The organism is Cytobacillus sp. GQ23 (genome assembly GCF_059758675.1).
This window is the reverse complement of record NZ_JCAXER010000002.1, coordinates 1-57498: the sequence shown is the minus strand read 5'-3', so window position 1 is coordinate 57498 and position 57498 is coordinate 1. Positions and strand designations below refer to the sequence as shown.

Here is a 57498-nt window from a genome sequence, read left to right as displayed (position 1 = left end):
TCGGTATTACTAAAAACGCATGCCTTCATGGAAGTCATTTTATTAATTGGCATTCTTTCCTTTATTGGAACAATCGCCTTTGCTCGATTTATGGAAAGAGGTGTTGTCATTGAACGCAGACGTCACAAGTGAATTGGTAGCAGCCATTTTAATTTTGACAGGCACCATTTTCAGTTTTTTGAGTGCAATCGGAATTATACGGCTTCCCGATGTTTATACCCGGTCTCATGCCGCTTCAAAAAGCTCCACTTTGGGTGTAATGTTTACATTGTTTGGAGCATTCCTGTTTTTTCTGTTTGCAGATAATTTTTTCAGTATTCGATTACTGCTTGGGATATTTTTCGTATTTCTGACTGCCCCTGTTTCGGCACATGTAATTTGCCGGGCTGCTTATCGCTCAAGTGTAGAGATGAGCAGTATTAGTGTTAAAGATGATTTAAAGGGAGCTTTTAGAAAAGATCAAGAGGATGCATAGAACAAGTCTTAAGAAGAGTGTCTGCAGCATTTTTTTCTTCGTGCCAAAAAGTTTATGGTACAATGAGGTACAGTTGAATTAGGGGAGAGAAAGGCATTGTTTGAATTTGTAAAAGGCAGGCTCGATTTTATCGGACCTGAATATGTAGTTATTGAAAATAATGGTATCGGATATCAGATATTAACGCCAAATCCATTTAGCTATACACCGGAGTTCGGGCAGGAAGTCAGGATATTCACTTATCATTATGTACGGGAAGATATCATGGCATTGTATGGTTTTCAGACTCGTGAGGAGAAGACTCTGTTTACCAGGCTGCTTAATGTTACCGGCATTGGGCCGAAGGGAGCACTTGCGATTCTTGCATCAGGTGAACCGGAACAGGTAGTGCAGGCGATTGAAAATGAAGATGAAGCTTTCCTTGTTAAGTTTCCTGGAGTCGGAAAGAAAACTGCCAGGCAAATGATTCTTGATCTTAAAGGCAAGCTTCCGGATATTGTACCTGACTTCTTTCCCAATCTGTTTTCAGCGGATAAAATTCAGTCTGATAGCGCGCATGCGGGAGATTTGGAAGAAGCATTGCTTGCATTAAAAGCACTGGGCTATTCTGATAAGGAACTAAAAAGGATTACGCCGGAACTGAAAAAAGAAAAGCTTACAACGGACCAATACATAAAGAAAGCTCTGCAAAAGCTTTTAAAACTATAATTGTTGAAGAAGGCCGATTCGTTTTATGCTGAAATTAAGAAGGTGATTAAGTATGGAAGAGCGGATTATATCCGGTGAAGCTGATCTTCAGGATCTTTCATTTGAACAGAGCCTGCGCCCGCAGACACTAAAGCAGTATATTGGTCAGGATAAAGTAAAGGAGAACCTCGAGATCTTTATTAAAGCCGCCAGAATACGCGAGGAGACCTTGGATCATGTCCTTCTATATGGGCCGCCCGGTTTGGGGAAAACCACACTGGCTGCTATTATTGCCAATGAAATGGGCGTAAATATCAGAACAACTGCAGGCCCTGCGATTGAAAGGCCAGGTGACTTGGCGGCAATCCTGACTGCGCTGGAACCAGGTGACGTCCTGTTTATTGATGAAATTCATCGCTTGCCGCGGTCTATCGAAGAAGTTCTTTACCCTGCAATGGAAGACTTCTGCCTTGATATTGTTATTGGAAAAGGGCCAAGTGCCAGATCAGTAAGGCTGGATCTGCCGCCTTTTACACTGGTTGGCGCGACAACTAGAGCCGGGTCGTTATCGGCTCCTTTAAGAGACCGCTTTGGTGTGCTCAGCAGGCTTGAATATTACTCAGAAGAGCAGCTGACAGATATTGTTATCCGCACAGCTGAGGTGCTGGATACAGGCATAGACCAAAAAGCAGCGATTGAAGTGGCAAGAAGGTCAAGAGGCACGCCCCGAATTGCAAACAGGCTCCTCCGGAGAGTCAGGGATTTTGCCCAGGTCAAAGCGGACGGCCAAATTGATGAACCACTCGCCAAAGAAGCCCTTGAGCTTTTGCAGGTTGACCGTTTAGGCCTTGATCATATTGACCATAAATTATTAAGAGGGATAATAGAAAAATTCCGGGGCGGACCTGTTGGCCTTGAAACCATTGCTGCGACCATTGGAGAAGAAGCGCATACGATTGAAGATGTTTATGAACCCTATTTATTGCAGATTGGGTTTCTTCAGCGGACGCCAAGAGGAAGAATTGTAACGGACCTGGTGTACCTCCATTTTCAAATGGAGGTGCCTTCTGATTGAACGGCATATCGAAGTGGCTGATGGTTGTTGGTGCCATCATTTTCGCCATAGGCTTTATAAGCCAGTTTATTAATATTGGCAAGCTGCATGGAGATTTAGTGATTAAAAAAGGCAATACGACATTTTATTTTCCAGTCGTTACATCGATATTGCTGAGTATTATCCTATCTGCCATCTTTTATTTTATTGGCAGGTTCCGGTAGTCTATTTGAATAACAGAAGGGTGACATCATGAAAGTAGATTGGTTTGATTTTCATTTGCCTGAAGAATTAATTGCACAAACGCCTTTGGCTGATAGGACAAGCAGCAGGCTAATGGTCCTTGATAAAAACACCGGGGATATTCAGCATAGTGTTTTTAAAGATATTAAAAATTACCTTAAGGCTGGGGATTGCCTTGTATTAAATGACACGAAGGTGCTTCCTGCCAGACTGTTTGGAGAAAAAACGGGAACCGGTGCGAAAATAGAGGTGCTTCTTCTTAAACAGGTTGAAGGGGATTCCTGGGAAACACTGATTAAGCCAGCCAAAAGAGTAAAAGAAGGAACAGAGATAACGTTTGGAGACGGCAAGCTGACTGCTGTCTGTACTGGAAGCTCTGAGCATGGCGGCAGGGTGCTTGAGTTCAGGTACGATGGTATATTTTATGAAGTGCTGGAACAATTGGGAGAAATGCCTTTGCCTCCTTACATTAAAGAGCAGCTTGATGACCGCGACCGTTATCAGACTGTGTTTGCCCGTGAGCGGGGTTCTGCTGCAGCTCCGACAGCAGGTCTGCATTTTACTGAGCAGCTTCTTAAAGAAATAAAAGATATGGGTGTGCATATTGCTTTTATTACTCTGCATGTTGGTCTTGGAACTTTCAGGCCAGTTAGTGTGGAGGATTTAAATGAGCATGAAATGCATGCTGAATTTTACCAGGTAACTGAAGGAACTGCACGGCTGTTAAATGAAGTGCGTGAGCAGGGAGGAAGAATCATCAGTGTGGGGACTACCTCCACAAGGACTTTAGAAACCATAGCTTCTGCACACAATGGCCGATTTGAGGAAGCAAGCGGCTGGACCGATATTTTTATTTATCCAGGCTATGAATTTAAAGCGATAGATGGAATGATTACGAATTTTCACCTGCCTAAATCAACTTTAATTATGCTGGTGAGTGCACTTGCAGGCCGCGATAACGTTTTAAATGCCTATAATCAGGCTGTTGAAGAACGTTACCGGTTCTTCAGTTTTGGAGATGCTATGCTCATTTTGTAATATTATTCTGCCTGTCCGGGGCAGGCCTAATGTGCTTCAAATGGAAGGAGAACTGCAAATTGACTGCAATTCGTTATGAATTAATTAAAACATGTAAGCAAACAGGTGCCCGTCTGGGCCGTGTCCATACGCCGCACGGTTCTTTTGAAACCCCCGTTTTCATGCCTGTGGGGACACTCGCTACTGTAAAAACCATGTCACCGGAAGAATTGGTGGAAATGGGTGCGGGCATCATTCTGAGCAATACTTATCATCTGTGGCTTCGGCCGGGTCAGGAAATCGTGGAAGAAGCAGGCGGTCTGCATAAATTCATGAATTGGGACCGTGCCATTCTGACAGATTCCGGCGGATTTCAGGTGTTCAGCCTGAGTGAATTCCGCAAAATTGAAGAAGAAGGCGTTCATTTCAGGAACCACTTGAATGGTGACAAGCTGTTTTTATCTCCTGAAAAAGCCATGGATATTCAAAATTCGCTTGGATCTGATATTATGATGGCATTTGATGAGTGCCCGCCATATCCAGCTTCCTTTGAATATATGAAGAAGTCAGTAGAAAGGACTTCCCGATGGGCTGAGCGCTGCTTAAAAGCTCACAAGCGCCCGAATGACCAGGGGCTCTTTGGTATTATCCAGGGCGGAGAATATGAGGAGCTGCGCAAACAGAGCGCCAGAGACTTAACATCTCTTGATTTCCCGGGTTATGCTGTGGGCGGATTATCGGTAGGTGAGCCGAAAGATGTAATGAATCGTGTGCTTGAATTCACAACACCGCTTATGCCGTCTAATAAGCCAAGGTACCTTATGGGAGTAGGATCCCCGGATTCTTTAATCGATGGTTCGATCAGAGGAATCGATATGTTCGACTGTGTTCTTCCTACAAGGATTGCAAGGAACGGAACATTGATGACAAGTAATGGCCGGCTGGTTGTTAAAAATGCCAAGTTTGCAAGAGATTTTGGCCCTATAGATGAGAACTGCGATTGCTACACATGCAGAAATTACAGCCGTGCTTATATCAGGCATTTAATCCGCTGTGATGAAACATTTGGAATCAGGCTTACAACTTACCATAATCTTTATTTTCTGTTAAAATTAATGGAGCAGGTTAGACAGGCAATTAGAGAAGATCGCTTGGGTGACTTTAGAGAAGAGTTTTTCGAAAGGTATGGTTTTAATAAGCCTAACGCGAAGAACTTTTAATAATAGAGAGTTCATTTAAGGAACAGTACTCCTTAAATTGGGCCGATCTTTGAAAGGGGGGAAAACAATGGAGCTTTTAGGAACATTAGGACCATTATTATTGATGTTTGTCTTATTCTATTTCCTGTTAATTCGTCCGCAGCAGAAACGCCAAAAGGCAGTTCAGCAAATGCAGAGTGACTTGAAAAAGGGAGATAAGGTTGTAACAATCGGCGGTCTTCATGGATTCGTTGATGCTATCGACGAAGACAAAGTGGTTATTAAATGTGGTGACGGAAGCCGTCTTACATACGATCGTGCAGCTATCCGCGAAGTAACGCAGGCAACTGGCGATGCATTAGCAAAATCTTAATATCAAAAAAGAAGGTCCTGAAACTCAGGACCTTCTTTTTTATGCGGTTCTCTTAGTGTTGAGATTCACTCCCAGTATACCGCCCATCATGGCTGTAAGTGTGAAACAGGTGTGGTATATCATTTGTTCCATATTAAATAAACTGTCATGACCTAAATATTGAAAAAGGAAAATGACGATTGAATAAATTAGGCCGGTTAAGCCTCCAAGCAGCCAGCCTTTTTGCTTCCCTTTACCTCCCGAAATGAACCCGCCTGCAAAAAGAGAAATGAATGAAACGGCAGTAATAATATACTGCAAGGATGACTCCTGCAGTGATGTAAACCGCAGAAGCAGTGAAAAAATGAGACTGGCGGCAACGGCTATGGCAAAAATCGCTATAATACCGTAAAGGACAGCGCTGCCAAAGTTCTTTGATTCTTCTATATGAACCCTCTCCCTTCTTAATGAGTAAATAGGAACAGCTTTCACCCCTTGGGGAAGACAGCCTTTTTCCTTAGTACAAGCATATTCAGCCATTGAAAAAATAGAATAGAAATTGTTCAAAGAAAAACCCCATATACACATAAATGTTCAAATATGCGGAAGAATAGAAAGGATTGCATCAAAAGGAGTGCTGTAAAAGTGGAAGAATATCTAATCATTGTTATACGAACCTTATTTCTGTATGCAGTCATCCTTCTCATATTTAGACTAATGGGCAAAAGAGAAATTGGAGAACTAAGCGTCCTGGACCTTGTCGTCTATATCATGATAGCTGAACTTGCAGTTGTCGCGATTGAAACTCCGGATTCAAATATTATTAAAAATGTGCTCCCCATGCTCCTTTTGATGGTTGTGCAAATTGTATTGGCCATATTCTCTCTGAAGAGCAAAAGATTCAGGGACTTAGTTGATGGTAAGCCAACAATTATTATTAATAAAGGAAAAATAGATGAAAATGCCATGAGGAAACAGCGGTATAACTTTGATGACCTGCTTCTTCAGCTAAGAGAAAAAGATATTGCCAAAATCTCCGATGTGGAATTTGCTATCCTGGAATCCTCCGGTACACTGTCAGTCTTTGAAAGAAATGACAGTAAAGATGGGGGAATAACAATCCCTTTAATCATAGATGGAAGGATTCAGAAAACTAACCTGGAAACGATCGATAAAAGTGAATTTTGGCTGCGTCAGGAACTTCGCAAAGAAGGGTATAAAGAGATATCCGAGATTTCATTCTGCAGTTATGAAAATGGCCAATTTTATGTTGATTTGTTTGATGAAAGAAAATAAGTACGGTTGATCTTGTTTATCACAGTCAAACTGACCGTAATGGACTGAAAAGAAGAACAAAGACTAAGAACGCCGCATCCTGTGGCAGCGTCTTTATGCCTCACTTCCTGTTGGCATCAACTTACAATCAGCGGGGATAAGGAACCACCCCGCTGATTGAAATCTCACTTTATTTGAATGCCAGCCTGGATATCATTTTGCCTATCCCGGGAATACGGACCAAGTCATTCTTTTTAATCAGTTTTAAGAGTAATAAAAGGACGATATAGACAATTGTGATAACAGTGGATACCAAAATAACCCCTGCGGCTGTATTCATGTCAGTGGCAAGGATGTCTTTTAGCATCCAGAACCCGGCTCCTCCTGACATAACCATTGCAATAAACGTTTTTATATAGTCTCTTATGAAAAAAGTAAAGGAAATAGCTTTCAGAACGGTTGCAAAATGAAGCATTGTCACCAGGACTGTTCCTGTCAAGATCCCCATCGCAACTCCGTTTATCCCGAAAGCAGGCTGGCTCGCCAGGAGAAAGATAACTGCTGTCTTTACAACCGCGCCAATCAGACTGTTGATCATAGCCGCACGGGCTAGATTCAATGCCTGTAATGTTGCCTGAAGAGGTCCCTGATAATAATAAAAAAGGAAGAAGGGAGCCATTAGTTTAATAAAATGTGAGCCGCTTGAGGAGCCATACATCACTTCCATTAGCTGATCGGAAAGGACGTAAAGAACCACAACCGCCAGGCCGCCGGTAATAAATGCAAAGCGAAGCGCCTGCTGAAGCCTGTATTCGATCAGCCCCATCTTATTTTGGGAATTTGCCTCGCTTATAGCTGGAACAAGAGAAGTTGACAGAGAATAAGTAATGAACGATGGCAGCATCAGAAGAGGCATGGCAAAGCCCGTAAGAGCACCATACTGCTTCGTAGCAGCAGCTGCTGCAACACCTGCAAGTGCAAGACTTTGTGCTACTACAATCGGTTCAAAAAACCAAGAGACCGAACCGATCATTCTGCTGCCAGTTGTTGGAAGGGCAACAGTCATCAATTCGTTAAATGTGCTTTTTCCGGAAGACACATATTTAAAAAATTGTTTCCTGACTCTGAATTTCTTTTTAAGCTTAAATGTGGTCATTAAATAAAGCAATGATGCAAGCTCCCCGATAACTGCTGCCAGCATGGCACCCGCCGCCGCATACTCAATTCCATATGGCAGGAATGCCTTAGTCATTAAAGCGATCAGGCTGATTCGGACTATCTGCTCAATCATCTGGGAATAGGCAGCAGGCTTCATGTTCTGCCTGCCCTGGAAGTAACCCCGAATGACTGAGGAAACGGCAATAATCGGCACAATTGGTGCGATTGCCATCAAAGGCAAGTGTGTCCTGTTATCAGTAAAGAGTGTCTCTGATAATAATGGTGCGAGCAAAATTAAAGCGGGAGTGAAAACTATGGAAAGTGAGATGGTCGTTGCTAAGGAAACAATTAATATTTTCTTGATTTTTGCTGTATCGCCTCTTGCCTCTGCCTCTGCCACACTTTTCGAAATAGCAACCGGCAGCCCGAGCTGTGTGATGGTGACGACAAGAATCATGGTGGGAAAGGCCATCATATAGAGGCCAACACCTTCTTCTCCAATAAATCGGGCAATGACAATTCTGTTAATAAAGCCAAGGACCCTGGTCACCAGACCTGCAGCGAGCAGGATCATGGTGCCTTTCAGAAATTTGGACATTCAACTCCCTGCCTTCTCAAAATGGGTAATATCATATACAATTATCTATATGCAAGATAGAGGACAAAGCATGACAGGCTATCATAATTTCCATGTTATTAATGGCGGGGAGGCGGCTGAAAATGAAAATCGGCCATGAATATGATTATTTTCGCACTACGGTAAAACCTGCATTGGAAAGCAAATTGGATGAATTTCAGCTTCTGGGATATAAAAAAGTGACTGAACAGGAACTCTGGGGATATCTGACAAAGAAAAAGTGGAAAAAACCAAAAGAAAATGTCAGGCTATTTGAAATTGTGGAAGAAATAATGGAGGTAAAGGTGAGTGAATACATCCACTATGCTACCATCGAGGCTTTTAAAGAGGCAGAATTTTCTTTCGAGAATGAAGAAGAACGGAGAAAACTATTAAAGTAATTAGAATTTTCCGGTTTTCCCCTGGTTTAACATGATTTAAGACAAATTGACAGGTTTTACAATCTGTTTCATAATGAAAAGCGGAGTAATTGGTCTTTTTTCATGTCATAGGTCATACATAGAATGAAATTTAAAAAAACGAGTGAATCAAACAACAGTCTTTTAACGGGCATGCATACCTAAAGATTATGCAGCCTCCCATGAAGTTTTGGTAAATAATGCATCACGCCGCTGATGGAGTGCCTGTTATATCAAATAGCGGGCGATAGCTAAGGAGGATTTATTCAGAATGGTAAAGCGCAGCCGTATCGTTGCTTTTTTCCTGATTGTTTTATTACTGGGAAGCCTGGCTGGAGCAACGACGAACAACATCTTAAAAGATATTAAGCTTGGACTTGATTTGCAGGGCGGATTTGAGGTTCTTTATGAAGTCACGCCAAAAGATGGTCAGAAGGTAAATAAAGATGTCCTTGCAAGTACTGCTGAAGCACTGGACAGGCGGATCAATGTTCTTGGAGTCAGTGAGCCGAATATCCAGATTGAAGGAGATAAGCGGATTCGTGTTCAGCTTGCTGGTGTAACAGATCAGAATAAAGCGAGAGAAATTTTGTCTACAGAAGCTAACTTATCATTTAGAGATGTAAATGATCAGTTGATGATGGACGGTTCAGACCTTGCTGAAAATGGTGCAAAGCAGACATTTGATGAAAATGGAAAGCCGAGTGTTTCATTGAAGCTGAAAAGTGCCGGCAAATTTAAAGATGTAACTCAAAAAATAGTCAATATGGGAGCTCCAAATAACTTGCTTGTCATTTGGCTTGATTTTGAAGAAGGCCAGGATTCCTTCCAGGCCGAGGCAGCAAAAAAAGATCCAAAATACTTATCTGCTCCACAGGTAAGCCAAATCTTTAATCAGGATACCGTTTCCATTGTTGGGAACTTTACAATTGAAGAAGCACAGACGCTGGCGGATTTATTAAATGCAGGATCTCTTCCTGTACAGCTGGATGAAGTGTATTCAACATCAGTAGGTGCGAAATTCGGTGAGCAGGCAATGGAAACGACCATTCTTGCCGGAATTGTTGGGGTATTGATTATCTTTATCTACATGATTGCTGTATATCGTTTTCCTGGGTTCATTGCTACACTCACATTATCATTTTATATTTATCTGATAATACTCATATTTGACTGGATGAATGGCGTATTGACGCTTCCTGGCATCGCTGCGCTTATTCTTGGGGTTGGTATGGCTGTTGATGCGAATATCATTACCTATGAGAGAATCAGGGAAGAAATGAAAGTGGGCAGGACAATCAAATCTGCTTTCCAGGCAGGGGAGAAAAACTCCCTTTCTACAATCTTTGATGCGAATATCACAACTATTTTAGCAGCAGCCGTATTATTCTTGTATGGGACAAGTTCTGTAAAAGGATTTGCTACCATGCTTATTATAAGCATCCTGGCAAGCTTTATCACTGCTGTGTACGGCACAAGGCTCCTAATGGGACTTTGGGTCCATAGTAAAGCACTTGATAAAAAGCCAGGCTGGTTTGGAGTTAAGAAAAGCGAGATTAAAAATATTGCTGAAAATTACGATACCCTGGATTTGCCGACGAAATTTGATAAGTTTGATTTTGTAGGGCACAGCAGGAAGTTTTTCATTCTGTCTGCTGTATTAATTGCAGTGGGGATCATCATAGTATCCGTATTCAGGCTGAACCTCGGTATTGATTTTGCAAGCGGTACGCGTATCGAGCAGCTTGCTGATAAACCTTTAACCAAGGAAGAGCTGCAAACTGAATTATCTGCCGTAGGATTAGAAACCGATGATATTGTCATTTCAGGTGATAATAAGGAAATAGGTGTTGCAAGATTAAAAGGTGTACTGACTAAAAATGAAATAGCCGAATTAAAGACTCATTTTCATGAAAAATTTGGTGCCGATCCAAATGTCAGCACGGTTTCACCGACAGTCGGTAAAGAACTTGCCAAAAACGCACTGATTGCATTGGCTATTGCCTCTGTCGGCATTATTATCTATGTAACCATCCGTTTTGAAATTAAAATGGCAGTGCCTGCAGTTCTTGCACTTCTGCATGATGCTTTCTTTATTATTGCTATATTTAGCTTTACACGCCTTGAAGTGGACATTACCTTCATTGCGGCAGTCCTGACGGTAGTCGGTTATTCAATCAATGATACCATCGTAACCTTCGACCGGATGCGTGAAAATATGCAGAAAAAGAAAAAACTTAAATCATTTGAAGACATTGCAGACGTTGTAAATAAAAGTCTCCGCCAAACATTGGGACGATCTGTTAATACTGTTCTGACTGTTGTTTTTACAGTAGTAGCACTTTTGGTGTTTGGAAGTGAATCAATCAGAAACTTCTCGTTTGCACTTCTGATCGGTTTAATCGCAGGTACCTATTCATCCATTTTCCTTGCTGCACAGATTTGGGCAGTATGGAAAGGCAAAGAACTGAAAGAAAAAGGCGTTATTTATACTGTTAAAGAAAAACGCAAGGTCAGTGACGAACCTCAAGTGTAATTATTACAAAAGCTCAGGCATGTGCCTGAGCTTTTTTTCATTGAAAGAGGATGATGTCTATTTTGCAAATTTGGTTAATGATTCCGGGAAATAGGATAAACTAATAGCAAGATCAGGGAGGAAGGAAGTATCGCTTTGGCAAATAACGATCGTTTTAAGAAGGCTGAATTTGCAGCTATAATCGGCATCGTGGGCAATATTATTCTTGCTGCCCTTAAGTGGGGAATTGGTGTTTATTCAGGGAGTAAAGCGCTGGTGGCGGATGCGGTCCATTCAGCTTCGGATGTTGCAGGGTCCTTTGCTGTATATTTGGGACTGAGAGCCGCAAAACAGCCGCCGGATGAGGATCATCCATATGGGCATGGGAAAGCAGAATTGATAGCAGCCATAATTGTTGCCGTCCTGCTGTTCCTCGTGGGAATTGAAATCGGAAAATCATCATTTGAATCATTCTTTTCTCCAATTGAACCTCCAAAAGCAATTGCAATAGCTGCAGTGCTAATTTCCATCATTGTGAAAGAAGCAATGTTTCGGTATAAGTATAATTTGGGAAAGAAACTAAACAGTGATGCTTTAATTGTTAATGCTTATGAACACCGTTCAGATGTTTATTCATCTATTGCCGCTTTAATAGGCATTGGCTGTGCGGTTATTGGCGGAAGAATGGGGATCGAGTGGCTTGAATATGCAGATCCTGTGGCTGGACTTATTGTTTCCATAATGATTCTCCAAATGGCGTGGAGGCTTGGGAAAGAATCTATTCATAGCACACTTGATCATGTGCTTCATGAGGAAGATACAATTGAAATGCGCAAAACGGCTGAATCCGTCGATCAGGTTAAAAGAATCGATGAATTGCATGCAAGGGAACATGGACATTATGTTATTGTTGATATTAAAGTTTCAGTGGATCCTAATATGACTGTTGAGGATGGCCACCGGGTCGGCAAGGAAGTAAAACGCAAGCTGCTTGAATTGGAAAATGTTCAAAATGTCTTTGTTCACATTAATCCTTATAGCAGGAACGAATAAATTAGAGAACGATCTGGGAGAGGATAGTATGAAATTTCAATGGACTTTATTATTTGGTTTTTTATTTGCATTAATAGTGGCTGTTTTTGCAGTGATCAATGTGGATAATGTAACGGTTAACTACTTGTTTGGGGAAAGCCAGTGGCCGCTGATACTAGTGATTTTGGGATCTGTCCTTATGGGTGGACTAATTGTCGGTTCCGTGGGCATTGTCCGCATCTATTCACTTCAAAGGCAAGTGAAAATATTAAAAAAGGAAAATGAAAAGCTGAAAACAGGAAGTGCCCGAAAAGGTAATACTGAAAAAGAAGAATTTGAAAAAGAGCTGGATAGGGATATACATTAGATGAACAGGCTTGAGCTTTTGCTCAAGTTTTTATTTTGGACGCAATAATTGATCAGCTGCTAATATTTTCTTTCCAGAATTGTTTGGGTTATCCCGATTTTACCTTATTGAAACGCATCATCCCCTCTTGTATAATTAATAAGCTGAGGGGTGAACGTATGTTACATTCAAGAACGCGATGGATTGTTCGGCAATCACAGGAGGACAAAGTGCAGCTCCTTTCAAAGGATCTGAATATATCTCCTCTTACAGCATCGCTGTTAATTAATCGCGGAATGGATACCGCTGAATCTGCACGGTATTTTCTGATGGATAATAAGCAGGAATTTCATGATCCTTTTTTAATGAAAGATATGGCAATTGCCGTTACCAGAATAAAAGAAGCCATCGAAAAACAGGAGCCTATATTAATATTTGGTGATTATGATGCGGATGGTGTCACTAGCACTTCTGTCATGATGATGGCTCTAAGAGATCTTGGTGCAGACGTCCGATTCTACATACCGAATCGTTTTACAGAAGGCTATGGACCAAATATCCCGGCTTTTGAATATGCAGCAGAAACGGGCATTCGCTTAATTATTACAGTAGATACCGGGATCGCTGCTGTAAATGAAGCAAAATCTGCAAAAGAGCTTGGTATGGATTTGATCATTACAGATCACCATGAGCCCGGCCCTGAACTTCCTGAAGCATTGGCCATTGTGCATCCAAAGCATCCCGAAAGCACATACCCATTTCGGGAGCTTGCCGGTGTTGGAGTAGCCTTTAAGCTTGCTCATGCCCTGTATGGTGAATTGCCTGAGCATCTTTTGGAAATAGCGGCGATCGGCACAATTGCTGACCTTGTTTCTTTAACAGGAGAAAACAGACTTATTGCCAAGCGAGGAATTCAAAAACTGAAATCAACTAAAAATACAGGCTTGAATGCTTTGTTTAAAGCGGCAAGAATCGAGCTTCCTTCCATTAGTGAGGAAACGATCGGCTTTACTATCGGCCCTCGGCTCAATGCAGCCGGAAGGCTGGAAAGTGCTGATCCTGCTGTGGATTTGCTTCTGACAAGTGATCCTTATGAAGCACAAGCCATTGCTGAAGAAATTGAAATGCTGAATAAAGAGAGGCAAGCTATTGTCAATGACATTGCAGCACAAGCGGTTCATGAGGTTGAAACAAATTTCCCAATCAGCGAGAATTCAGTTATTGTTGTTGGAAAAGAAGGCTGGAACGCAGGAGTAATCGGAATAGTAGCTTCAAAGCTTGTTGAAAAGTTTTACCGCCCGGCCATTGTCCTTAGTTATGACAGTGAAAATGGGCTTGCAAAGGGTTCTGCAAGAAGTATAGAAGGGTTTGATCTGTTCAAGAATCTTTCTGAATGCAGGGATATCCTCCCCCACTTTGGAGGACACCCGATGGCAGCGGGTATGACTTTATCCATTGATGCGGTTGATGATCTGCGAAGCAGACTGAATACTCTTGCAAATGAACAGCTGACTGAGGAAGATTTTATCCCTGTAACCTCCATTGACGGGGTTTTCCATTTAAAAGATATCAATCTTTCTTCTATTGCAGAGATGCAGCTGCTTGCTCCATTTGGGATGGGGAATGCAAAACCGAAAGTAATGATACAAAATTCCAACATTGCCGCTATGAGAAAGATCGGATCTGAACAGACACATATTAAAGTTACAATCGAGAATGAAGGATATTCACTTGATGGCATCGGTTTTGGACTTGGACATTTGCATGAGCATATTTCACCATACTCCAAGGTCTCTGTTATTGGTGAATTATCCATTAATGAATGGAACAATATTAAAAAACCGCAAATTTTCCTTCAGGATATGGCAGTAAACTCCTGGCAGCTGTTTGATATCCGGAGTTTAAAACGGCTTGAAAGGCTTCAAAGTGTCATTCCCGAGGCAAACACAACCTGGATATTTTTTAATGAGGAATCTATTTCCAAATACAAGGGGGCTGCGGGGGAGAATATGGTGAAAATAACATCTGCAAAAGATGCAGAAGCCATAAAACTGGAAGGCTCAAACGTTGTACTGGTTGATTTGCCGCCTTCAAAGGATCTCCTTGCACAAGTCTTCTCCGGCAAAAAACCTGCCAGAATTTATGCTCATTTCTATAAAGAAGACAGTGACTATTTCAGCACGATACCAACAAGAGACCATTTTAAATGGTATTTTGCCCTGCTTGCCAAAAAAGGCTCTATTGATATCAGTCGCCATGGGAATGATATTGCCAAGCATAAGGGATGGAGCAGAGAGACAGTAGATTTTATGTCGCAAGTGTTTTTTGAATTGGATTTTGTTAAAATAAATAATGGTGTTATTTCGTTAAACAATACATCCACTAAACGTGATTTAGCTGATTCACGAACTTATCAGCTTAAACAGGCACAATACACTCTTGAGAGCGATTTGCTCTATTCATCCTTTCAGCAGCTCAAAGACTGGTTTGATGAAGTTATGCAAGGGGCTGTAAAACTTGAGGAGGCAAAGGAAGAAAAATGGACTTAAAACAGTATATAACAATTGTAGAAGATTGGCCGAAGCCGGGCATTAAATTTAAAGATATTACCACACTTATGGACAATGGTGAAGCGTATAAATATGCCACTGATCAAATTGTTGAATATGCACGTGAAAAGAAGATTGACCTGGTTGTTGGGCCAGAAGCCCGCGGATTTATCATCGGATGCCCAGTGGCTTATTCTTTAGGTGTAGGCTTTGCCCCTGTCCGCAAAGAAGGTAAACTTCCGCGTGAAACAGTCAAGGTTAATTATGGCCTTGAATATGGAAAAGATGTATTAACGATTCATAAAGATGCCATAAAACCAGGGCAAAGAGTCCTGATCACTGATGACCTCCTTGCTACAGGCGGAACTATCGATGCAACCATCCAGCTTGTTGAAGAACTTGGCGGAGTAGTGGCAGGGATTGCCTTCCTTATCGAGTTAACATACCTTGACGGGCGTAAAAAGCTTGACAACTATGACATTCTGACATTGATGCAGTATTAATTTTTTTATAAAGAGAGCGCCAGATGTAATGGCGCTCTTTTTAATTGGCTGTTATCGTAAAGTTTGTTGTTTTTCATAACCTAGTATAATTTGCTGAGTTGATCTTCGGAGTGGGCACTTGATCCTTATAAGTGGTCACGCATTCCTTTGTGCGGTGTTTCTTTCAAGGAAGTTCGTTCAGCATCCTGCGGGCAGCGTTGTTAGGTGAAAACAAAATTAAGACGAAAAGAGCGTTTTAAATTTATTAGAAAATAATATTTAAAGTGCTTTCAAATCCATTTATGGAAAAACAATAAAGGAATTCGGACAAAAAACGACAAAAATTTTGTTATTCCCATAAAAATAACAGTCTATCCCTTTACATCTTCACTTTTTTTTTCGATAATAGTAGCAATATTAATTTTTTTATAACTTGTGATTAATGATCAATTACAAAATTATTACATTATGCAACTGCATAAAATTCAGGGAGATAAAGGTGATTCCATGGCGAACGATCAAGTTCTGACCGCCGAGCAAGTCATCAACAGGGCAAAAGAATATTTAAACGATGAGCATACAGAGCTTGTTAAAAAGGCATACGAGTTTGCCAAGCATGCCCATCGTGAACAATATAGAAAATCCGGTGAACCATACATCATCCATCCCATACAGGTAGCAGGTATCCTTGCTGATCTGGAGATGGATCCATCTACGGTTGCAGCCGGCTTTCTTCACGATGTGGTTGAAGATACCGAAGTCTCATTGGAGAATATCGAAGAAGCCTTCAATTCAGAAGTGGCCATGCTTGTCGATGGTGTAACGAAGCTGGGGAAAATCAAATATAAATCACAGGAAGAGCAGCAGGCAGAAAACCACCGGAAGATGTTTGTGGCTATGGCCCAGGACATCCGTGTGATCTTAATTAAGCTTGCTGATCGCCTTCATAATATGCGGACACTTAAGCACCTGCCTGCTGAAAAGCAGCGCCGCATTTCAAATGAAACACTTGAAATTTTTGCACCTCTTGCCCATAGGCTTGGAATTTCCAAGATTAAGTGGGAACTTGAAGATACAGCCTTGAGGTACCTAAATCCGCAGCAGTATTATCGCATTGTAAACCTGATGAAGAAAAAAAGGGCAGAGCGGGAAGAGTATTTAGATGATGTTATTAATGTTATGCGGAACAGAATGTCAGAGGTCTCAATTAAATCAGAAATCTCCGGACGCCCTAAGCATATATACAGTATCTATCGAAAAATGGCGCTTCAAAATAAGCAATTCAATGAGATATATGATCTGCTGGCTGTACGTATTGTTGTAAACAGCATTAAGGATTGCTATGCGGTTCTCGGGATTATTCATACATGCTGGAAGCCGATGCCCGGCCGTTTCAAAGATTATATTGCCATGCCTAAGCAAAATATGTATCAGTCACTTCATACAACGGTTATTGGACCAAAGGGCGATCCACTGGAAGTCCAGATCCGCACCATGGATATGCATAGAATTGCAGAGTTTGGTATTGCTGCCCACTGGGCTTATAAAGAAGGAAAGAGAGTGAATGAAGGTTCATCTTTTGAGGAGAAACTGACCTGGTTCCGTGAAATTTTGGAATTCCAGGATGATGCAGCGAATGCCGAAGAATTCATGGAATCATTGAAAATTGATTTATTTTCCGATATGGTGTTTGTTTTTACTCCTAAAGGGGACGTCATCGAGCTTCCTTCCGGATCAGTTCCAATTGACTTTGCTTACCGGATCCATTCGGAAATAGGAAACAAGACAATCGGCGCCAAAGTGAATGGAAAAATGGTAACCCTGGATTATAAGCTGAAAACCGGAGATATCATTGAAATTCTTACATCCAAGCATTCCTATGGACCAAGTAAAGACTGGCTGAAGCTGGCTCAGACATCTCAGGCAAAGAATAGAATCCGGACGTTCTTCAAAAAGCAGAGAAAAGAAGAAAATGTGGAAAAAGGGAAAGAGCTTGTTGAGCGGGAAATCCGCAATATGGATTTCGAGCTGAAGGAAATTCTGACACCTGATAATGTCAAAAGGGTTGCAGAGAAATTCAATTTCGCAACAGAGGAAGATATGTATGCTGCCGTTGGGTATAACGGGGTAACAGCTCTTCAGGTTGCCAACAGGCTTACAGAAAAATGGCGCAAGAAACGTGACCTTGAACAAACCTCCGATATTACAAATGCAGTTTCTGAACTAAAAACATTTGCTTCATCCAAAAAGCGCGAGTCCGGTGTCCGGGTTTCAGGCATTGATAATCTGCTCATTCGCCTTTCCCGCTGCTGTAATCCTGTCCCCGGGGATGAAATCGTCGGGTTTATTACAAAGGGGAGAGGTGTCTCTGTACACCGTGATGATTGCCCTAATATTGAAACCGATGATGCGAAACAAAGACTCATCCCGGTAGAGTGGGAAACAGCATTAAATGACCGGAAAGAATATAATGTTGAAATTGAAATTACCGGTTATGACCGCAGAGGTTTGTTGAACGAGGTACTTCAGGCTGTTAATGAAACCAAAACCAACATCTCAGCTGTATCAGGCCGCTCGGACCGAAACAAATCAGCAACAATTAATATGTCCATTGCTATACACAATGTAAGCCACCTGCAAAGGGTTGTGGAGCGGATAAAGCAAATCCCTGATATTTATGCTGTAAGAAGGATTATGAACTAAAGGGAGCAGATAGAATGCGTGTTGTAGTGCAGCGAAGCAAAGAAGCCAGTGTAACGGTGGACGGAGAAACCGTTGGAAGCATCAAAAAGGGGTTTGTTTTGCTCGTTGGAGTTACCCACGAAGATAAAGAAGAGGACGCTGCTTTTCTGGCTGATAAGATTGCCAATCTTCGTGTGTTTGAAGATGATGCAGGCAAAATGAATCTATCACTGCTCGACCAGGAAGGTGAAATTCTTTCGGTTTCCCAATTTACATTGTATGGAGACTGCCGGAAGGGAAGACGGCCTAATTTCATGGAAGCGGCCAAGCCTGAGCATGCCGTAAAAATCTATGATGCCTTCAACAGGTTTCTAGAAGCTAAAGGCCTGAAAGTAGAAACTGGTAAATTTGGAGCTATGATGGATGTTCAATTAACCAATGACGGGCCTGTAACCTTAATTTTAGAAAGCAATTAAAATTCCTTCGTATTGAAAAGCCCTGGCACCAAGTGAGTGCCAGGGCTTTTGCTAATTCTTAAAATATCGTGCAAGTCCCTGATAGATTCCTGCTGCTGCTGATTGCTGATACTGTGCAGAAGCTATCAGGGCTTCTTCTGCCGGGTTGCTGAGATATCCGAGTTCAATCAGCACGGCATTGCGTTTGTTCTCTCTGATCACATGATAATCCCCGACTCTATAGCCTCGATCTCTCAGGCTTGTCATCGCTGTTACATTGGTATGGATATTGGCTGCCATTTCCTTTTGAAAAGGATGATAGTAATAGGTTGTCGCTCCTCGTGCAGTCCTGTCCGGCGTGCTGTCATAATGAATGCTGATAAAAGCATCTGCGTTATGATGATGTGAAATACCTACTCTCGAAGGCAGCGGCAAATAGGTATCCCCGCTCCTGGTCAGAATAACATTGGCACCTGCAGCCCTTAATTTTTCGGCAAGCAACTGAGCCGTCCTGATTGTAATGTCCTTTTCGCGTGTCCCTCTTGCTCCCGTTGTCCCATTATCACGGCCTCCATGACCCGGGTCAAGAACAATTGTTTTATTATTCAGGTGCTTTTCTGCTCCTGGCTTGGTTACTGCAGGGGCGGAGCCTTCAACTGTTACAATCCAGCCTGCTAAAAAACCCTTTTCGCCGTTTGGCAGGCGAATTCCGTACCAGTCATTATTTAAACTGATAATCTCAAAGCTGTCCCCTTTATTTGCCCTGTATATAACAGATGACTGGGTACTCGCTTTTTTTCTAATATTTGATCCGTTATGTAAGATAATTGCAGAACTGCCGTCTATATTTTGCTGAGTAGAACCAGAATTCTTTTCGGCTGTTATGTCTATAAACCAGCTTGCGGCCCAGCCATAATTACCAGGCTGAAATTCAATCTTTACCCAATTATCAGCTTCTTCAAGAATGGGAAAAGTCTGTCCCTTTGCAACTGAACCAATTGGTTTTCCATTTAGTGATCCTTTATTTCTTACTGTTAAAGTGGTTGCAGTTATAGTACCGATTTTTCCAAAAAGTGACTGTTTTGGCCTGCCTTCTGATTGTAAGGATTGAACCGCAATATATTGGCTGCTGATCCACCCTGTATTGCCAGAGAAAGAGATTTCTGTCCAGCTGCCATTTTGAGAAAGAACATCAACTGTCTCCCCCGAATTAAGCTTACCGATGATGTCACTTTGAAGAGAAGGTTCGTTTCTCACATTTAGAGAGTTTGCCGTAATCTCTCCGGTTTGGCTGCTGCTCGGCGAACTTTTCTTTTGTGTGCCGCTGAATTTGACAAATTCATCTGCTACCCATCCGTCTCCATATGGGGTTTGAATTTTAACCCAGCTTCCTTCAGTGCTCTTGACCTTATAGGCTGCTCCTTTTTGGATAGTCCCCAGAACCCCGTAGCTAGTACCAGGTCCCTTTCTCACTCTCAGGCCATCTGTTGTGATGACCACCTGGGAATTCTCATCCGCCGCTTTTTCTTCTTTCTGACTTGAAGCTGTATTGGCAACTAGCCAGCTTGCGACATAGCCATCTTCTCCCTGGAAATTAATTTTTATCCATTCTCCTTCACGGGAAATGAAGTTAAATCGATCTCCTTTCTGGGCTTGTCCCAGAATTGGATAGCTTAAGCCCGGTCCTTGACGGACATTAAGATCATTGGTGGTGATTGTTACCGAACTGTTTTCAGCTTTAACCTGTGTCTCCGTCAGTGATATGCCAGCTAACAGCATAAGACATATCACGGCAATAAGTGGCTTTCTTTTCTTCAACAGACCGCCTCCTTTCATAAATAAATCCTTATTAAAAGAAAAACAAACAAGGTGCCGGGCGTCAAGACAACTTTGGTCCTAATATACTTCTGCACCTTGTGCAAATTCCCTTCTAATATCGGTTTATCAGCCATCATTTTTAGTTCCAAATTATTTATCCTATTATGAAACATTTCATCTGAAGATGGAAAGAATAGAACAGACTACATAAAAAAGGGTGAGCACAATGAGATTTGGAGAAAAAGGGATGTCTGCACAATCTGGTGAAAATCAGCTGTTCGGGGTGGATTTTCATGATTTTATACAAAAAGAACAGAACTCAAACATGATAGAACTTGCTTCTGAGTTTGGACTATCTCTAAGGGATGTAAGAAAACTGAAAAAAAGGCTGGAACGTTCATAACACTTTTTTAAGTCTTGACATTGAAGGAAATGCTCCGTATTATAATATAAATAAAATGACAAAATAATTAAATGTCTAGCTGAAGCGCCAGACCAGGCGTTATTGCTTTTCGATAATAAACCAGTGATGAAGAAGAGTAGTTAAACCCCACATGAAAAGAGAGAGAATGCCTCCAGGCTGAAAGCATTCTTACATGATGATTTAACGAAAGAACACTTCGTAGGTTTCTCTCTGAAAAAGATTTGATCTTTAGTAGGAGCTGAACGTTAACAGGCGTTAACTGTAAAAGAGGAAGTCTATTTATTGGCTTCAACTAGGGTGGCACCACGGGAAATACCAGACTCTCGTCCCTTGTATTTAATATACAAGGAGGCGGGGGTTTTTTATTTTGCCTAAGACTGACCCATACATACTGATCATTTTGCATTAGGAGGTAATTTTCATGTCAATTAAGATACCGAGGGGAACACAGGATATTCTGCCGGGAGAAGTTGAGAAATGGCAATTGATTGAAGAAAAGGCCAGGGAGCTTTGTGAGAAGTTTCAATATCGTGAAATCAGAACACCTATATTTGAACATACTGAATTATTCCTTCGCAGTGTTGGAGACACGACGGATATTGTTCAAAAAGAAATGTACACGTTTGAAGACCGCGGCGGCCGCAGTCTGACCCTTCGTCCAGAAGGAACAGCCTCAACTGTTAGATCGTTTGTTGAGCACAAGATGCATGGAGATGCAAGCCAGCCTGTAAAGCTATATTATATGGGACCAATGTTCCGTTATGAGCGCCCTCAGGCAGGACGATTCCGCCAGTTTGTCCAATTCGGCGTGGAAGCGATCGGCAGTGCTGATCCTGCAATTGATGCGGAAGTAATTGCTCTGGCAATGTCACTTTATAAAAGCATGGGCCTGCAAAAGCTTAAATTGATTGTGAACAGCCTTGGCGATAAAGCAAGCCGGACTGCACACAGAGAGGCTCTGGTCAATCACTTTAAGCCTCGCATCGGGGAATTTTGCCAGGATTGCCAGAACCGCCTTGAGAAAAATCCAATGCGAATCCTCGACTGTAAACAGGACCGTGAACATGACCTTATGAAGTCTGCTCCATCTATCATTGATTATTTAAATGATTATTCAAAAGCTTATTTTGAGAAGGTTCAAAAGTATTTAAAGAGCCTGGATATTGACTTTATTGTCGATCCAAATCTTGTTCGCGGCCTGGATTATTACAACCATACGGCCTTTGAAATTATGAGTGATTCTGAAGGGTTCGGGGCTATTACTACTCTTTGCGGCGGGGGACGATACAATGGCCTCACTGAGGAAATTGGCGGCCCTGAAGCACCGGGAATAGGTTTTGCATTAAGTATTGAGCGATTTATTGCTGCTCTTGAAGCAGAGAAGGTGGATCTGCCTCTTAATAAGGGTATCGATTGCTATCTTGTATCCCTTGGAGAGGAAGCAAAGGATTATACAGTCGGCCTTCTTCAAAAACTTCGGATGGCAGGATATTCTGCTGAAAGAGATTATCTTGACAGAAAAATTAAAGCTCAGTTTAAAGCGGCAGACCGGTCGAATGCGAAGTTTGTTGCTGTCCTGGGTGAAGATGAGCTGAAAGCAAACAAAATAAATGTAAAATCAATGGAATCAGGAGAACAAACAGAGGTTGAGCTTGATTCTTTTATAGAGAAATTCACAGTACTTTATCAATCATAAACTAGTGTTTACAGGAGGAATTAGTATGTTTGGGCGAACGTATTTTTGCGGGGAAGTAACGGAAAAAGCTATAGGAGAAAAAGTAAGCTTAAAAGGATGGGTACAAAAGCGCCGGGATTTGGGCGGTCTGATCTTTGTGGATTTGCGTGACCGCACTGGAATTGTACAGGTTGTATTCAATCCTGAAGTTTCTCCAGAAGCTCTTGCAGCAGCTGAAAAAATCCGCAATGAATTTGTTCTTGACATAGACGGAGAAGTAATTGCGCGTGAAGAAGGCACAATCAACGAGAATTTGAAAACAGGGCGCATTGAAATTAAAGCCGAAAAAGTAACAATCATTAATGAAGCAAAAACACCTCCTTTTGTAATTGGCGATAATGCGGATGTTTCAGAAGATGTCCGTCTTAAATACCGCTATCTTGATTTGAGACGCCCGGTTATGTTCGATACCTTTAAAATGCGTCATCAAGTTACTAAAGCAATGAGGGATTTCTTGGACAGTGAAGGGTTTTTAGATGTGGAAACACCGATCTTAACGAAGAGCACTCCGGAAGGAGCCCGAGATTATTTAGTTCCAAGCCGTGTGCATCCGGGCGAATTTTACGCTCTTCCTCAGTCTCCTCAAATCTTTAAGCAGTTATTAATGGTAGGCGGATTTGAGCGCTATTACCAAATTGCACGATGCTTCCGTGATGAGGACCTCCGGGCAGATCGCCAGCCTGAATTTACTCAACTCGACATCGAAATGAGTTTCATGAGCCAGGAAGAAATCATCAGCCTGATGGAAAACATGATGGCAAAGATTATGAAAGAAGTGAAAGGCCATGATGTAAAGCTTCCATTTCCTCGCATGACCTATCAGGATGCGATGGATCGTTTTGGTTCAGATAAGCCGGATACACGCTTTGGTATGGAGTTAACAGATCTGTCTGAAATCGTGAAAGAGTCAAGCTTTAAGGTGTTTGCCGGAGCAGTAGCTTCCGGGGGACAGGTTAAGGCCATTAATGTAAAAAATGGAGCAGGAAAGTATTCAAGAAAAGATATTGATGCCTTAACAGAGTTTGCAGCTGTTTATGGTGCAAAAGGGCTTGCGTGGTTAAAAGCGGAAGAAGACGGATTAAAAGGTCCGATTGCCAAGTTTGTCACTGAGGATGAGCAAAAATCATTCTATTCTGTTTTATCTGTAGAACCGGGAGACTTGCTCCTATTTGTGGCTGATAAAAAGAATGTTGTAGCTGATGCACTTGGCGCTCTTCGCTTAAAGCTTGGTAAAGAGCTTGATCTGATTGATCAAAGCAAATTTAATTTCCTTTGGGTTACTGACTGGCCGCTTCTGGAGTATGATGAGGAAGAAGGCCGATATTATGCAGCCCATCATCCATTTACCATGCCTGCAAGAGAAGATTTAGATCTTCTTGATAAAGATCCTGCTCAAGTCCGCGCACAAGCATATGACCTTGTATTAAATGGCTATGAGCTTGGCGGCGGTTCATTGCGTATTTTCGAAAGAGATGTTCAGGAGAAAATGTTCAGTGTGCTTGGTTTCTCAAAAGAGGAAGCTGTAGAACAGTTTGGATTCCTGCTTGAGGCATTTGAATATGGAACTCCTCCACATGGCGGTATTGCCCTGGGGCTTGATAGACTTGTGATGCTATTGGCCGGCAGAACAAACCTGAGAGATACAATTGCATTCCCTAAAACAGCCAGTGCAAGCTGTGTGCTTACAGAAGCTCCTGGGGAAGTTAGCCAGTCACAGCTTAACGAGTTGAATTTAGCGCTTAATTTGAAAAAAAGTGAGTAATTTCCTATTTAATGGATAATTAGTTGAAAAAAATCATTTTTCAGAAAGATAAACCAGGAAGTTACTCCTGAATTTTAGGCAAGCTGTTTAATTTAAAGGAATAAAATGGATATATCTGTCCAGATCTGCTTCATTCATCAGCTTGAAAAAGGCGAAATCGTGTGATATGATCATATCAATAAATAAAGAGTCCTGATGTGTTCGTTGTAAAACCTGAAATTTTGACCAACATTATTCCTTCGGGAGTCCGGAGTTTTCCAGCAGCGTAAATGCCTCATGGATGGGGACTTACAAACGCAGGAAACAGGACACCCACCTGCTGAGTGCGGGTTCAAAACGAGGGCATCAACAGCGACGGCACGATTGGGACTCTTTAGTACATACGGTATTAAAAAACCATGCTGGGTAAGCATGGTTTTTTTGTGCTGATATTTTATGATCTAACTGGTCTATCTGAAGCTGAAATTAACGATTAGGTTTAAATATGATGGGACAGTTAACACTATTGGGAGAAAGCTTCTTTAAAGTTTCATTAATCCTATAGAACTACTTGCTTTAAAATGCAAGTATGATATATTCATTATCGGGTATTAAGTAATACATGCATTATTAATAAATTTTTGATGGAGTTGATATATATGCTTCACCAATTTTCCAGAAATGAATTGGCTATTGGCAAAGAAGGCCTAGATAAAATGAAAAATAGCACTGTTGCAGTACTGGGCATCGGCGGAGTTGGTTCCTTTGCAGCGGAAGCATTGGCGCGTTCCGGTGTAGGCCGCCTTGTTCTGGTTGATAAGGACGATGTTGATATTACAAATGTGAATAGACAGGTCATCGCATTATTATCCACTGTCGGGAAACCGAAGGTGGATTTAATGAAGGAAAGAATCATGGATATCAATCCAGATTGTGAAGTTATTGCTTTAAAAATGTTTTATACAGAAGAAACCTATGAGCAATTCTTCGATTATGGACTTGATTTTGTAGTGGATGCTTCCGATACGATTTCGTATAAAATTCACCTTATGAAAGAATGCTTGAATAGAGGTATTCCAATGATTTCAAGCATGGGTGCTGCAAATAAAATGGATCCAACCAGGTTCCAGATCGCAGATATCTTCAAGACTCATACTGACCCTATTGCTAAAGTTATTCGTACGCGTTTAAGAAAAGAAGGAATCAAAAAAGGGGTACCGGTTGTATTTTCCGATGAAAGCCCGATCGTTATCCGGGAAGATGTCCGAAAAACAGTTGGCAAAGATGATGCTGAAATCAGAAAGGCCAAAATGCCGCCTTCTTCAAATGCGTTTGTTCCTTCTGTTGCAGGTTTAATCATGGCCAGCTATGTAACTAGAGAACTTTTAAGCGATATAAAGATTGCCCGGGTAAATGACTGAAAAGAGACCGGCCTTCTGCAGGCCGGTCTTTGTGCATTTTTTTTTGCATTACAAACACTCCATTTAATGAACAGCCCTTTTATCTTCAACGCTCTCTTGCTTAAGAAGCTGGTCTGCTTCTTTTAGTATGCTTGCCATTTCCTCATATTGCAAAAGCTTATTAGTATATTCCTCTTCTTTTTCCTTCAGCTTTCTAATTAACAGCTCATTTTGAAGTTTCAAATGCTTCTGCTCTTCATGCAGACGTTTGTTTTCCTTCAAATGCACTGACTTAGGCTGTGTTTTCACAAAATTTCTTAAGAAGTGAATGACCTGAGTTAAATTTTCAGGGGGAATAGTGCCAGAGGTTTCATGGGTTTGACTTTCTGAATTATTGCTTGAAATTTCATGGGCTGCAAAATCTGTTTTCTTGGATATGGCAGTGTTCCATCGGTATCGGCATGCTGAAACAGTGCGGCCAAGTTCACTGCTTGCCTTCTTAAAGGCTGATGCTTTTGAATCTCCATTTGATGTATATTCAAGTACTGTTTCTTCGAGTAATTGATCTTCTTCCGGCTTCCATAAGTCTTTCCGTTCCTTCATTTCATTACCACCTCGGGAAATACAATTGTTAGGATTATCGTCACCCGAATAGATGAAAATATTCCATTCTCAGCTGCAGAAGGGTAAAATAGTGTAGTCAAATAACTATCCCTGCTTTAAAGACGTCTGTAAGTACTGGACTTTAAAGGATGAAAGGAGGATTCCAAAATGGATACTCTTGTAGAAATACAGGATGTTACAAAAGTGATAAATGGAAGGACTATTATTGATTCTGTCAGCTTTGAGGTGAAAAAGGGAGAGGTATTCGGATTTCTTGGTCCTAACGGTGCAGGTAAGACCACTACTATTCGAATGCTGGTTGGCTTAATCAGTATTACTTCTGGGGACATTAAAGTTCTTGGCAGCAGCATTAAAACAGATTTTGAAAAGGCAGTTTCCCATATTGGAGCCATTGTAGAAAATCCGGAGATGTATAAATTTTTGACGGGTTACCAAAACCTGGTCCATTATGCACGAATGTCAAAAGGTGTAACGAAAGAAAAGATTGATGAAACAGTTGAGCTTGTAGGACTTGCCGATAGGATACATGATAAAGTCAGAACGTACTCGCTTGGCATGAGGCAGCGTCTTGGTCTTGCGCAATGCCTTTTGCATGATCCCCAAATTCTTATCCTGGATGAACCTACGAATGGACTTGATCCTGCAGGCATAAGAGAGATTCGGGATCACTTGAGGCTGCTTGCAAGAGAGAGAGGGATGGCTGTCATTGTATCCAGCCATTTACTGTCTGAAATGGAAATGATGTGTGATAGAATCGGCATCATTCAAAACGGGAAATTGATTGATGTTCAGCATATCAGTGACTTTGTTCAGGGGAAAGAAAAGGTCTATGAAGTAGAAGTGGATGCCCCTGATAAAGCGCAGAGACTGTTAAAAAATATATACCCTGAATTGCCGATACAGGTCACGGAAAGCAAAGTGTTCCTTCCACTCGTACGTGACAGCATACCGGAGATGATAAAGGAATTTGTCCGGGAAGATATTAAGATATTTGCTGTCCGTGAAGTAACCAAAACATTGGAAGACCGCTTCCTGGAAGTTACTGAATACAAGGGAGGTGCCGAACATGCTCGGATTGATTCAAAATGAATGGATGAAAATCTTCAGGCGGCCGGGTACATACGTCATGATCGGACTTCTTTTAGTGATGACGACTGTTGCAGGCGCCTTTATAAAGTATCAGGAAAGCGGAGGGACAGTCCCTGATAATACAGAATGGAAAAGGGGACTGCAGACCCAAAACGAAAGCTATCAAAAACAGCTTGAAGAAATGGGAGAAATGGCTCCCAGAGACATGAAGGAACAGTATCAAAGAGAGATTGCCCTTAACGAATACAGAATTAATAATGATATTTCACCGAATCAGGAGTACTCTGTCTGGGGATTCGTATCGGATACCTCTCAGCTGATAGAATTCGCAGGCCTGTTTACGATTATCATTGCCGGGGGAATCGTGGCGAGTGAGTTTACATGGGGAACCATCAAACTTCTTCTGATCAGGCCTATCAAAAGAATAAAGGTTCTGGGAGCAAAGTACATTACCGTAATTTTATTCGGGCTGCTGGTGCTGGCTGTCCTCTTTGGATATTCCGCAATTTTGGGCAGTCTCCTCTTTGGATTCCCTGAAAAGGCCATTCCTTATTTGTATTATTACAAGGGCACAGTGAAAGAAGTAAGCATGGGACTGCATCTGATATCTTATTATGGTCTTAAATCGATTAATGTGCTGATGCTTGCAACCATGGCTTTTATGATTTCAGCTGTTTTTAGGAATAGCTCTTTGGCAATCGGGCTTTCCCTGTTTCTGATGTTTATGGGGGGGCAGGTCACAAGGCTGATTGCCATGAAGTATGATTGGGCAAAGTACAGCCTTTTTGCCAATACAGATCTTCTTCAATACTTTGAAGGAGTGCCGATGGTTCAGGAAATGACGCTTGGATTTTCGATCATAATGATAGTAGTTTACTTCCTGCTCTTCCAGGCCCTTGCATTTTATGTATTTAATAAAAGGGATGTTTCTGCTTAGCGGTAAAAAAGGTAGAGGTCCGGCATTAATGCCGGACCTCTTGCTATTTAAGGAGCTTTTCATAAACTGATGCTAATGCCTGTTCAAATTTGCCGGTTTTTTTAGGCTGATAATATACTTTGTTTTTTATTCTGTCAGGCAGGTACTGCTGTTTGACCCAGCCGGTTTCATAGTCGTGAGGGTACAGATAGCCTAAGCCTCTTCCCAGTTCTTTTGCTCCTTTGTAATGCGCGTCCTTTAAATGATCGGGAACTTCACCACTTTTGCCAGCGCGAATATCTGCGATGGCAGAATCCAAGGCTTTGTATGCAGAATTAGATTTTGGAGATAAACAAAGCTCTATTACGGCATTGGCAAGCGGTATTCTTGCTTCAGGGAATCCAATTCTCTCCGCAGTCTCGATAGCGGCAAGAGTCCTGGGTCCGGCTTGCGGTGATGCCAGACCGATATCTTCATAGGCGATAACCAAAAGTCTCCTGCTTATGCTCTGAAGATCGCCTGCTTCAATTAATCTTCCCAAATAGTGCAGCGCAGCATTTACGTCGCTTCCGCGGATAGACTTTTGAAATCCTGACAATACATCGTAATGGGCATCTCCGTCTTTATCGTGTGTAAAGCTTTTGCGCTGAATGCATTCCTCGGCAACAGATAAGTCAATTTTAATGATGCCTTCTTCATCCTCTTTTGTTGAAAGCGCAGCAAGTTCCAAAGCGTTAAGCGAGCTTCTGACATCTCCGTTTGAAGCAGTGGCCAGATGTGTCAGTGCTTCATCGGTAACTTCTGTTTGTTTATCGCCAAGGCCCCGTTCTTTATCATGAAGTGCTCTTACGAGCGTTTTTTTTATTTCATCTGCAGACAGCGGCTTTAATTCGAAGATTTGACACCGGCTCCTGATGGCAGGATTTATTGCATGATAAGGGTTGCTGGTTGTGGCGCCAATTAAAGTGATGCTGCCGTTTTCCAGATAGGGAAGCAAAAAATCCTGTTTACCTTTATCAAGCCTGTGGACTTCATCCAGAAGCAGAATGACTTTTCCCGACATTTTTGCCTCAGCTGCTACCACTTCCATGTCTTTTTTATTATTGGACACCGCATTTAGCGTGCGGAAAGCGTATTTGGTGCTTCCTGCAATGGCACTTGCAATCGATGTCTTGCCTATACCTGGAGGCCCGTACAGAATCATCGATGATAGCTGCTTAGCCTGCACCATGCGATAAATAATTTTTCCTTCTGAAACAAGATGCTCCTGGCCGATGATTTCATCAATCGTTCTCGGCCTCATCCGGAATGCAAGAGGTTTAATATTCAAAGTAATCACTCCAGCCTTTTCCCTGGCAGCCTGCAGTCTGCCTGTCAATTTTCAGCAAATCTTTCGCTTTCTAATTAAGATACCATAACATTTCCTGCTGTGAAATCATTTAAGCCAAGGTCCGCATTGTCCTGTTCAAGCCCGGTCCGCCCTTTTCCTCCTAAAATATGCTATAATGTCAAAAGTCTATAACTTTACTAAGGATTTAAACTTTATATACTTATGCAGGACTTGCGGGGAGCGTTGTGCACATGTTACTGAAAAATAAAGGACAAATCGGTCCCAGGTTCTTAGTTTATTTAATAGGACTGCTTGTGATGAGCCTGGGTATTGTGCTGTTAATTACAGCTGATTTAGGGGCAACCCCCTGGGATGTTCTGCATGTGGGTCTATACTACCAGCTTGGCCTGACGATAGGCAGCTGGTCCATTATTGTTGGAGTATTCATTTTAGCTGCTGCAGCACTTATTTCAAAGGAACTCCCTCAAGTCGGTGCTTTTTTGAACATGGTACTGATTGGCCTTTTTATTGACGCCTATTTGCTTTTGCCATTTATGCAGACTCCTAATGGAATGGCTGGGAAATTGGCGATGTTTGGATTCGGCATAGTGGTTTATTGCTATGGAATGGGGATGTATATTTCTGCTCAGCTTGGCGCAGGGCCGAGGGACAGCCTGATGATTGCATTAACAGCTAAAACAGGCTGGAAAGTCAGAAACGTCAGAGCTTTAATGGAAATTGCTGTTCTGACTGCTGGATGGCAGCTCGGTGGCCCTGTATTCTGGGGAACCATTGTGCTCAGTTTGGCAGTGGGATCAATTGTCGGGGCAGCTTTGCCTCAGTGCCAGGCTTTAACTGATCGATTTTTGGCAAAGCTTAGATATAAGGATATTAAAGAGAATCAAATGCTTAGAGAAAAGGATAGAGGTGCAAGCTGATGAAAATTTCTACTAAAGGCCGTTATGGTTTAACGATAATGATTGAGTTAGCAAAAAAGCATGGGGAAGGCCCCACTTCGTTAAAGTCGATTGCCCAGACGAATGACCTTTCAGAGCACTATCTGGAGCAGCTTATTGCTCCGCTTCGGAATGCAGGTCTTGTTAAAAGTATCCGTGGTGCATACGGCGGATATGTTTTAAGCAAAGAGCCGACAAAAATTACCGCTGGGGACATCATCAGAGTTCTGGAAGGACCAATAAGTCCGGTGGAAGGAATTGAAGATGAGGAGCCTGCAAAGAGAGAGCTGTGGATGCGTATTCGTGATGCTGTAAAGGATGTGCTTGATAACACAACGCTTGAAGATCTAGCGAGCCATACAGATACCGGCGGAGAGTCGGATGCTTATATGTTTTATATATAGTCCTTGATATGGGAATAATTCTGTAGAAAGACAAGCAGCAGGACGAATTGAAGTAGGTGAACTAATATGGAAAGAATATATCTTGACCATGCGGCAACTTCTCCAATGCATCCGGAAGTGATTGAACGGATGACTGAAGTGATGAAATATGAATATGGAAATCCTTCAAGTATTCATTATTTCGGGAGAAGTTCACGCCATATTGTCGATGAAGCAAGATCCGCATTAGCAAACAGTATCGGTGCAAAAGCCAATGACATAATCTTTACAAGCGGTGGAACAGAAGCTGATAATCATGCGATTTTTGGATCAGCTGAATCACTCCGCCATAGGGGCAAACACATTATAACAACCCAGATTGAACATCATGCAGTGTTGCATGCATGTGAGGAGCTTGAAAAACAGGGCTTTGAGGTAACGTATCTGCCTGTTGATCCATTTGGGCGTGTCTCGGTAAAGGACATAGAAAAAGCTTTACGGGAGGATACCATTCTAGTAACCATCATGTACGGTAATAATGAAATAGCTACCCTTCAGCCCATTAAGGAAATAGGGGATTTATTAAAAGAGCATCCTGCTGTATTCCATACCGATGCCGTTCAGGCATATGGTTTAGAAAAAATTGATGTGCATGAATTGAAGGTGGATTTGCTTTCCGTGTCCGCCCATAAAATTAATGGGCCAAAAGGCATCGGCTTTTTATATGTCCACTCTGATGTAAAGCTTTCTTCACGTCTTTTTGGCGGTGAACAGGAAAGGAAGAGAAGGGCAGGAACGGAAAATGTTCCTTCTATTGCAGGCTTCCAGGAGGCTGTCCGGATCGCTCAGAAGGAGATGGAAGCTAAGCGGGAAGAACTGCATTCTTTTAAGATCCTGTTCATGAATAAACTGGAGCAGGAAGGTGCTGTTTTTGAACTGAACGGATCACTTGATTATTCCCTTCCTCATGTTTTAAACTTAAGCTTTCCCGGAACAAATGTTGAAGCCATGCTGGTAAACCTTGATTTGGCTGGAATAGCAGCATCAAGCGGGTCGGCCTGTACTGCAGGCTCCATAGATCCATCCCATGTGCTGGTCAGCATGTTTGGAAAGGGATCAGATAAACTGCAAAATTCCATCCGTTTCAGTTTTGGACTTTTTAATACAAAAGAACAAGTTGAAAGAGCGGCAGAACAAACGGCCAATATCGTGAAGCGGCTGGTTAAATAGACAGAATATGAAACATGCAATTCTATGCGTGATTTCTGAAGATTTGAGGTGAAAATAGATGAACAAAGATCCGAAGGATACCCGGGTAGTGGTTGGAATGTCCGGTGGCGTTGATTCTTCTGTGGCGGCCCTGCTTTTAAAGGAACAGGGATATGATGTAATCGGCATCTTCATGAAAAACTGGGATGATACAGACGAAAACGGGGTATGTACCGCTACAGAGGATTACAATGATGTCATCAGGGTGTGCAACCAAATCGGCATCCCATATTATGCGGTCAATTTCGAAAAGCAATATTGGGATAAAGTATTTACCTACTTCCTTGAAGAATACAAGGCAGGACGGACACCTAATCCGGATGTTATGTGCAATAAAGAAATTAAATTTAAGGCATTCCTTGAACATGCTATGAGCCTTGGCGCCGACTATCTGGCGACAGGACACTATGCCCGTGTGGAATTCAGGGATGGCGAATACAAAATGCTGAGAGGTCTTGATGATAATAAGGACCAAACATATTTTCTGAACCAGTTAACACAGGAGCAGCTTGAAAAAGTAATGTTCCCGATCGGCGATATTGAAAAATCTAAAGTCCGTGAACTGGCGAAGGAAGCCGGATTGGCAACTGCCGCAAAGAAAGACAGCACAGGCATATGCTTTATTGGTGAGCGCAACTTCAAGGAGTTCCTTGGAAACTACCTTCCGGCTCAGCCCGGAAACATGGAAACCATGGATGGGAAGGTTGTCGGCAAGCATGATGGCCTCATGTATTATACGATTGGACAGCGGCATGGACTGGGCATTGGCGGAGCAGGTGAACCCTGGTTTGCAATCGGTAAAGACCTAAAGAGAAATGTCTTGTATGTTGGACAAGGCTTCCACAATGAACTGCTGTATTCAGACTCCATTATTGCTGTTAAAACCAGCTGGGTGACGAATTCAGAACAGCCGCAGGAATTTGAATGTACGGCTAAGTTCAGATATCGCCAGGCTGACAGCAGGGTTAAGGTTCAAGCTCTTGGAGATGGCAGGGTCAAAGTTATTTTTGCAGAGCCAATCAGGGCTGTTACCCCTGGACAGGCAGTTGTCTTTTATAATGGAGACGAGTGCCTTGGCGGCGGAACAATTGATGAAATATTCAAGGATGGCAAGCAGCTGGATTATGTCGGCTAATTAAAGCCTGGACCCCGATTCTTATCAAAGGATCGGGGTTTTATTACGGAAATGGAGTACAGCGGAAATGAGGAATTCAAATATGCTATACTTTGATTTGAATGGAGTGATGAATAATGGATAAAAACCAATTGGGTATTCAATATATGCAAGAAGGAAAATGGGAGGAAGCAGCGAAGGTTTTTATGGAAGCAATTGAAGAGAATCCTTCAGATCCTGTTTCATATATTAACTTTGGAAATGTGCTGTCTGCTGTAGGAGAAAACGAAAAAGCGCTGAAGTTCTACGAGAAAGCGATAGGGCTTGATGAAAATGCAGGTGCTGCTTACTACAGTGCTGGAAATTTATATTATGAATTGCAGCAGTTTGACCAGGCTAAACAGATGTTTGAAACTGCATTGCAAAAAGGCCTTGAAACCGCTGATAATTTTTTCATGCTTGGCATGTCCCTTACAGCCCTAGACCAGGGGAAACTGGCATTGCCTTATTTGCAGCGCAGTGCGGAACTGAATGAAAATGATGCCGAAGCCCATTTCCAATATGGGTTATGTCTGGCACAGCTGGATTACATTGATGAAGCTATCCAGCAGATGAAAAAATGCATTGAAATTGAGCCAGAACATGCAGATGCTTACTACAATCTCGGAGTAGCATATGGATTTAAAGAAGAAGAAAAAAAGGCACTTTTATACTTAAATAAGGCACTGGAAATTCAGCCGGACCATATGCTTGCGGGCTATGGGAAAAAGTTGATTGAAAAGGGCGGCAGCGAATTAAATTAATGTTTATAGGGGGAGGGGATGGAAATGGAAAAACAGGATTCCATGGATCTTTTTGCCGAACAGGGAAAGTTCATAAAAGGCAGACATTTGGTCACTATCTTTCATAATGAGCAAAATTTATATACGGTTTTGCGTATTCGGGTTGATGAAACGAATGACTCGTATGATGAAAAAGAAGCGGTCATTACCGGCTATCTGCCAAAAATGCATGAACATGAAACCTATATTTTTTATGGTGAATTTAAAGAACACCCTAAGTTTGGCATTCAATTCCATGCAAGCCATTACAGGAAGGATCTTCCCCAGACGAAACAAGGTGTAGCCAATTATTTATCAAGTGAATTATTTAAAGGGATTGGCAAGAAAACCGCTGAGCAAATTGTCGAGACACTTGGAGAAGATGCTATTACGCGAATCCTTAATCAGCCATCCCTGCTCGATAAAGTCCCCAAACTGTCACCTGAAAAAGCTAAATCTCTTTACGACACACTAATGGAGCACCAAGGCCTTGAGCAAGCCATGATTGCACTTAATCAATATGGTTTTGGTCCTCAGCTTTCCATGAGAATTTACCAGGTGTATAAAGAAATGACAATTGATGTCGTTCAAAACAATCCTTATAAACTGGTTGAGGATATAGAAGGAGTCGGCTTTGGCCGTGCAGACGAACTGGGATATCAAATCGGCATATCAGGCAATCATCCTGATCGTATAAAAGCAGCCTGCCTCTATATACTTGAAACTGAGAGCATGCAGGCAGGTCATGTTTATATTGAAGCAAAACCTCTTTTGCAGAGTGTGAAGAAGCTGCTTGAAGAAAATAAGCATGATGTCATTGAATACAGGGATATATCCAATGAACTGATTAAGCTTGAAGAGGAAGGGAAGATCAAGGCTGAAGGCCAAAAAGTATACCTTCCTTCTCTTTATTTTTCCGAAAAAGGGCTAGTAACCAATATCAAACGGATACTAAAGCAGACCCAGTATGATGAACAGTTTCCTGAGTCGGAATTTCTTTTAGCTCTTGGGAATTTGGAAGAGCGTCTGGGTGTCCAATATGCGCCGACTCAAAAGGAAGCCATTCAAACAGCTCTTATGTCTCCCATGCTGATATTGACCGGTGGGCCTGGGACTGGGAAAACAACCGTTATCAAAGGGATTGTAGAATTATATGCAGAGCTTCACGGCTGCTCCCTGGAACCGAAAGATTATAAAAAGGAAGAGCCTTTTCCCTTTTTGCTGGCAGCCCCGACAGGAAGGGCTGCAAAACGGATGGCAGAATCAACAGGGCTGCCTGCTGTAACCATTCACCGTCTTCTTGGCTGGAATGGATCTGAGGGATTTGACCGGCACGAGGAGAGTCCATTGGATGGCAGGATATTAATTGTTGATGAAACATCAATGGTAGATGTCTGGCTTGCAAATCAGCTTTTTAAAGCTCTGCCTGACAATATGCAGGTGATCCTTGTCGGTGATGAGGATCAGCTGCCTTCCGTGGGTCCAGGCCAGGTATTGAAGGATCTTTTGCGATCAGAGCGTATTCCAACTGTCCGTTTAACAGATATATACAGGCAGGCTGAAGGATCCTCCATTATTGAATTGGCCCATGAAATGAAAAAAGGCAAGCTTCCTCAGAACATCACTGCGCAGCAGCCGGATCGTTCCTTTATCAAATGCCAGCCCGGCCAAATTGCGGATGTAGTTGAAAAGGTTGTTCTGAATGCCAAAAAGAAAGGATATTCTTCAAAAGATATACAGGTGCTTGCCCCAATGTACCGCGGCCCTGCGGGAATCGACAGATTAAACGAAATACTGCAGGAAATACTGAACCCAAATCCCGATGGAACAAGGAAAGAGCTGTCCTTTGGGGATGTGAAATACAGGATTGGAGATAAGGTTCTTCAGCTTGTCAACCAGCCTGAAAATAATGTTTTTAATGGGGATATGGGTGAAATTGTTTCTATTTTTTACGCGAAAGAAAATACGGAAAAACAGGATATGATTGTCGTATCCTTTGATGGTGCGGAGGCTACATACACAAGGCAGGATCTAAATCAGATTACGCATGCTTACTGCTGCTCTGTCCATAAATCGCAGGGAAGTGAATTTCCGATTGTCATTATGCCTGTAGTTAAAAGCTATTACAGGATGCTGAGAAGGAATCTCCTTTATACCGCCATTACCCGCAGCAGACAGTTTTTAATAATGTGCGGTGAAGAAGATGCATTAAAGATCGGTGTGGAACGTGCAGATGAACAGGCACGTCTGACCACTCTGTCTGAAAAGCTGAGAGATGCAATTCTGTTTAATGATGGAACAGAACATGATGATGCAGCTGAACCTTCTCTTTCGGAATCCCTTTCTCTCGAAGAAAAGCTTCTCCAAGCCGATCCCATGATAGGAATGGGAAATATAACACCGTATGATTTTATGGAAAAAGAATATAGCTAAGAAGAGCAGTCTACAATAAAAGACTGTTCTTTTTGTATATCAAAGCAAGCATGAAGTTTAGCTGTTAAATCAAAAATATAAAAAGGGGAGATAAATGTGGAAAGGAAAAACAGAACATCTCTTCTCAATCTCCACGGAGTAAAACGGCGCAGACAGCCGCAACAGGATTATGAGTTTTCAGAGGAGCTGTCAGACGGAGGAGAGCGAAACGAGCGTTTTAATAAGCCGAGGTACAGCAGAAAGTAGGCTTATGCAATCTTGCTGAACGTTCTTAACGATACTTTTTGGCTCCCATGGCAATGGTTTTCCGTTATGTTTTCTTAGGAGCAGTGAAAACTATAAATGTTCGGGAAGGCGGGATTCTCTTTGCGGACATTTTCTTTATTAAAAGGTCTGCCGGTTTTTGAGCTGAAAACCGGCGACAAAGCAGGCGTTATCTGCGATTTATCCATTTCAGACACTGGAAAAGTACTGGGATTACTGCTGCGAAAGGGCGCTCTTTTGAAAAAAACATATATCATCAATATTGAAGACGTGACATCTTTCGGCTGGGATGGAGTGATGATTGAGGATTCTTCAGTTCTGCAGGCACTTCCTAAACATGATGATTATACCTGTGAGACCCATAACCGGCTAACGGGCAAAATGATTATGAGCCGGGAAGGAGAACGGCTGGGTTTGCTTGAGGATGTATATTTTAGGGAAGAATTGGGCACGATTGTAGGGTACGAACTGTCGGATGGCTTCTTTTCAGATGTGCTGGAAGGAAAACGTGTCATAAAAACCGATGACCCGCCCGCAATTGGAAAAGACGCCATTATTGTAAATGTAAAATAGTGAGGTGTCTTTTTCGTGCTGAAATGTCCTAATTGCCAGAGCAAAGATATTGGGAAAATCGGGATTAATCAATATTATTGCTGGAATTGCTTTATAGAACTTTCTTTATCCAAAGGAATCATTAACACCCATCAAGTTGAGGAAGATGGTACGCTTAGCTCCCTTGATGATTTATTTGAAGAAGATGAGCGCCGGTTTCTTTCGTAAGAATTAACGGAAGAGGTGAGCCAGTTTGAACAAAATATTAACCTCTGCAATGATGCTTGGGGCAGGCATGGCTGCTTATAATTACGCCCAAAAAAATAATATGGTATCAGGCCGAAAAATGAAACGCATTCAAAAAAGAATAACAAAAGCTTTATTTTAAAATGATCAGGGCTGGTTCTTAACATAGGGCCAGCTTTTTTGCGCGGTTTAGTTCTCTTAATGCATAAATCCCGGGTAAGCTATCACAATAAAGACAAGGAGGCGGGCCATAATGAATATTCGAATGAAATGGTACTACCGGCTTGGGTTTCTGCTTCTCTTGCTTATTGTAATTTTAATTTTCCTAAAGCTCCAGGCATTATGGATGCCCATTCTGGAAATCGTATTTGCCGTATTGATTCCATTTGTCATAGGTGCATTTATTACATATCTTCTTCACCCGATCGTTGAAAAACTGCATGAAACGGGCCTAAATAGGGGGCTTGCTGTTTTTATTATTTATTTTTTATTTTTCGGGGGGATAGGATTTACTCTGTATAAAGGGATTCCGGCTTTTATCCATCAATTGCGTGATCTGGCGGAAAATGCCCCTCAATTTGCAAATCAATACCGCGGGTGGATCGACACGATTCAAAGTAAAACATCAACATGGCCTGACAGCCTGCAAACCAGGATTGATGATATTATTGCAGCTATAGAGAAACGGTTAAATAATCTTTTATCAAAGGTAATCACATTTTTTCTTAATGTATTGAACTATGCTGTGATTATCGCAGTAATCCCCTTTATCTCCTTTTATCTCCTTAAAGATTTCTCGATTATGAAAAGAGCGGCCTGGTATTTGACACCGAGAAAATGGAGAAAAGAAGGAGTGTTGTTCTTAAGAGATATAGATAAGTCACTAGGAAGCTATATCAGAGGCCAGCTCCTGGTATGTGCAGCCATTGGGGCCATTTCCTCTTTGCTATTCTGGATTTTTGATATGCGGTATCCTCTATTGCTAGGCACCATAATTGGTGTTACCAATGTAATTCCTTATTTTGGCCCAATTATCGGAGCGGTCCCGGCTGTAATTATTGCTTCTGCTTTATCGGTTAAAATGGTCGTCATAACAATGGGGATTATAATCGTACTTCAGTTCCTCGAGGGGAATATCCTATCACCCCTGATTGTTGGAAAAAGTCTGCATATGCATCCTCTTCTCATTATGCTTGCACTTCTGGCCGGCGGGGAAGCAGGGGGGATATTGGGTTTGATTATTGCAGTTCCGATTTTGGCGGTCATAAAAGTCAGTATCTTACATGCAAAAAAACATTTTTCAAAAAATAAACAGCCAAAAATCAGCGGAACCTCATCATGATGTTGACAACAATAAAGGTAAATCGCTATAATGCGTCTATAAAGTTATATATTAAACATTTTGACGGAATGAGTATGTTATAGGCCATCTGCATGAATGCAATACTGCATTCATAAAAGAGAGGGAGTTCCATGGCTGAAAGATCTCCCAGATGAAGGATAACAGAAAGCTAATCCTGAGTGCAGCTAATCCCTGCCGTGTTTCCGCGTTAAGGATCTGAGAGATGGGAGATTGCCTAATGAATCGGATAAGAATCTGGTCATTATTCATTTAACTTCCATAATCAGGGTGGTACCGCGAGCAAGCTCTCGTCCCTGTCCAGGGATGAGGGCTTTTTTTGTTGTTTTTAAAATTATTTACATATATTAGGAGGTTGATTAAAATGAAACAATTATCAGGTCCTGAGATACGCCGAATGTTCCTGGATTTCTTTAAGGAGAAAGGACACGATGTTGAGCCGAGCGCATCTCTTGTTCCGCACGAGGATCCTTCCCTTCTATGGATTAATAGTGGTGTCGCTACTCTGAAAAAATATTTTGATGGCCGTGTCATTCCTGAGAATCCAAGGATTACAAATGCCCAAAAATCCATCCGCACCAATGATATTGAAAATGTAGGCAAAACAGCAAGGCACCATACATTTTTTGAAATGCTGGGCAACTTCTCAATTGGGGATTACTTTAAAGAAGAAGCAATCCTGTGGGCTTGGGAGTTTTTGACTGATAAAAAATGGATCGGTTTTGAAGAAGAAAAGCTTTCTGTTACGATTCACCCTGAAGATGATGAAGCTTTTAATATCTGGAGGGAAAAAGTGGGAGTGCCGGAAGAGAGAATTATCCGCCTGGAAGGAAACTTCTGGGATATCGGAGAAGGTCCAAGTGGACCAAATACAGAAATTTTCTATGACCGCGGACCTGAATATGGAAATGACATGGATGATCCTGAACTATATCCAGGCGGGGAAAACGAACGTTATTTAGAGGTATGGAACCTGGTATTTTCTGAATTCAATCATAATCCTGATGGCACTTATACCCCGCTTCCTAAGAAAAATATTGATACTGGTATGGGGCTTGAGCGGATGGCATCTGTGGTTCAAAATGTGCCTACTAACTTTGATACAGACTTATTTATGCCAATCATCCGTGGAACAGAGGAAATCTCAGGCCGGAAATATGGAGCTTCAAAAGAAACGGATGTCGCATTTAAGGTTATTGCTGACCATATCCGCACAGTTGCATTTGCAGTCGGTGACGGTGCTCTCCCTTCTAATGAGGGACGAGGCTATGTATTAAGAAGACTGCTTCGCCGTGCTGTCAGATATGCTAAACAAATCAATATAAATGAACCATTCATGTATCAATTGGTGCCGGTCGTCGGTGAAATTATGGATGATTTCTATCCGGAAGTAAAAGAAAAGACAGAATTTATTCAAAAGGTCATCAAGAACGAAGAAGAACGTTTCCATGAAACACTTCATGAAGGCCTTGCCATTCTTTCTTCAGTTATTAAAAAGGAAAAGGAAAAGGGCAGTGATACGATTCAGGGTGAAGATGTTTTCCGTCTTTATGATACGTATGGATTCCCGGTTGAATTAACGGAGGAATATGCTGAAGAAGAAGGTATGAAAGTGGATCATGCCGGCTTTGAAAAGGAAATGGAAGGACAGCGTGAGCGTGCACGTTCAGCGCGTCAGGATGTAGATTCCATGCAGGTCCAGGGTGGGGTATTAGGCGAGCTGAAAACTGAAAGCCAATTTGTCGGATATGATAAGCTTCAGACAAATGCCACAATTGCAGCAATTGTGAAGGATGGGCAATTAATCGAAGAAGCACTTGCTGGTGAAGAGATTCAGATTATCTTGGATGAAACACCATTTTACGCAGAGAGCGGCGGACAGATTGCTGATCAGGGTACTCTTGTATCAGAAGGTTTAAAGGTTTCCATTAAGGATGTTCAAAAAGCTCCGAATGGACAAAACCTTCATAGAGCTGTCGTTGAAAAAGGAACACTGAAGGCTGAAGCATCTGTGTTAGCTTCTGTAAATGAGCAAATCCGTTCAAAAATAATCAAGAATCATACTGCAACTCACTTGCTGCATCAGGCTTTAAAGGATGTTTTGGGAGGTCATGTTAACCAGGCTGGTTCTTTGGTAGGGCCGGATCGCCTGCGTTTTGACTTCTCTCATTTCGGGCAAATTACTTCTGAAGAGCTTGAGAAAATTGAAGCGATTGTTAATGAACAAATTTGGAAAAGCCTTGAAGTTGATATCAATTACAAGGATATTGACGAGGCAAAGGCAATGGGGGCTATGGCTCTATTTGGCGAGAAATATGGCAAGATTGTCCGTGTTGTTCAGGTTGGGGATTACAGTCTTGAGCTTTGCGGAGGGTGCCATGTTCCGAATACTGCTTCCATCGGATTGTTCAAGATCCAATCAGAAAGCGGAATTGGCGCTGGAACGCGCAGAATAGAAGCGGTAACTGGCGAATCTGCATACAAGCTTATGAATAATCAGATTACCGTTTTAAAAGAAGCTTCCGGCAAATTAAAGACTAATCCTAAAGATTTGTCAGCAAGAATTGATGTACTGCTCGGAGAAATGAAGCAGCTGCAGCGTGAAAACGAATCTTTAGCAGCGAAATTGGGCAATATTGAAGCAGGGAGCCTTGTATCAAAGGTGAAAGAAGTCAATGGCATTACTGTTCTTGCTGAGAAGGTACAGGCATCAGACATGAATAACCTTCGCAATATGGCTGACGATTTAAAACAAAAGCTTGGATCTGCTGTGGTTGTATTAGGCAGTGTAAACGAGGGAAAAGTGAATATTATTGCCGGGGTGACAGATGATCTGATCAAAAAAGGCTTCCATGCGGGCAAAGCGGTCAAAGAAGTTGCTGCAAAATGCGGCGGCGGAGGCGGGGGCCGTCCTGACATGGCTCAGGCTGGCGGAAAAGACCCTGACAAACTTGAAAGTGCTCTGCAATTTGTGGAAGAATGGGTTAAATCCGTTTGATATCCCTGTAAAGTAGTGTAAAATGGAGGTAACCAAGAGAGATTGTTCATCATCAGGAAGAAACAGCTTGTTCTTCACCATGTTTTCCTGTCAGGAACAAGATTATTTAATGATCGCTCTGTTTATTCAGGCGGCAGCCAAACCGTTATGAAGAGGGGGACAAGCTGGCTATGCACCGGATTAAATCCGGCAAATATTAGCTATCCTATCCGTCATACAGAAAAGCGAGGTGTAAGATATGAGCTCATTTGATAAAACAATGAGGTTTAATTTTCCTGAAGAACCAATCGAACAAGATGTGAATGAAGTTCTGTTTCAAGTATATGGTGCCCTCCAGGAAAAAGGGTATAACCCCATTAACCAAATTGTCGGTTATCTGCTATCCGGGGACCCGGCTTACATTCCCCGCCATAAGGATGCACGCAATATCATCCGTAAACTTGAACGGGATGAGATCATCGAAGAATTGGTTAAATCATACTTAAAACAGCAGCGTGAGGGATAAACATGCGGACTATGGGATTGGATGTCGGCTCTAAGACGGTCGGTGTCGCTCTAAGCGATGCGCTCGGATGGACAGCGCAGGGCTTGGAAACCATCAAAATCAACGAGGAAGAAAAAGAGTTTGGTTTTGAAAGAATTGGTGAAATAATAAAAGAGCATGAAGTCAGTAAAATTGTTGTCGGCTTGCCTAAAAATATGAATGGAACCATTGGCCCCCGCGGCGAAGCCAGCCAGTTCTTTGCTTCAGAGCTGGAAAAGCTATTTGGTCTTCCGGTCATATTATGGGACGAGCGCCTCTCAACAATGGCAGCTGAAAGAGTGTTGCTGGAAGCGGATGTAAGCCGCAAAAAACGGAAAAAAGTCATTGATAAAATGGCAGCCGTCATGATTTTACAAGGCTTTTTAAATAGCCAAATTTAATGAGGTGAACAGAAATGAACCATGGAGATAACAACATTACTGTAATTGACGAGGAAGGCAACGAGCAGCTTTGCGAAGTATTGTTCACGTTTGATTCGGATGAATTCGGCAAGTCATATGTCCTTTACTATCCAGTAGGGGCAGATGAAAATGATGATGAAGAAATTGAAATTCACGCATCAGCATTCAGCCCAAGCGAAGACAGCAAGGATGGAGAACTGCAGCCAATCGAGACAGAAGAGGAATGGGATCTAATTGAAGAAATGTTAAACACATTCCTTGATGAGCAGGAAGATTAAAAAACTGGCCCCCGGGCCAGTTTTTTTTTTGCTTATTTACTCCGGTGAATTGAGTGAAAATACAAAGTGTGAAATTTGAAGTTTAATGGCGAATCTTTTGGGTTTTTGTAATATCCTGCGACTTCAAAAAGAAAATATAGTATAATAAGCCGTGACGTATCAGGAAACATAAAGAATGAAGTTTTTCCTAGGCAAGTTGGCATGAAATGCAGTTAATTCACAAGGCTATAATGACGGGGCTGTTGTTTTGTAATAATTGCAGCGAAGGTGAGATCATCGAAATACATTCATGCATTGTTCACACAAGGAAGGAAGCCTATTCAAATTCCCGCGAGAGTTAGGGGATAAAATGGAAAGGTTAACAACATTTTTTATGAAAAGAGCCATTTAAAAAGCCAACGTCTTTGGAACGGGGGGGATATGAGATGTCAGCAGACGATCAAAAAGGGAAAAAAGATATAATACGCCAAAAAATGATTGAGCGCCAAGGTGAAGCAAAAGTGGTCCGTAAAATTGTACTGATAGTTGCAATTATATTATTGATCTCAGCTGCTGCAGTGATCGGCGGCGGATATTTCTATATTAATTCAGCTTTAAAGCCTGTTGATCCCGATAATAATAAGTCCAAGAAAGTAGAGATACCAATCGGATCATCTGTTACAGGAATTGGCACTGTTCTCGAAGAGAATGGAATTATCAGGGATGCTCGTGTTTTTAAATATTATGTGAAATTTAAAAATGAAGCTGGATTCATGGCAGGAGAATATTCATTGAAGCCTTCAATGAATATGAAGGAGATCCTGGATAGCTTAAAAACAGGCAAGGTAATGGAAGAGGTAGCATTCAAAATCACCATTCCAGAAGGAAAACAGCTGGAGCAAATAGCGGGGATTATTGCAGAAAAAACGGATAAAAAACCTGAAGATGTCTTGAAAAAGCTTAATGATAAAGCTTTTATTAAGTCTTTAATGGCGGAATATCCTGAATTGCTGACGAAGGAAATCCTGGCTGAAAATATAAAATATCCTCTTGAGGGATACCTATTTCCGGCGACCTATCCATTTTACAAAGAAGATACAACTATAGAGGAAATTGTCAAAGTTATGCTTGATAAAACTGCATCAGTTATGAAAGAGTATAGTGCTGATATGGACAAACGGGAATACACTCCACACAAACTATTGACAATGGCATCTCTCATAGAGGAAGAAGCAACGGCAAAAGTAGACCGTGATCAGATTGCGAGTGTTTTCTACAATCGGATTGACACGGGAATGCCACTGCAGACAGATCCGACTGTCCTGTATGCCCATGGTGAGCATAAATCCAGGGTTTTATATAAAGACTTAGAGATCGACTCACCATACAACACATATAAGTATCCTGGACTGACACCTGGGCCAATTTCAAATGCAGGTGTTTCCTCAATTGAAGCAGCATTGGTGCCTGCAGAAACAGATTACTTATACTTCCTGGCCACATCAACAGGAGAAGTTCTTTTCTCAAAGACACTGGACGAGCATAATCAAAAAAAGGCACAGCATATATCGAATAATTAAATTAAGGAAGGGGAATGTGCAGATATGGCATTCCCCTTTTACTTATGGTAAAATAGATCAGGTGTTTTATCCCAGTCTACAGGCAGTGTAAGATTCCACTTCAAGACTCAGAGGAAACAAGGGAGGATAAGTGGGGGAAAACTGCCCGTAAAGGCTCTAAAAGAAGAACAAAGGCTAAAAGCCACATCCTGTGGCAACGTCTTTATGACCAACTTCCTGTGGGCCTAAACTAACAATCAGCAGGGAGAAAGCACTCCCCACTGATTTATATGGCTTCCCGATAGCGTGAATCACGGACAAGCATGGATAAGGCATCTAGCCGGAATGCAGTACAGTGCATTTTCACATCCTATCTGTGAACGCTATTTTTTTCATGCCTAAATAGAAAAGCGGCTGCGACCGTGAGTATCTTTGTGCCGCAGCTTGATCATAATATTACGTCTGATCGAGGTGAAGCCAGCTTGATGAACGATAAGCTGCATGCATATATAGAGGAAATAGTACCCGAAAGATCCGAGTTATTGGGCAAAATGGAGCAATATGCCAAAGTGCACAATGTTCCGATTATGGAGCTGGCAGGAATTGAGGCAATGCTTCAGCTTTTGCGCATTCAAAAACCGAAAATGATTCTTGAAGTAGGCACTGCAATCGGCTATTCAGCACTAAGAATGGCGTTTGCTGTCCCAGATTCGAAAATTGTAACAATTGAACGCGATGAGGAACGTTACCTGCTTGCAGAACAGTATATAGATGAGGCAGGGAAAAAGGAGCAAATCCTGATCATAAAAGGAGATGCCCTTGAAGTCGGAGAAGACATTGAAAAATACGGACCATATGATGCTATTTTTATCGATGCAGCAAAGGGCCAATATCAGCGCTTTTTTGAAATTTATTCCCGCTTTCTCTCCAATGACGGAGTGATTATTACAGACAATGTCCTTTTTAAAGGCCTTGTGTGTGAATCAGAAATAGAAAATAAGCGCATTCGGAATATGGTTAGAAAAATTGATTTGTTTAATAAGTGGTTAATGAGTCATCCTGAATACCATACAGTTATTTTGCCTGTTGGGGATGGCGTGGCAATTAGTAAAAAGAGGTGATTAGAATGAAAAAACCTGAACTGTTAGTGACACCAACAAGTGTCGAAGATATCGAGACACTTGTGTCTGCAGGCGCAGATGCCTTTGTTGTAGGGGAACAGCGATATGGACTGAGGCTTGCTGGGGAATTCACAAGGGAAGATGTAAAGGAAGCGGTGGAAATCGCCCACAGACACGGAAAAAAAGTGTATGTAGCGATGAACGCATTATTTCATAATGATAAAGTGCCTGAGCTTGAAGGTTATATCAGCTTCTTAAAAGAAGTAAGTGCTGATGCTATCATTTTTGGGGATCCGGCTGTATTAATGGCTGCGCGCTCGGCTGCCCCGGACATGAAGCTCCATTGGAATACTGAAACAACTGCTACAAACTGGTATACCTGCAATTACTGGGGCAGAAAAGGCGCTAAACGTGCAGTCCTTGCTAGAGAGGTTAATATGGATGCCATCATTGAAATAAAAGAAAATGCCGACGTAGAAATAGAAGTGCAGGTTCATGGCATGACTGCCATGTTCCAGTCAAAGCGCTCCCTGCTTGGTAATTACTATGAATACCAGGGAAAAGCCCTTGAGATTGAAAACCGCAAACAGGAAAAAAGTATGTTCCTTCACGATAAGGAGCGGGAAAATAAATACCCGATTTTCGAAGATGAAAATGGCACTCATATCATGAGTCCAAATGACATCTGCATTATAGATGAACTGCAGGAAATGATTGAAGCTGGCATTGACTCATTTAAAATTGACGGGATATTAAAATCACCTGAATATATCATTGAAGTGACAAAACTCTACAGAAAAGCTATTGACTTATGTGTTGAAGACCCGGACCAATACGATGAAAGTAAGGATGGACTTCTCACTGAAGTTGAAGAAATTCAGCCCGCGAATCGCCCGCTGGATACTGGATTCTTCTTTAAAGAAACCGTCTACTGATTTGATAATATAAAAAAGAAAGAGGAGGAAGCTCTATGGCAGCGGTAAAAGATAAAATTTCCGAAATTGTCAACGGCAAACGGGTTATTGTAAAAAAGCCTGAATTGCTTGCTCCGGCAGGAAACCTTGAAAAGCTGAAAATCGCCGTTCACTATGGTGCGGACGCTGTGTTTATCGGCGGTCAGGAATATGGCCTTCGCTCAAATGCAGGCAACTTCACTTTTGAAGAAATGAAAGAAGGCGTGGAATTCGCCAAAAAATATGGAGCTAAGATTTATGTTACAACCAATATTTTCGCTCATAACGAAAATATTGATGGTCTTGAGGAATATTTGCTTGGCCTCAAAGAAGCAGGAGTAGCAGGAATCATTGTGGCTGATCCGCTTATCATCGAAACCTGCCGCCGTGTTGCACCGGAAATTGAAGTTCATTTAAGCACGCAGCAATCCCTTTCCAACTGGAAGGCAGTTGAGTTTTGGAAGGAAGAAGGGCTGGAGCGTGTAGTTCTTGCGCGTGAAACAAGTGCGGAGGAAATTAAAGAAATGAAGGAGAAGGTTGACATTGAAATTGAAACCTTCATTCATGGGGCGATGTGTATTGCCTATTCCGGACGCTGTACTCTAAGCAACCATATGACAGCACGTGATTCCAACAGGGGCGGCTGCTGCCAGTCCTGCCGCTGGGATTATGACTTATACCAGCTTGAAGGCGAGAATGAAGTTCCTTTATTCAGCGAAGGAGATGCTCCATTTGCAATGAGTCCTAAAGACCTTAAGCTGATAGAGTCAATTCCCCGTATGATTGAACTGGGAATTGACAGCTTGAAAATTGAAGGGCGCATGAAATCCATCCATTACATTGCAACTGTAGTAAGTGTGTACCGTAAAGTAATTGATGCATATTGTGCAGATCCGGATAACTTCCAGATTAGGCAGGAATGGCTTGAAGAGCTTGATAAATGTGCTAACCGTGAAACAGCACCCGCTTTCTTTGAAGGAGTCCCAGGGTATAAAGAGCAAATGTTTGGAAATCATAGCAAAAAGACGAATATCGATTTCGTGGGGCTTGTTCTTGATTACAATCCGGATACAAAGATTGTTACTCTTCAGCAGAGAAACAAATTTATGCCTGGTGAGGAAGTCGAGTTCTTTGGCCCTGAAATTGAGAACTTTACACAAGTCATCGATAAAATTTGGGATGAAAAAGGCCATGAGCTGGATGCTGCACGTCATCCGCTTCAAATTGTTCAATTTAAGGTTGATAAGCCGGTTTACCCTGACAACATGATGCGAAAGGAGCTCTAATCTATGAAACGCAAACCCGTTGTAATAGGGGTGGCCGGCGGATCCGGCTCAGGTAAAACAAGCGTAACCAAAGCGATTTATGATCGATTCAAAGGACATTCCATCCTTATGATCGAGCAGGATTATTATTATAAGGATCAGACTCATCTTCCTTTTGAAGAAAGATTGAAAACGAATTATGACCATCCGCTTGCATTTGATAACGATTTGCTTATTGAACATATCGAAAGCCTGCTGAGATATGAGCCGATTAGAAAGCCTGTATATGATTATGCCATGCATACAAGATCTGAAGAAGTAATTGAAGTTGAACCGAAGGATGTCATTATCTTAGAAGGCATTCTGATTCTTGAGGATGAGAGGCTCCGTGATCTGATGGATATGAAATTATATGTGGATACGGATGCCGATCTGCGTATTATCCGGCGCTTATTCAGGGATATTAAAGAGCGGGGACGCACCATGGATTCAGTCATAGAACAATATGTAAATGTGGTTCGGCCTATGCATAATCAGTTTATTGAGCCGACGAAGAGATATGCTGACATCATTATTCCTGAAGGCGGTCATAATTACGTTGCCATCGATTTAATGGTCACAAAAATTCAAACAATTCTTGAACAAAAGTCATTTTTATGAAACAATAGCATTGAAAATGTTCTCTAGGAATTATCCTTTTACCGAGTGGCTGTGTAAGACAGTGCTTACCTGACCTCAATATAATCGTCAGCAGCTAAATCTTTCAGAGCTAGTCAATATAAAAAGATGATCTGCGCGCCCTTTAAAAAAGGACGCGCTCCTGTTCATTTTCCTGAAAATATGATAAAAAGAAGTACATACATTATAGAACACATACTTTTAAGGATGTGTAATTCGAAGGAGTGAAGGTTTTGGCTACAGAAAAAGTGTTTCCAATGACACAGGCAGGTAAAGAAAAACTTGAGCAGGAACTGGAATATTTAAAATCGGTTAAACGCAAAGAAGTGGTTGAACGTATAAAGATCGCAAGAAGCTTCGGTGACCTTTCCGAGAACTCAGAGTATGACTCAGCGAAAGAAGAGCAGGCCTTTGTTGAAGGCCGGATCACCACTCTTGAAAATATGATCCGCAATGCAAAGATCATTCAAGAGGAAGAAATGGCTGGAGATATTGTGGGACTTGGCCGTTCCGTTACGTTCGTAGAGCTTCCTGATGGAGATGAAGAAACTTACACCATCGTAGGAAGTGCGGAGGCGGATCCTTTTGAAGGAAAAATCTCAAACGATTCTCCAATCGCCAAAAGCCTAATTGGGCGTACAGTTGGAGACGAAGTTACTGTTCAGACTCCTGGAGGAGAAATGAACGTACGCATTGTTTCCATTAAATAAGAATAGCTGGTTTGAAATCAGAAAACCTCGTCAAAACTTTTGACGAGGTGTTTTTTATGTGGAGAAAAAGAGCAGTTGGCTGGCTTATCGTCAGTTTCCTTGTACTTTGCTTTCTATTGGGAAGGCTGATACAGCTGCAGCTGGTTTCAACAGAGCATTTTACTGACAGGGGAATTAACCTTTTGGAAGCGAGTGTCCGTCAGCGTTCCCAGGAAATGATTATCGATGCCGGGAGGGGGGATTTTCTTGATCGCAGCGGTAATCCCTTAACATTCGAAAATAAATCTGTTCTTATATTATTCCCCTTCCTCGCAAGAATGGATTGGGATATTAAGAGGATATCTGAAATTACAGGTGCTTCGGAATACTCTTTGCGGCATTCTGTTGAAAATGCAAAAGAACCTTTTGCATTTGGGAGCCCGGAACCCATTCAGCTGTCTTACGCTCAAATGGAAAAAATCAATGACCTGAAAATTCCGGGTGTCTTTGCTGTTGATAAGAAATACAGCCGTTCCGACAAACCGGCATCCCAGCTAATTGGAATTACCGGTCAAAATCAGGACGTGCTTAAAAAAAGGTATCCGGACAAAGATCTGTCTTCCGACACAATGATTGGGATTACTGGCTTGGAGAAGAGCTTTGATGAATTCCTGCTTCCTGAAGGGGCATCAAAACTTGTCTATCATGTGGATGGAACGGGCGGACCGCTGTTTGGCATTGATGTAAAATATGTTGAGCCTGCAAACCCCTTTTATCCGGTCAATATTAAGACAACTTTGGACTATGATTTGCAGATGATGGCAGAAAAATTGGCGGATCAGCATGGGATAAAGAAAGGCGGCATTGTCCTTCTGGATATAGAGACGAATTCAGTATTGGCAATGGTGTCGCGTCCATCGCTTAATAAGCATAATCCATTTGATGAAGAAAGCAGAGGAACGGTTAATCATATGATTAAACAGCAGATCATGGGATCTGTTTTTAAAACGGTGGTGGCAGCAGCCGCAATTGATCATGATCTGGACGATCCTAAAAGGCAATATGACTGCAGCAGGAAGATAAATGGGGAACCGGATCTTAAATATCAGCACGGGATGCTAAATTTTGATGAGAGCTTTGCCAGGAGCTGTAATAATACATTTGCATCCATTGCTAAGGAGTTAAAGGATATTAACCCGGATCTCCTTGAGCAGTATGCAGAAAAACTGTCATTAATAGGTCCTGTAAGCTGGCGTGGAGATATTTATCACTTCAGCGATTTTAAACAGCTGCAAGACGAAGAAAAAGGTCGGGTGTTTCTATCTGAAGATGCTAAAAAAGACAGTAATTTTGCAGGCCTGACAGGGATAGGACAGCATGAAGTGAGGGCTACTCCGCTGGCTGTGGCCAACATGATGGCAACTATAGCCAGAGGAGGGGAAAAAGAAATGGTCCGGGTTGCATCAGAGATTGAATATAAAAACAGTACATCTCTTATAGAATTCGAAAAACAAAAGCTGCAGGGAGATATCATTGCTCCATATACCGCTATGAAGCTCCAAAAGCTGCTAAGGGGAGTAGTCATCAATGAAGAAGGGACCGGCCGCTGGTTTAAAGAGCTTCCTTTCGAAGTTGCAGGCAAATCCGGTACTGCAGAAACAGGCATAATGGCTGATGGAAAGCAGCTTCACAATAAATGGTTTGCTGGATACTTTCCATACAAAAATCCAAAATATGCTCTAGTAACCGTGAATTTGGAAGTTACTGAAGACAAAGGAGGAGTTAATCCGCTCTTTGCGGATATTGTGAAAGAAATCTATAACTATAATCATAATAAAGAAAATCCGCCATCTGGCTCTCCAGGCTCTTAAATAATTATGGTATATTGTAACTTTCCGTATGCGGCTGTCGTCCATTTAATGCTGGCAGTACCTGGTGTCCACAGGTTATTTCTTTTAAGTTAGCCTTATTCCATGTTAGAATGTTGACAGCCGCTGTTCGGGCAATAGCCTTTATGCAGACGGCCGGGTTAATAAATTCCGCTCATTTTTATTATACCTATAAGTCTGATAATAGATTGGGGAGGAGAAAGTATTGAAAGGGAATAGCAGAGAATCCCGTTTTGGCAAGCGGGAAAAAAGAAAAAAAACCAATATTATCTTAAATAGTCTTATCGCACTTGTTATTATCCTTATTATTGTTGTATCAGCCAAAATATTTTTTGGCGGTAATAATGACCAGGAGCTTACTGCCAATGAAGAGACAGCATCTGAATCGAAGCAAAATGAGAATAACAAGGAAGATAAGGGCAATGAAATAGAGCAAAATAAGGATAAAGAAGAAAAGCAAGCAGATAAAGAGTCTGAAGAAGAAGAAAAAGAATCAGAAGAAAATGCTGAAGAAGAGAATCAAGAAGATAAAGAACAAGTCGTAACAGAAGGCGGAAGCGGACCTGACGTTGAAAAAACGATTGAAAATCCAGCATGGAAACCAGTCGGAACTTCCCAAACTGGAGAACATACCGCTGTTTATGATCAAAATCATGTAGATTGGCAGGAAATGCTCAGTGCCATTTCTTATGCTACAGGTATTGAACAGGGTAATATGACTGTTTGGTTCCTCGGAAATAATGGGCCAAATAGCTCTGTGGGGACAATTTCCACAAAAGATCAAAGTGAAAAATATCGTGTCTATATAGACTGGGTTGACGGAGAAGGATGGAAGCCATCAAGAGTAGAGGTCTTAAATGAGATAAATTAATTAATAAGGACGCCAAGGCGTCCTTATTTTTTTGCTTTATAGTGGACCACCGCTGAGAAATAGGTCCTTCCATTCTCGTCAAGATGCATTTGATGTGAAACATGGTGGACAGATAAGAGGATGGCTTTATTATGCTCAATCTGTATATTTACCTTCTTTTCAAGCTCCTTTAAAGTAGGTGCCTCATAAAACTCAACCTTATCTTCTATTAAATCAAACTGGAAATTCATCAAGGTTCCCCCTTCCCTTCGATACTATCTTTATTTTATGGGGGGAGTTTTAGTCTGGCAACTCTTAAAACCTGGCAGGCATATGCTTGAATGCATTAACGAATATGGTAAACATCCGGTTTATGATGGTAGAATAGAGTTTGCATAAAGTATATGGGCATGGTATTACTAAAGTATGTGTTCAAAGGCATAGAAAAATTAGAAAGAGGTTTTAACATGAAAATAGCTATTATTGGAGCAATGGAAGAGGAAGTTACATTACTTAGAGATAAAATAGAAGATAAGCAGCAGGAAACTGTTGCCGGATGCGAGTTTACAGCAGGGAAAATGAATAATGCGGACGTAGTGCTTCTCCGTTCTGGAATAGGCAAAGTAAATGCTGCTATGTCGACTGCCATTCTTTTGGAGCGGTACAAGCCTGATTATGTCATTAACACCGGTTCAGCTGGAGGATTTAATCCTGAATTAAATGTGGGAGATACGGTCATCTCGACTGAGGTTAGACATCATGATGTAGACGTTACCGCCTTTGGCTACGAATATGGCCAGGTACCTCAATTGCCTGCAGCATTCGAAGCCGATCACAGCCTCGTGCAGATTGCAGAAGCATGCGCCAAGGAAATCGGGGATATCCAGGTTGTCAGAGGGTTAATTGCAACAGGTGATTCCTTCATGAATGATCCGGCAAGAGTGGATTATATCCGTGATAAGTTTATAGACCTTCAGGCAGTAGAAATGGAAGCAGCAGCGGTTGCGCAGGTTGCTCATCAATTTAAGACGCCATTTGTTGTTATCCGTGCCCTTTCAGATATTGCAGGAAAAGAATCCGATGTTTCATTTGAGCAATTTTTGGAGAAGGCAGCACTTCATTCTGCTACACTTGTAATAAAGATAGTAAATGTCCTTAAGAATAACAAATAAAAAAGGACAGATGCTCGTGCAAGGATTCGCTTTTCCCTTTTTTGCCAGTCTTACATTATTTACATCCCCTTCTCTCTTCCTAAATATGTTAGAGTAGAATTATAGTCTTTCATAGAAGGTGATAATAAATGATGAACGAAGCAAAGAAATTATATGAAAAAATGGTGGATTTCAAGCGGTTCGGAATTTCAATGCTCGCTGTCGGCGCGTTTCTTTATATTGGATTAATTATCCCTGATACTTCAAATACAGTTACTGATTTATATATCATGGCTGGATCTTCTTCAGCTTTCCTTATAGGTTCAATCCTTTTCTTTATCCTTTCCAGACGATGCAGAACGAAGTTGAATGAAATGGATGAAGGCCAGGAATACCTCATGAGAAAATAAAGAACGTCAGCGTCCGGATTTCCGGGCGTTTTTTTCATTTATAAAGATTTTTAATAAAAATGAACAAAAAAGGTTTACAAACTGCATAACCGTGGATATAATTACCATTATAAGTGAAAATTCTTAAAAGGAGGTCGAATGAAATGATGTTAACAGCAATTGTATTAGAAACACAGCTAAATAAATACTGTACAAATTCGACCTACATGGAATGGATCGCTTAGATTTGCTTTATTGACATTACATATCCATGCTGCAGGGAGAATTGTGCCCTGCGGTTTTTTATGCCTAAATGGCCAGGCCGCTGGGAGTATATCTCTTTGCGGCTTTTTTGTGCCTATAGGCTGGATATGAAAGAGGAGGTGGGATACCTAATGACACTAAATATATTATTTTTGACAGTCACAATAAAAAAACGTCAATTATCGGCAGAAGACGTTGTTCGCGAGCAAATGGCTAAAAAGATTATTGACCAAAACCGTGATCGTCAATTCTCTATTTACCGTCCATTTTAATTTAAGTGACAAAAAAATAAGAAAGGTGGTTTGTTATATGATGTACATTTTACAGGGACGTCAGGCAATTTTCTGGGTGGAGAAAGATTCCACCTAACAAAGCAGTAACCGGTTAGGAGGTAAGGCACATGTCTTTACATGTTATAATTTTAACCTTGATATTCCGAAAAAAAAGAACTATTCCACGTGACGGAGATTAACAGAATGTTCACATTCCTTCCAATTTCTTAGGTGAGAACCATGTTACATTAAAGAAAATAAGGAATTTAAAAAGGGGTGTGGAAGATGTTCTGGATCGTAATGGGATTAGTTATGTGCGGTACTATCGGCTGCATCATTAGTGCTGAGGTAAGTGTAATAGAGTAAAATGCAATATAAGAAAAAGGACTGACTTCCGGATTGGGGAGTCAGTTCTTTTTGTTTGGAAAAACCCAGAGGAATAGGACAATTCCAGTAACTGCGAGCAATATCATTACGGTCTTTAAAGAAAAACCTTCGAATATAAACTTTGCGAGGCTGTCAAGAAAAACAATAAAAAATACAAGGGCTAAAATTACTCTCTGTCCATTCAAATTATCAAGACCTCTTTCGTGCCAATTATTTAAATACTTTATAGGGAGATATGTATACGCATGCCGGCCCCTAAGAATCATTTCATGGTTGATTATATACTAACACCCTTGCAAAAGCTTTAATGGAGATATCTAATGGCCGAAAAAATAAGTCGCGGATTTTCTTTCTGCTGAAATTATCTAAATTGGACAGACAAAAACAACTCCATCTCTACATAGGAATTAGTTATAGGCATTTTTGAACGCATTATAAGCGGGGGTGGAACGATGTCCGGTATTTTAACTGCACTCGGGTTTTTGGTTAAGGAGATAGTGTTTCTTGTTTCTTATGTAAAAAATAATGCATTTCCTCAACCGCTGTCTCCTGCAGATGAAAAGAAATACCTGCGATTAATGGCTGCAGGTGATTCGCATGCACGTAATATGCTTATTGAACATAATCTCAGACTGGTTGCCCATATTGTAAAAAAGTTTGAAAATACAGGAGAGGATTCTGAGGATTTGATCTCAATTGGGACAATCGGACTGATAAAGGCAATCGAGAGCTATTCGGAAGGGAAAGGCACGAAGCTTGCCACCTATGCAGCCCGCTGTATTGAAAATGAGATACTAATGCACTTGCGGGCACTGAAGAAGACAAAAAAAGATGTATCCCTTCATGATCCTATCGGGCAGGACAAAGAAGGCAATGAAATATCTCTTATTGATGTTCTTAAGTCAGAATCTGAAGATGTTATTAATACAATTCAGCTGAATATGGAGCTGGAAAAAGTGAAGGAGTACATTGATGTTTTAGATGACAGAGAAAAAGAAGTCATTGTCGGCAGGTTCGGTCTGGACCTGCAAAAAGAAAAAACACAAAGAGAAATTGCCAAAGAGCTTGGCATCTCAAGAAGTTATGTCTCCAGAATTGAAAAGAGAGCATTAATGAAAATGTTTCATGAGTTTTATCGGGCAGAAAAAGAAAAAAGGAAAAATAACAGCTAAAGGGACAGTTTGACTGTCCCTTTAGCTATTCTATTCTGCCGTTTTTCAATAAGAGCTTCCAGTTCTCACCGCGGTCTGCAGATTCATATACATCTTTGAGATAAGTTGAAACAGCAAGTTTTCCGTCAGATTTATGATCGGCAGCAATGTATGTAATAGGGTTGTCATAGCTAAGATAAGGGATCTTAACCTGTGTGTTCTCCATCGTTTTAAGATCGATTTTGCTCATTTGAACCTTTTCCTGATCTGCGTAGGCATAGTACAGGCTGTTTTGCGTAAATGTAAGGGCTGTAGCCATAACTGGCTCAGATATTAATTTTACAGTTTCCCCTTTATCCTGTGAGTAAAAGATGCCGCTTCTTGTTGACATGGCCATGACTTCAGGATTAGTTGGGTGTGCAGCGATCATGCCAAGTGTATCGGCCTCAAGTCCCTTTAAGCTGACTGGATCCCATGTTCTGCCTTCGTCCTGGGAACGGTATACACCTGCCTTGAGCTCATCGTTATTTTCCTGATTGATCATATAGATAATATTGCTATCATACCCGGCTGCTAAAAAAGGAAAGGAACTTGTTCCGCTAAAAGCCAGTTTTTTGAAAGAAGCTCCTTTATCTGAGCTTTTCACAATACCAAGAGGGTTTTTTATTACGGAGTTCTTATCAGGATGGCCGCTGACAATGAATCCATCTCTGACGGACTGAAACCCCATATAATCATGGTTAAGAGAAGTGGTCTCGCGCCAAATGCCATCTTTGAAAAACTTTAAGCCTTCACTGGATGAAAGATAAAGTCCGGTATCATTTCCGGGATATCCAATTCCTTGAATATGCTCGATTTGCTGAGCAGAGGCCTCAATAATACTGTAGTCTGCAGCTTCGGTCTTTTCATTTGAAGGCTTTTCAGCAGTTTTCTTACTTTGCTGCTCTTCATTCGAACAGCCGGCAGCGAGCAATAAAAGGAGAAACGCTAAAATCGTTCTGCCATGTTTCATTCGTTTCACTCCAATTCCTAACATTTCAGTGGTTATTCTTAACGATGTCATTATATAGTATTTCAGCATAAAATAAAAAACCCTTGCCTATGGAAGGGTTCTAATGAATGGCTTCATGCTAAGAGTGAAGAAAAAACTTATTCCTTTCCTTATACTTTATATCGGAAAGGTGTTTTGTCATTTTGCCAGACCCTTTACATGCAGGGCAGGTTTTCTTTAGAAATTTACATGCTGTTATACTTCCTGTGCCTTTGCATTTCTCGCAGATCGAGATAATCTTCATTTAACACTCCTCCCATAATATTCCTTATAGTATATTCTATGAACTGTTTTGATAGCGGTGCTATGAAAAAGCGATATTTAAACGCTGATTTAGTACAAAAGCCTAAACGATTGTCCAGTAATTACATATCTTAGTAATAGAAGGCGAAAGGAGGTAATTGGTGATGCCTTATGGTTATGGCTGTTATCCAGTTCCCCCTCCTTATCCATGCGGTTATTATGGAGGAGGCGGTTTCTGGCTGGCCCTCGCAGTTGTACTGCTGATCCTGCTGCTTGTTTTTGGAGGATTTGCTTACTATGGCGGCTATTTCAGATAGTGCAGACCAGCAGTTGGCCCATATCATAGGATATGGGC

General features: G+C 41.6%; 59 protein-coding genes, 1 other RNA gene and 1 other annotated feature (1 of these 61 only partly in view). Of the genes, 52 read left to right on the top strand and 8 right to left on the bottom strand.

The genetic code is table 11. The annotated features are described in order from the left end of the window. The 8 genes from AC6CHU_RS02010 to yajC form a co-directional block, all read left to right on the top strand. Nucleotides 1-132: the 3' portion of a Na(+)/H(+) antiporter subunit F1 gene (locus AC6CHU_RS02010; RefSeq protein ID WP_159863303.1), read on the top strand. 153 nt of this gene lie to the left of the window's left edge; 132 of the gene's 285 nt are visible here — the last part of the coding sequence; its start codon lies off the left edge, out of view; it ends in the stop codon at nt 130-132. Then, nucleotides 110-475 carry a monovalent cation/H(+) antiporter subunit G gene (gene mnhG / locus AC6CHU_RS02005; protein WP_159863302.1) on the top strand — a complete coding sequence of 122 codons (366 nt, stop codon included), beginning with the start codon at nt 110-112 and terminating at the stop codon, nt 473-475. Before AC6CHU_RS02010 ends, mnhG begins: the two co-directional genes overlap by 23 nt. A gap of 96 nt (nt 476-571) precedes the next feature. Beyond that, complete coding sequence (gene ruvA / locus AC6CHU_RS02000) at nt 572-1183, top strand: Holliday junction branch migration protein RuvA (RefSeq protein WP_159863301.1); 612 nt, start codon at nt 572-574, stop codon at nt 1181-1183. Nucleotides 1184-1235: 52 nt separating this feature from the next. Beyond that, entirely contained in the window at nt 1236-2237 is a 1002-nt protein-coding gene (ruvB, locus tag AC6CHU_RS01995) for a Holliday junction branch migration DNA helicase RuvB (protein ID WP_159863300.1), read from the top strand. Beyond that, the gene (locus tag AC6CHU_RS01990) at nt 2234-2440 is read left to right on the top strand and encodes a DUF2905 domain-containing protein (RefSeq protein WP_159863299.1); all 207 of its coding nucleotides are present in this window, start codon (nt 2234-2236) and stop codon (nt 2438-2440) included. The genes ruvB and AC6CHU_RS01990 overlap by 4 nt, the downstream gene beginning before the upstream one ends. A gap of 28 nt (nt 2441-2468) precedes the next feature. Continuing rightward, nucleotides 2469-3497 carry a tRNA preQ1(34) S-adenosylmethionine ribosyltransferase-isomerase QueA gene (gene queA, locus AC6CHU_RS01985; RefSeq protein ID WP_251284455.1) on the top strand — a complete coding sequence of 343 codons (1029 nt, stop codon included), beginning with the start codon at nt 2469-2471 and terminating at the stop codon, nt 3495-3497. 59 nt (nt 3498-3556) lie between these two features. Further along, nucleotides 3557-4696, top strand: coding sequence for a tRNA guanosine(34) transglycosylase Tgt (gene tgt, locus AC6CHU_RS01980; protein ID WP_035331272.1), 1140 nt, complete (start codon nt 3557-3559; stop codon nt 4694-4696). A 67-nt stretch (nt 4697-4763) separates the two neighbouring features. Then, the gene (gene yajC, locus AC6CHU_RS01975) at nt 4764-5048 is read left to right on the top strand and encodes a preprotein translocase subunit YajC (protein ID WP_009333093.1); all 285 of its coding nucleotides are present in this window, start codon (nt 4764-4766) and stop codon (nt 5046-5048) included. A 39-nt stretch (nt 5049-5087) separates the two neighbouring features. On the opposite strand, the gene AC6CHU_RS01970 is transcribed toward yajC, so the two are convergent. Further along, nucleotides 5088-5594, bottom strand: a complete 507-nt coding sequence (locus tag AC6CHU_RS01970) for a TIGR04086 family membrane protein (RefSeq protein WP_311315950.1) — start codon at nt 5592-5594, stop codon at nt 5088-5090. A 78-nt stretch (nt 5595-5672) separates the two neighbouring features. Between AC6CHU_RS01970 and AC6CHU_RS01965 the strand changes: the two genes are divergently transcribed. Further along, nucleotides 5673-6323 carry a DUF421 domain-containing protein gene (locus tag AC6CHU_RS01965; RefSeq protein ID WP_159863297.1) on the top strand — a complete coding sequence of 217 codons (651 nt, stop codon included), beginning with the start codon at nt 5673-5675 and terminating at the stop codon, nt 6321-6323. 169 nt (nt 6324-6492) lie between these two features. Here the strand turns inward: AC6CHU_RS01965 and spoVB are convergent, their stop codons facing one another. Next, nucleotides 6493-8058, bottom strand: coding sequence for a stage V sporulation protein B (gene spoVB / locus AC6CHU_RS01960; RefSeq protein WP_159863296.1), 1566 nt, complete (start codon nt 8056-8058; stop codon nt 6493-6495). A gap of 122 nt (nt 8059-8180) precedes the next feature. Between spoVB and AC6CHU_RS01955 the strand changes: the two genes are divergently transcribed. The 8 genes from AC6CHU_RS01955 (at nt 8181) to dtd (ending at nt 18577) form a co-directional block, all read left to right on the top strand. Then, nucleotides 8181-8477, top strand: a complete 297-nt coding sequence (locus AC6CHU_RS01955; RefSeq protein ID WP_159863295.1) for a post-transcriptional regulator — start codon at nt 8181-8183, stop codon at nt 8475-8477. Between the two features lie 289 nt (nt 8478-8766). After that, nucleotides 8767-11031: a protein translocase subunit SecDF gene (secDF, locus tag AC6CHU_RS01950; protein WP_498119878.1), complete on the top strand. Its 2265-nt coding sequence runs from the start codon at nt 8767-8769 to the stop codon at nt 11029-11031. Between the two features lie 135 nt (nt 11032-11166). After that, on the top strand, nt 11167-12063 hold the full coding sequence (locus tag AC6CHU_RS01945; protein WP_159863293.1) for a cation diffusion facilitator family transporter: 897 nt from the start codon (nt 11167-11169) through the stop codon (nt 12061-12063). A gap of 28 nt (nt 12064-12091) precedes the next feature. Next, nucleotides 12092-12409, top strand: coding sequence for a LapA family protein (locus AC6CHU_RS01940; protein ID WP_159863292.1), 318 nt, complete (start codon nt 12092-12094; stop codon nt 12407-12409). 158 nt (nt 12410-12567) lie between these two features. Further along, nucleotides 12568-14937 carry a single-stranded-DNA-specific exonuclease RecJ gene (gene recJ, locus AC6CHU_RS01935; protein WP_498119876.1) on the top strand — a complete coding sequence of 790 codons (2370 nt, stop codon included), beginning with the start codon at nt 12568-12570 and terminating at the stop codon, nt 14935-14937. Further along, nucleotides 14928-15440: an adenine phosphoribosyltransferase gene (locus tag AC6CHU_RS01930; protein WP_035331259.1), complete on the top strand. Its 513-nt coding sequence runs from the start codon at nt 14928-14930 to the stop codon at nt 15438-15440. Before recJ ends, AC6CHU_RS01930 begins: the two co-directional genes overlap by 10 nt. Before the next feature lie 486 nt (nt 15441-15926). Beyond that, a complete protein-coding gene (locus AC6CHU_RS01925) occupies nt 15927-18122 on the top strand; it encodes a RelA/SpoT family protein (protein WP_159863290.1) in 2196 nt (731 codons plus the stop codon). A gap of 14 nt (nt 18123-18136) precedes the next feature. After that, the gene (gene dtd / locus AC6CHU_RS01920; protein ID WP_159863289.1) at nt 18137-18577 is read left to right on the top strand and encodes a D-aminoacyl-tRNA deacylase; all 441 of its coding nucleotides are present in this window, start codon (nt 18137-18139) and stop codon (nt 18575-18577) included. Nucleotides 18578-18628: 51 nt separating this feature from the next. Here the strand turns inward: dtd and AC6CHU_RS01915 are convergent, their stop codons facing one another. After that, entirely contained in the window at nt 18629-20374 is a 1746-nt protein-coding gene (locus AC6CHU_RS01915) for an N-acetylmuramoyl-L-alanine amidase family protein (protein ID WP_251283647.1), read from the bottom strand. Between the two features lie 226 nt (nt 20375-20600). On the opposite strand from AC6CHU_RS01915, the gene AC6CHU_RS01910 reads away from it, so the two are divergent. From AC6CHU_RS01910 to AC6CHU_RS01890, 5 genes are all read left to right on the top strand, one after another. After that, nucleotides 20601-20777 (top strand): hypothetical protein, encoded by a 177-nt coding sequence (locus AC6CHU_RS01910; RefSeq protein WP_048010351.1) that lies wholly within the window; start codon nt 20601-20603, stop codon nt 20775-20777. 114 nt (nt 20778-20891) lie between these two features. Then, nucleotides 20892-21132: a binding site (T-box leader), on the top strand. Between the two features lie 87 nt (nt 21133-21219). Beyond that, the gene (gene hisS, locus AC6CHU_RS01905) at nt 21220-22494 is read left to right on the top strand and encodes a histidine--tRNA ligase (RefSeq protein WP_159863287.1); all 1275 of its coding nucleotides are present in this window, start codon (nt 21220-21222) and stop codon (nt 22492-22494) included. Nucleotides 22495-22519: 25 nt separating this feature from the next. Further along, on the top strand, nt 22520-24295 hold the full coding sequence (gene aspS / locus AC6CHU_RS01900; protein WP_159863286.1) for an aspartate--tRNA ligase: 1776 nt from the start codon (nt 22520-22522) through the stop codon (nt 24293-24295). A gap of 186 nt (nt 24296-24481) precedes the next feature. Further along, nucleotides 24482-24669: non-coding RNA, 6S RNA (ssrS, locus tag AC6CHU_RS01895), on the top strand. Nucleotides 24670-24933: 264 nt separating this feature from the next. Beyond that, complete coding sequence (locus AC6CHU_RS01890) at nt 24934-25695, top strand: tRNA threonylcarbamoyladenosine dehydratase (protein WP_159863285.1); 762 nt, start codon at nt 24934-24936, stop codon at nt 25693-25695. Between the two features lie 63 nt (nt 25696-25758). Here AC6CHU_RS01890 and AC6CHU_RS01885 read toward each other — a convergent pair whose 3' ends face one another. After that, on the bottom strand, nt 25759-26277 hold the full coding sequence (locus AC6CHU_RS01885; RefSeq protein WP_498119871.1) for a Myb-like DNA-binding domain-containing protein: 519 nt from the start codon (nt 26275-26277) through the stop codon (nt 25759-25761). Between the two features lie 168 nt (nt 26278-26445). Here AC6CHU_RS01885 and AC6CHU_RS01880 point away from each other — a divergent pair, with 168 nt between their 5' ends. Beyond that, nucleotides 26446-27387, top strand: coding sequence for an ABC transporter ATP-binding protein (locus AC6CHU_RS01880; protein ID WP_498119869.1), 942 nt, complete (start codon nt 26446-26448; stop codon nt 27385-27387). Continuing rightward, nucleotides 27365-28324, top strand: a complete 960-nt coding sequence (locus tag AC6CHU_RS01875) for an ABC transporter permease (RefSeq protein WP_159863283.1) — start codon at nt 27365-27367, stop codon at nt 28322-28324. Before AC6CHU_RS01880 ends, AC6CHU_RS01875 begins: the two co-directional genes overlap by 23 nt. Nucleotides 28325-28367: 43 nt before the next feature. Here AC6CHU_RS01875 and AC6CHU_RS01870 read toward each other — a convergent pair whose 3' ends face one another. Then, on the bottom strand, nt 28368-29633 hold the full coding sequence (locus AC6CHU_RS01870; protein ID WP_159863282.1) for a replication-associated recombination protein A: 1266 nt from the start codon (nt 29631-29633) through the stop codon (nt 28368-28370). Nucleotides 29634-29884: 251 nt separating this feature from the next. Between AC6CHU_RS01870 and AC6CHU_RS01865 the strand changes: the two genes are divergently transcribed. The 24 genes from AC6CHU_RS01865 to AC6CHU_RS01750 all read left to right on the top strand — a co-directional run bounded on the left by AC6CHU_RS01865 (nt 29885) and on the right by AC6CHU_RS01750 (nt 52256). Continuing rightward, the gene (locus AC6CHU_RS01865; protein WP_251283650.1) at nt 29885-30571 is read left to right on the top strand and encodes a YczE/YyaS/YitT family protein; all 687 of its coding nucleotides are present in this window, start codon (nt 29885-29887) and stop codon (nt 30569-30571) included. Further along, nucleotides 30571-30993: a cysteine metabolism transcriptional regulator CymR gene (gene cymR, locus AC6CHU_RS01860; protein WP_159863280.1), complete on the top strand. Its 423-nt coding sequence runs from the start codon at nt 30571-30573 to the stop codon at nt 30991-30993. Before AC6CHU_RS01865 ends, cymR begins: the two co-directional genes overlap by 1 nt. A 66-nt stretch (nt 30994-31059) precedes the next feature. Beyond that, a complete protein-coding gene (locus AC6CHU_RS01855; protein WP_251283651.1) occupies nt 31060-32202 on the top strand; it encodes a cysteine desulfurase family protein in 1143 nt (380 codons plus the stop codon). A gap of 58 nt (nt 32203-32260) precedes the next feature. After that, nucleotides 32261-33376 (top strand): tRNA 2-thiouridine(34) synthase MnmA, encoded by a 1116-nt coding sequence (gene mnmA / locus AC6CHU_RS01850; RefSeq protein ID WP_498119866.1) that lies wholly within the window; start codon nt 32261-32263, stop codon nt 33374-33376. Nucleotides 33377-33492: 116 nt separating this feature from the next. Continuing rightward, nucleotides 33493-34158, top strand: coding sequence for a tetratricopeptide repeat protein (locus AC6CHU_RS01845; protein ID WP_159863277.1), 666 nt, complete (start codon nt 33493-33495; stop codon nt 34156-34158). A 24-nt stretch (nt 34159-34182) separates the two neighbouring features. After that, on the top strand, nt 34183-36609 hold the full coding sequence (recD2, locus tag AC6CHU_RS01840; protein ID WP_498119864.1) for an SF1B family DNA helicase RecD2: 2427 nt from the start codon (nt 34183-34185) through the stop codon (nt 36607-36609). A 96-nt stretch (nt 36610-36705) separates the two neighbouring features. Then, nucleotides 36706-36855, top strand: coding sequence for a hypothetical protein (locus AC6CHU_RS01835; protein ID WP_201306500.1), 150 nt, complete (start codon nt 36706-36708; stop codon nt 36853-36855). A 120-nt stretch (nt 36856-36975) separates the two neighbouring features. Further along, on the top strand, nt 36976-37446 hold the full coding sequence (locus AC6CHU_RS01830; protein ID WP_159863275.1) for a PRC-barrel domain-containing protein: 471 nt from the start codon (nt 36976-36978) through the stop codon (nt 37444-37446). Between the two features lie 15 nt (nt 37447-37461). Continuing rightward, nucleotides 37462-37653: a YrzR-like zinc ribbon domain gene (locus AC6CHU_RS01825; protein WP_061791133.1), complete on the top strand. Its 192-nt coding sequence runs from the start codon at nt 37462-37464 to the stop codon at nt 37651-37653. 25 nt (nt 37654-37678) lie between these two features. After that, entirely contained in the window at nt 37679-37813 is a 135-nt protein-coding gene (locus AC6CHU_RS01820; protein WP_159863274.1) for a YrzQ family protein, read from the top strand. Between the two features lie 111 nt (nt 37814-37924). After that, the gene (locus AC6CHU_RS01815) at nt 37925-39013 is read left to right on the top strand and encodes an AI-2E family transporter (RefSeq protein ID WP_159863273.1); all 1089 of its coding nucleotides are present in this window, start codon (nt 37925-37927) and stop codon (nt 39011-39013) included. Between the two features lie 382 nt (nt 39014-39395). Beyond that, nucleotides 39396-42029 carry an alanine--tRNA ligase gene (gene alaS, locus AC6CHU_RS01810; RefSeq protein ID WP_159863272.1) on the top strand — a complete coding sequence of 878 codons (2634 nt, stop codon included), beginning with the start codon at nt 39396-39398 and terminating at the stop codon, nt 42027-42029. 42 nt (nt 42030-42071) lie between these two features. Next, complete coding sequence (locus tag AC6CHU_RS01805) at nt 42072-42281, top strand: hypothetical protein (protein WP_159863271.1); 210 nt, start codon at nt 42072-42074, stop codon at nt 42279-42281. Then, the gene (locus tag AC6CHU_RS01800; protein ID WP_009333061.1) at nt 42268-42534 is read left to right on the top strand and encodes an IreB family regulatory phosphoprotein; all 267 of its coding nucleotides are present in this window, start codon (nt 42268-42270) and stop codon (nt 42532-42534) included. The genes AC6CHU_RS01805 and AC6CHU_RS01800 overlap by 14 nt, the downstream gene beginning before the upstream one ends. Before the next feature lie 2 nt (nt 42535-42536). Next, on the top strand, nt 42537-42953 hold the full coding sequence (ruvX, locus tag AC6CHU_RS01795) for a Holliday junction resolvase RuvX (RefSeq protein ID WP_201306499.1): 417 nt from the start codon (nt 42537-42539) through the stop codon (nt 42951-42953). 14 nt (nt 42954-42967) lie between these two features. Then, on the top strand, nt 42968-43252 hold the full coding sequence (locus AC6CHU_RS01790; RefSeq protein WP_035331232.1) for a DUF1292 domain-containing protein: 285 nt from the start codon (nt 42968-42970) through the stop codon (nt 43250-43252). A 425-nt stretch (nt 43253-43677) separates the two neighbouring features. Beyond that, the gene (gene mltG, locus AC6CHU_RS01785) at nt 43678-44811 is read left to right on the top strand and encodes an endolytic transglycosylase MltG (RefSeq protein ID WP_159863270.1); all 1134 of its coding nucleotides are present in this window, start codon (nt 43678-43680) and stop codon (nt 44809-44811) included. Nucleotides 44812-45275: 464 nt separating this feature from the next. Continuing rightward, complete coding sequence (locus tag AC6CHU_RS01780) at nt 45276-45911, top strand: O-methyltransferase (RefSeq protein ID WP_251283719.1); 636 nt, start codon at nt 45276-45278, stop codon at nt 45909-45911. 5 nt (nt 45912-45916) lie between these two features. Further along, nucleotides 45917-46846 (top strand): peptidase U32 family protein, encoded by a 930-nt coding sequence (locus AC6CHU_RS01775; protein ID WP_159863269.1) that lies wholly within the window; start codon nt 45917-45919, stop codon nt 46844-46846. A gap of 35 nt (nt 46847-46881) precedes the next feature. After that, nucleotides 46882-48150 carry a peptidase U32 family protein gene (locus tag AC6CHU_RS01770; protein ID WP_159863268.1) on the top strand — a complete coding sequence of 423 codons (1269 nt, stop codon included), beginning with the start codon at nt 46882-46884 and terminating at the stop codon, nt 48148-48150. A gap of 3 nt (nt 48151-48153) precedes the next feature. Then, entirely contained in the window at nt 48154-48789 is a 636-nt protein-coding gene (udk, locus tag AC6CHU_RS01765) for a uridine kinase (protein WP_159863267.1), read from the top strand. A gap of 251 nt (nt 48790-49040) precedes the next feature. After that, the gene (greA, locus tag AC6CHU_RS01760; protein ID WP_009333053.1) at nt 49041-49517 is read left to right on the top strand and encodes a transcription elongation factor GreA; all 477 of its coding nucleotides are present in this window, start codon (nt 49041-49043) and stop codon (nt 49515-49517) included. A 56-nt stretch (nt 49518-49573) separates the two neighbouring features. Then, nucleotides 49574-51367 carry a peptidoglycan D,D-transpeptidase FtsI family protein gene (locus tag AC6CHU_RS01755; RefSeq protein ID WP_251283657.1) on the top strand — a complete coding sequence of 598 codons (1794 nt, stop codon included), beginning with the start codon at nt 49574-49576 and terminating at the stop codon, nt 51365-51367. Between the two features lie 223 nt (nt 51368-51590). Next, nucleotides 51591-52256, top strand: a complete 666-nt coding sequence (locus AC6CHU_RS01750; RefSeq protein ID WP_159863265.1) for a YrrS family protein — start codon at nt 51591-51593, stop codon at nt 52254-52256. Nucleotides 52257-52279: 23 nt separating this feature from the next. On the opposite strand, the gene AC6CHU_RS01745 is transcribed toward AC6CHU_RS01750, so the two are convergent. Beyond that, nucleotides 52280-52486, bottom strand: coding sequence for a YrzA family protein (locus AC6CHU_RS01745; protein WP_159863264.1), 207 nt, complete (start codon nt 52484-52486; stop codon nt 52280-52282). Nucleotides 52487-52702: 216 nt separating this feature from the next. Here AC6CHU_RS01745 and mtnN point away from each other — a divergent pair, with 216 nt between their 5' ends. The 4 genes from mtnN to sigK all read left to right on the top strand — a co-directional run bounded on the left by mtnN (nt 52703) and on the right by sigK (nt 55870). After that, nucleotides 52703-53407: a 5'-methylthioadenosine/S-adenosylhomocysteine nucleosidase gene (mtnN, locus tag AC6CHU_RS01740; RefSeq protein WP_159863263.1), complete on the top strand. Its 705-nt coding sequence runs from the start codon at nt 52703-52705 to the stop codon at nt 53405-53407. A 128-nt stretch (nt 53408-53535) separates the two neighbouring features. After that, nucleotides 53536-53796 (top strand): YrhC family protein, encoded by a 261-nt coding sequence (locus AC6CHU_RS01735; protein WP_159863262.1) that lies wholly within the window; start codon nt 53536-53538, stop codon nt 53794-53796. A 284-nt stretch (nt 53797-54080) separates the two neighbouring features. After that, nucleotides 54081-54311, top strand: a complete 231-nt coding sequence (locus tag AC6CHU_RS01730; protein WP_251283658.1) for a YrzI family small protein — start codon at nt 54081-54083, stop codon at nt 54309-54311. A gap of 839 nt (nt 54312-55150) precedes the next feature. Further along, the gene (sigK, locus tag AC6CHU_RS01725; RefSeq protein WP_035331221.1) at nt 55151-55870 is read left to right on the top strand and encodes an RNA polymerase sporulation sigma factor SigK; all 720 of its coding nucleotides are present in this window, start codon (nt 55151-55153) and stop codon (nt 55868-55870) included. 25 nt (nt 55871-55895) lie between these two features. On the opposite strand, the gene AC6CHU_RS01720 is transcribed toward sigK, so the two are convergent. Together AC6CHU_RS01720 and AC6CHU_RS01715 are read right to left on the bottom strand one after the other, a co-directional pair. Then, nucleotides 55896-56912 carry a F510_1955 family glycosylhydrolase gene (locus AC6CHU_RS01720; protein ID WP_251283659.1) on the bottom strand — a complete coding sequence of 339 codons (1017 nt, stop codon included), beginning with the start codon at nt 56910-56912 and terminating at the stop codon, nt 55896-55898. 362 nt (nt 56913-57274) lie between these two features. Beyond that, on the bottom strand, nt 57275-57498 hold a 224-nt coding region (locus AC6CHU_RS01715; protein ID WP_498119856.1), incomplete at its 5' end, for a hypothetical protein.

What these genes read in the sequence shown, in the direction of transcription:
- alaS (WP_159863272.1), top strand. Translation starts at nt 39,396, where the DNA reads ATGAAACAATTATCAGGTCCTGAGATACGCCGAATGTTCCTGGATTTC.
- recJ (WP_498119876.1), top strand. Translation starts at nt 12,568, where the DNA reads ATGTTACATTCAAGAACGCGATGGATTGTTCGGCAATCACAGGAGGAC.
- AC6CHU_RS01775 (WP_159863269.1), top strand. Translation starts at nt 45,917, where the DNA reads ATGAAAAAACCTGAACTGTTAGTGACACCAACAAGTGTCGAAGATATC.
- AC6CHU_RS01815 (WP_159863273.1), top strand. Translation starts at nt 37,925, where the DNA reads ATGAATATTCGAATGAAATGGTACTACCGGCTTGGGTTTCTGCTTCTC.
- hisS (WP_159863287.1), top strand. Translation starts at nt 21,220, where the DNA reads ATGTCAATTAAGATACCGAGGGGAACACAGGATATTCTGCCGGGAGAA.
- AC6CHU_RS01770 (WP_159863268.1), top strand. Translation starts at nt 46,882, where the DNA reads ATGGCAGCGGTAAAAGATAAAATTTCCGAAATTGTCAACGGCAAACGG.
- secDF (WP_498119878.1), top strand. Translation starts at nt 8,767, where the DNA reads ATGGTAAAGCGCAGCCGTATCGTTGCTTTTTTCCTGATTGTTTTATTA.
- udk (WP_159863267.1), top strand. Translation starts at nt 48,154, where the DNA reads ATGAAACGCAAACCCGTTGTAATAGGGGTGGCCGGCGGATCCGGCTCA.
- AC6CHU_RS01790 (WP_035331232.1), top strand. Translation starts at nt 42,968, where the DNA reads ATGAACCATGGAGATAACAACATTACTGTAATTGACGAGGAAGGCAAC.
- AC6CHU_RS01910 (WP_048010351.1), top strand. Translation starts at nt 20,601, where the DNA reads ATGAGATTTGGAGAAAAAGGGATGTCTGCACAATCTGGTGAAAATCAG.
- queA (WP_251284455.1), top strand. Translation starts at nt 2,469, where the DNA reads ATGAAAGTAGATTGGTTTGATTTTCATTTGCCTGAAGAATTAATTGCA.
- mtnN (WP_159863263.1), top strand. Translation starts at nt 52,703, where the DNA reads ATGAAAATAGCTATTATTGGAGCAATGGAAGAGGAAGTTACATTACTT.
- AC6CHU_RS01780 (WP_251283719.1), top strand. Translation starts at nt 45,276, where the DNA reads ATGAACGATAAGCTGCATGCATATATAGAGGAAATAGTACCCGAAAGA.
- aspS (WP_159863286.1), top strand. Translation starts at nt 22,520, where the DNA reads ATGTTTGGGCGAACGTATTTTTGCGGGGAAGTAACGGAAAAAGCTATA.
- AC6CHU_RS01890 (WP_159863285.1), top strand. Translation starts at nt 24,934, where the DNA reads ATGCTTCACCAATTTTCCAGAAATGAATTGGCTATTGGCAAAGAAGGC.
- sigK (WP_035331221.1), top strand. Translation starts at nt 55,151, where the DNA reads ATGTCCGGTATTTTAACTGCACTCGGGTTTTTGGTTAAGGAGATAGTG.
- ruvX (WP_201306499.1), top strand. Translation starts at nt 42,537, where the DNA reads ATGCGGACTATGGGATTGGATGTCGGCTCTAAGACGGTCGGTGTCGCT.
- AC6CHU_RS01800 (WP_009333061.1), top strand. Translation starts at nt 42,268, where the DNA reads ATGAGCTCATTTGATAAAACAATGAGGTTTAATTTTCCTGAAGAACCA.
- AC6CHU_RS01880 (WP_498119869.1), top strand. Translation starts at nt 26,446, where the DNA reads ATGGATACTCTTGTAGAAATACAGGATGTTACAAAAGTGATAAATGGA.
- mnmA (WP_498119866.1), top strand. Translation starts at nt 32,261, where the DNA reads ATGAACAAAGATCCGAAGGATACCCGGGTAGTGGTTGGAATGTCCGGT.
- AC6CHU_RS01885 (WP_498119871.1), bottom strand. Translation starts at nt 26,277, where the DNA reads ATGAAGGAACGGAAAGACTTATGGAAGCCGGAAGAAGATCAATTACTC.
- AC6CHU_RS01940 (WP_159863292.1), top strand. Translation starts at nt 12,092, where the DNA reads ATGAAATTTCAATGGACTTTATTATTTGGTTTTTTATTTGCATTAATA.
- AC6CHU_RS01865 (WP_251283650.1), top strand. Translation starts at nt 29,885, where the DNA reads ATGTTACTGAAAAATAAAGGACAAATCGGTCCCAGGTTCTTAGTTTAT.
- cymR (WP_159863280.1), top strand. Translation starts at nt 30,571, where the DNA reads ATGAAAATTTCTACTAAAGGCCGTTATGGTTTAACGATAATGATTGAG.
- dtd (WP_159863289.1), top strand. Translation starts at nt 18,137, where the DNA reads ATGCGTGTTGTAGTGCAGCGAAGCAAAGAAGCCAGTGTAACGGTGGAC.
- AC6CHU_RS01845 (WP_159863277.1), top strand. Translation starts at nt 33,493, where the DNA reads ATGGATAAAAACCAATTGGGTATTCAATATATGCAAGAAGGAAAATGG.
- AC6CHU_RS01925 (WP_159863290.1), top strand. Translation starts at nt 15,927, where the DNA reads ATGGCGAACGATCAAGTTCTGACCGCCGAGCAAGTCATCAACAGGGCA.
- AC6CHU_RS01755 (WP_251283657.1), top strand. Translation starts at nt 49,574, where the DNA reads ATGTGGAGAAAAAGAGCAGTTGGCTGGCTTATCGTCAGTTTCCTTGTA.
- mltG (WP_159863270.1), top strand. Translation starts at nt 43,678, where the DNA reads ATGTCAGCAGACGATCAAAAAGGGAAAAAAGATATAATACGCCAAAAA.
- AC6CHU_RS01875 (WP_159863283.1), top strand. Translation starts at nt 27,365, where the DNA reads ATGCTCGGATTGATTCAAAATGAATGGATGAAAATCTTCAGGCGGCCG.
- spoVB (WP_159863296.1), bottom strand. Translation starts at nt 8,058, where the DNA reads ATGTCCAAATTTCTGAAAGGCACCATGATCCTGCTCGCTGCAGGTCTG.
- AC6CHU_RS01930 (WP_035331259.1), top strand. Translation starts at nt 14,928, where the DNA reads ATGGACTTAAAACAGTATATAACAATTGTAGAAGATTGGCCGAAGCCG.
- AC6CHU_RS01955 (WP_159863295.1), top strand. Translation starts at nt 8,181, where the DNA reads ATGAAAATCGGCCATGAATATGATTATTTTCGCACTACGGTAAAACCT.
- AC6CHU_RS01730 (WP_251283658.1), top strand. Translation starts at nt 54,081, where the DNA reads ATGCCTAAATGGCCAGGCCGCTGGGAGTATATCTCTTTGCGGCTTTTT.
- ruvB (WP_159863300.1), top strand. Translation starts at nt 1,236, where the DNA reads ATGGAAGAGCGGATTATATCCGGTGAAGCTGATCTTCAGGATCTTTCA.
- yajC (WP_009333093.1), top strand. Translation starts at nt 4,764, where the DNA reads ATGGAGCTTTTAGGAACATTAGGACCATTATTATTGATGTTTGTCTTA.
- AC6CHU_RS01855 (WP_251283651.1), top strand. Translation starts at nt 31,060, where the DNA reads ATGGAAAGAATATATCTTGACCATGCGGCAACTTCTCCAATGCATCCG.
- recD2 (WP_498119864.1), top strand. Translation starts at nt 34,183, where the DNA reads ATGGAAAAACAGGATTCCATGGATCTTTTTGCCGAACAGGGAAAGTTC.
- AC6CHU_RS01720 (WP_251283659.1), bottom strand. Translation starts at nt 56,912, where the DNA reads ATGACATCGTTAAGAATAACCACTGAAATGTTAGGAATTGGAGTGAAA.
- AC6CHU_RS01745 (WP_159863264.1), bottom strand. Translation starts at nt 52,486, where the DNA reads ATGAATTTCCAGTTTGATTTAATAGAAGATAAGGTTGAGTTTTATGAG.
- AC6CHU_RS01735 (WP_159863262.1), top strand. Translation starts at nt 53,536, where the DNA reads ATGATGAACGAAGCAAAGAAATTATATGAAAAAATGGTGGATTTCAAG.